This window comes from Afifella sp. IM 167 (assembly GCF_020144925.1).
GTDB lineage: Bacteria > Pseudomonadota > Alphaproteobacteria > Rhizobiales > Afifellaceae > Afifella.
Window position 1 is genome coordinate 112,177 of sequence record NZ_NSLC01000008.1, and the last position, 54,661, is coordinate 166,837.

General features: G+C 66.7%; 58 protein-coding genes and 1 tRNA gene (2 of these 59 running past the window's edge). 28 read left to right on the forward strand and 31 right to left on the reverse strand.

Annotated features, from left to right (window positions below; all coding sequences use genetic code 11):
• Both CLD20_RS15365 and CLD20_RS15370 read right to left on the reverse strand, forming a co-directional pair.
• Positions 1-534: the 5' portion of an alpha/beta fold hydrolase gene (locus CLD20_RS15365; protein WP_224407536.1), read on the reverse strand. Its footprint begins 423 nt before the window's first position; only the first 534 of its 957 coding nucleotides appear in the window; its start codon is at positions 532-534; the stop codon falls past the left edge of the window.
• Positions 527-1,288 (reverse strand): alpha/beta fold hydrolase, encoded by a 762-nt coding sequence (locus CLD20_RS15370; protein ID WP_224407537.1) that lies wholly within the window; start codon positions 1,286-1,288, stop codon positions 527-529. The genes CLD20_RS15365 and CLD20_RS15370 overlap by 8 nt, the downstream gene beginning before the upstream one ends.
• A 150-nt stretch (positions 1,289-1,438) precedes the next feature.
• Between CLD20_RS15370 and CLD20_RS15375 the strand changes: the two genes are divergently transcribed.
• The 3 genes from CLD20_RS15375 (at position 1,439) to CLD20_RS15385 (ending at position 4,461) form a co-directional block, all read left to right on the forward strand.
• Positions 1,439-1,675 (forward strand): zinc-finger domain-containing protein, encoded by a 237-nt coding sequence (locus CLD20_RS15375; protein ID WP_224407538.1) that lies wholly within the window; start codon positions 1,439-1,441, stop codon positions 1,673-1,675.
• Positions 1,676-1,688: 13 nt separating this feature from the next.
• Positions 1,689-2,831, forward strand: coding sequence for an FAD-dependent oxidoreductase (locus CLD20_RS15380; protein WP_224407539.1), 1,143 nt, complete (start codon positions 1,689-1,691; stop codon positions 2,829-2,831).
• A gap of 142 nt (positions 2,832-2,973) precedes the next feature.
• The gene (locus tag CLD20_RS15385; RefSeq protein ID WP_224407540.1) at positions 2,974-4,461 is read left to right on the forward strand and encodes a PRC-barrel domain-containing protein; all 1,488 of its coding nucleotides are present in this window, start codon (positions 2,974-2,976) and stop codon (positions 4,459-4,461) included.
• Positions 4,462-4,546: 85 nt separating this feature from the next.
• Here CLD20_RS15385 and pobA read toward each other — a convergent pair whose 3' ends face one another.
• The 13 genes from pobA to dctP all read right to left on the reverse strand — a co-directional run bounded on the left by pobA (position 4,547) and on the right by dctP (position 17,219).
• On the reverse strand, positions 4,547-5,731 hold the full coding sequence (gene pobA / locus CLD20_RS15390) for a 4-hydroxybenzoate 3-monooxygenase (RefSeq protein ID WP_224407541.1): 1,185 nt from the start codon (positions 5,729-5,731) through the stop codon (positions 4,547-4,549).
• Between the two features lie 251 nt (positions 5,732-5,982).
• Positions 5,983-6,069: transfer RNA gene (locus CLD20_RS15395), tRNA-Leu, on the reverse strand.
• Between the two features lie 107 nt (positions 6,070-6,176).
• A complete protein-coding gene (locus CLD20_RS15400) occupies positions 6,177-7,625 on the reverse strand; it encodes a TrkH family potassium uptake protein (RefSeq protein WP_224407542.1) in 1,449 nt (482 codons plus the stop codon).
• 21 nt (positions 7,626-7,646) lie between these two features.
• On the reverse strand, positions 7,647-8,144 hold the full coding sequence (gpt, locus tag CLD20_RS15405) for a xanthine phosphoribosyltransferase (protein WP_224407543.1): 498 nt from the start codon (positions 8,142-8,144) through the stop codon (positions 7,647-7,649).
• A 54-nt stretch (positions 8,145-8,198) separates the two neighbouring features.
• On the reverse strand, positions 8,199-8,945 hold the full coding sequence (locus CLD20_RS15410) for a competence/damage-inducible protein A (protein ID WP_224407544.1): 747 nt from the start codon (positions 8,943-8,945) through the stop codon (positions 8,199-8,201).
• A 239-nt stretch (positions 8,946-9,184) separates the two neighbouring features.
• Positions 9,185-10,438 (reverse strand): hypothetical protein, encoded by a 1,254-nt coding sequence (locus tag CLD20_RS15415; RefSeq protein ID WP_224407545.1) that lies wholly within the window; start codon positions 10,436-10,438, stop codon positions 9,185-9,187.
• A 49-nt stretch (positions 10,439-10,487) separates the two neighbouring features.
• Entirely contained in the window at positions 10,488-10,970 is a 483-nt protein-coding gene (locus CLD20_RS15420) for a PaaI family thioesterase (RefSeq protein ID WP_224407546.1), read from the reverse strand.
• Positions 10,960-11,895 carry a 3-keto-5-aminohexanoate cleavage protein gene (locus CLD20_RS15425; RefSeq protein ID WP_370636912.1) on the reverse strand — a complete coding sequence of 312 codons (936 nt, stop codon included), beginning with the start codon at positions 11,893-11,895 and terminating at the stop codon, positions 10,960-10,962. Before CLD20_RS15425 ends, CLD20_RS15420 begins: the two co-directional genes overlap by 11 nt.
• 257 nt (positions 11,896-12,152) lie before the next feature.
• Positions 12,153-13,643: a TRAP transporter large permease gene (locus tag CLD20_RS15430; RefSeq protein WP_224407548.1), complete on the reverse strand. Its 1,491-nt coding sequence runs from the start codon at positions 13,641-13,643 to the stop codon at positions 12,153-12,155.
• A complete protein-coding gene (locus tag CLD20_RS15435; protein WP_224407549.1) occupies positions 13,640-14,179 on the reverse strand; it encodes a TRAP transporter small permease in 540 nt (179 codons plus the stop codon). Before CLD20_RS15435 ends, CLD20_RS15430 begins: the two co-directional genes overlap by 4 nt.
• A gap of 40 nt (positions 14,180-14,219) precedes the next feature.
• Positions 14,220-15,494 carry a TRAP transporter large permease gene (locus CLD20_RS15440; RefSeq protein ID WP_224407550.1) on the reverse strand — a complete coding sequence of 425 codons (1,275 nt, stop codon included), beginning with the start codon at positions 15,492-15,494 and terminating at the stop codon, positions 14,220-14,222.
• 5 nt (positions 15,495-15,499) lie between these two features.
• Positions 15,500-16,057, reverse strand: a complete 558-nt coding sequence (locus tag CLD20_RS15445) for a TRAP transporter small permease (RefSeq protein ID WP_224407551.1) — start codon at positions 16,055-16,057, stop codon at positions 15,500-15,502.
• Positions 16,058-16,205: 148 nt separating this feature from the next.
• Complete coding sequence (gene dctP / locus CLD20_RS15450) at positions 16,206-17,219, reverse strand: TRAP transporter substrate-binding protein DctP (protein ID WP_224407552.1); 1,014 nt, start codon at positions 17,217-17,219, stop codon at positions 16,206-16,208.
• 451 nt (positions 17,220-17,670) lie between these two features.
• Between dctP and map the strand changes: the two genes are divergently transcribed.
• Complete coding sequence (gene map, locus CLD20_RS15455; protein ID WP_224407553.1) at positions 17,671-18,462, forward strand: type I methionyl aminopeptidase; 792 nt, start codon at positions 17,671-17,673, stop codon at positions 18,460-18,462.
• 10 nt (positions 18,463-18,472) lie between these two features.
• Positions 18,473-19,177 (forward strand): DNA repair protein RadC, encoded by a 705-nt coding sequence (gene radC / locus CLD20_RS15460; protein ID WP_224407554.1) that lies wholly within the window; start codon positions 18,473-18,475, stop codon positions 19,175-19,177.
• Positions 19,178-19,215: 38 nt separating this feature from the next.
• Here radC and CLD20_RS15465 read toward each other — a convergent pair whose 3' ends face one another.
• Positions 19,216-20,574: an FAD-binding oxidoreductase gene (locus tag CLD20_RS15465; RefSeq protein WP_224407555.1), complete on the reverse strand. Its 1,359-nt coding sequence runs from the start codon at positions 20,572-20,574 to the stop codon at positions 19,216-19,218.
• Between the two features lie 158 nt (positions 20,575-20,732).
• Between CLD20_RS15465 and CLD20_RS15470 the strand changes: the two genes are divergently transcribed.
• A complete protein-coding gene (locus tag CLD20_RS15470; RefSeq protein ID WP_224407556.1) occupies positions 20,733-22,205 on the forward strand; it encodes a class I adenylate-forming enzyme family protein in 1,473 nt (490 codons plus the stop codon).
• On the opposite strand, the gene menC is transcribed toward CLD20_RS15470, so the two are convergent.
• Genes menC through CLD20_RS15490 form a run of 4 tightly spaced genes read right to left on the reverse strand, consistent with a single transcriptional unit; the run spans position 22,134 to position 27,073 of the window.
• Positions 22,134-23,225, reverse strand: a complete 1,092-nt coding sequence (gene menC, locus CLD20_RS15475) for an o-succinylbenzoate synthase (RefSeq protein ID WP_224407557.1) — start codon at positions 23,223-23,225, stop codon at positions 22,134-22,136. The genes CLD20_RS15470 and menC overlap by 72 nt on opposite strands.
• Before the next feature lie 10 nt (positions 23,226-23,235).
• Positions 23,236-24,072 (reverse strand): 1,4-dihydroxy-2-naphthoyl-CoA synthase, encoded by an 837-nt coding sequence (gene menB, locus CLD20_RS15480; protein WP_224407558.1) that lies wholly within the window; start codon positions 24,070-24,072, stop codon positions 23,236-23,238.
• Positions 24,069-25,748 carry a 2-succinyl-5-enolpyruvyl-6-hydroxy-3-cyclohexene-1-carboxylic-acid synthase gene (menD, locus tag CLD20_RS15485; protein ID WP_224407559.1) on the reverse strand — a complete coding sequence of 560 codons (1,680 nt, stop codon included), beginning with the start codon at positions 25,746-25,748 and terminating at the stop codon, positions 24,069-24,071. Before menD ends, menB begins: the two co-directional genes overlap by 4 nt.
• Positions 25,745-27,073: an isochorismate synthase MenF gene (locus tag CLD20_RS15490; protein ID WP_224407560.1), complete on the reverse strand. Its 1,329-nt coding sequence runs from the start codon at positions 27,071-27,073 to the stop codon at positions 25,745-25,747. The genes menD and CLD20_RS15490 overlap by 4 nt, the downstream gene beginning before the upstream one ends.
• A 441-nt stretch (positions 27,074-27,514) precedes the next feature.
• Between CLD20_RS15490 and CLD20_RS15495 the strand changes: the two genes are divergently transcribed.
• Positions 27,515-28,276 carry a hypothetical protein gene (locus tag CLD20_RS15495; RefSeq protein ID WP_224407561.1) on the forward strand — a complete coding sequence of 254 codons (762 nt, stop codon included), beginning with the start codon at positions 27,515-27,517 and terminating at the stop codon, positions 28,274-28,276.
• Here CLD20_RS15495 and cueR read toward each other — a convergent pair.
• From cueR to CLD20_RS15515, 4 genes are all read right to left on the reverse strand, one after another.
• Positions 28,273-28,656, reverse strand: coding sequence for a Cu(I)-responsive transcriptional regulator (cueR, locus tag CLD20_RS15500; protein ID WP_224407562.1), 384 nt, complete (start codon positions 28,654-28,656; stop codon positions 28,273-28,275). The two genes, CLD20_RS15495 and cueR, sit on opposite strands and share 4 nt — an antisense overlap.
• Positions 28,657-28,714: 58 nt before the next feature.
• Positions 28,715-29,086 carry a cyclophilin-like fold protein gene (locus tag CLD20_RS15505; protein ID WP_224407563.1) on the reverse strand — a complete coding sequence of 124 codons (372 nt, stop codon included), beginning with the start codon at positions 29,084-29,086 and terminating at the stop codon, positions 28,715-28,717.
• 52 nt (positions 29,087-29,138) lie between these two features.
• Positions 29,139-29,426 carry an usg protein gene (locus tag CLD20_RS15510; RefSeq protein WP_224407564.1) on the reverse strand — a complete coding sequence of 96 codons (288 nt, stop codon included), beginning with the start codon at positions 29,424-29,426 and terminating at the stop codon, positions 29,139-29,141.
• A gap of 104 nt (positions 29,427-29,530) precedes the next feature.
• On the reverse strand, positions 29,531-29,935 hold the full coding sequence (locus tag CLD20_RS15515) for a cytochrome c (protein WP_224407565.1): 405 nt from the start codon (positions 29,933-29,935) through the stop codon (positions 29,531-29,533).
• Between CLD20_RS15515 and CLD20_RS15520 the strand changes: the two genes are divergently transcribed.
• The 5 genes from CLD20_RS15520 (at position 29,934) to CLD20_RS15540 (ending at position 32,993) form a co-directional block, all read left to right on the forward strand.
• Positions 29,934-30,116 carry a hypothetical protein gene (locus CLD20_RS15520; RefSeq protein ID WP_224407566.1) on the forward strand — a complete coding sequence of 61 codons (183 nt, stop codon included), beginning with the start codon at positions 29,934-29,936 and terminating at the stop codon, positions 30,114-30,116. The two genes, CLD20_RS15515 and CLD20_RS15520, sit on opposite strands and share 2 nt — an antisense overlap.
• Positions 30,117-30,212: 96 nt before the next feature.
• A complete protein-coding gene (locus tag CLD20_RS15525) occupies positions 30,213-30,722 on the forward strand; it encodes a YeeE/YedE thiosulfate transporter family protein (RefSeq protein ID WP_224407567.1) in 510 nt (169 codons plus the stop codon).
• Positions 30,722-31,381, forward strand: coding sequence for a DUF6691 family protein (locus tag CLD20_RS15530; RefSeq protein ID WP_224407568.1), 660 nt, complete (start codon positions 30,722-30,724; stop codon positions 31,379-31,381). The genes CLD20_RS15525 and CLD20_RS15530 overlap by 1 nt, the downstream gene beginning before the upstream one ends.
• A 1-nt stretch (position 31,382) precedes the next feature.
• Positions 31,383-32,189: a beta-lactamase hydrolase domain-containing protein gene (locus CLD20_RS15535; RefSeq protein ID WP_224407569.1), complete on the forward strand. Its 807-nt coding sequence runs from the start codon at positions 31,383-31,385 to the stop codon at positions 32,187-32,189.
• Between the two features lie 60 nt (positions 32,190-32,249).
• The gene (locus CLD20_RS15540) at positions 32,250-32,993 is read left to right on the forward strand and encodes a hypothetical protein (RefSeq protein WP_224407570.1); all 744 of its coding nucleotides are present in this window, start codon (positions 32,250-32,252) and stop codon (positions 32,991-32,993) included.
• A gap of 3 nt (positions 32,994-32,996) precedes the next feature.
• Here CLD20_RS15540 and CLD20_RS15545 read toward each other — a convergent pair whose 3' ends face one another.
• The 5 genes from CLD20_RS15545 to CLD20_RS15565 are packed head-to-tail and all read right to left on the reverse strand — an operon-like array spanning position 32,997 to position 37,764.
• Positions 32,997-34,607 (reverse strand): NTP transferase domain-containing protein, encoded by a 1,611-nt coding sequence (locus tag CLD20_RS15545; protein WP_224407571.1) that lies wholly within the window; start codon positions 34,605-34,607, stop codon positions 32,997-32,999.
• Positions 34,604-35,299 carry an XdhC family protein gene (locus CLD20_RS15550; RefSeq protein WP_224407572.1) on the reverse strand — a complete coding sequence of 232 codons (696 nt, stop codon included), beginning with the start codon at positions 35,297-35,299 and terminating at the stop codon, positions 34,604-34,606. Before CLD20_RS15550 ends, CLD20_RS15545 begins: the two co-directional genes overlap by 4 nt.
• Positions 35,299-35,625 (reverse strand): XdhC family protein, encoded by a 327-nt coding sequence (locus tag CLD20_RS15555; RefSeq protein ID WP_224407573.1) that lies wholly within the window; start codon positions 35,623-35,625, stop codon positions 35,299-35,301. Before CLD20_RS15555 ends, CLD20_RS15550 begins: the two co-directional genes overlap by 1 nt.
• Positions 35,626-35,634: 9 nt before the next feature.
• Positions 35,635-36,840 (reverse strand): VWA domain-containing protein, encoded by a 1,206-nt coding sequence (locus tag CLD20_RS15560; RefSeq protein WP_224407574.1) that lies wholly within the window; start codon positions 36,838-36,840, stop codon positions 35,635-35,637.
• A gap of 3 nt (positions 36,841-36,843) precedes the next feature.
• Complete coding sequence (locus CLD20_RS15565; RefSeq protein WP_224407575.1) at positions 36,844-37,764, reverse strand: MoxR family ATPase; 921 nt, start codon at positions 37,762-37,764, stop codon at positions 36,844-36,846.
• Positions 37,765-37,872: 108 nt separating this feature from the next.
• Here CLD20_RS15565 and CLD20_RS15570 point away from each other — a divergent pair, with 108 nt between their 5' ends.
• The 11 genes from CLD20_RS15570 (at position 37,873) to CLD20_RS15620 (ending at position 48,218) form a co-directional block, all read left to right on the forward strand.
• Positions 37,873-38,190, forward strand: coding sequence for a hypothetical protein (locus CLD20_RS15570; RefSeq protein WP_224407576.1), 318 nt, complete (start codon positions 37,873-37,875; stop codon positions 38,188-38,190).
• Positions 38,191-38,257: 67 nt separating this feature from the next.
• On the forward strand, positions 38,258-39,637 hold the full coding sequence (gene pcaB, locus CLD20_RS15575; protein ID WP_224407577.1) for a 3-carboxy-cis,cis-muconate cycloisomerase: 1,380 nt from the start codon (positions 38,258-38,260) through the stop codon (positions 39,635-39,637).
• On the forward strand, positions 39,624-40,403 hold the full coding sequence (gene pcaD, locus CLD20_RS15580; protein WP_224407578.1) for a 3-oxoadipate enol-lactonase: 780 nt from the start codon (positions 39,624-39,626) through the stop codon (positions 40,401-40,403). Before pcaB ends, pcaD begins: the two co-directional genes overlap by 14 nt.
• A gap of 10 nt (positions 40,404-40,413) precedes the next feature.
• Entirely contained in the window at positions 40,414-40,824 is a 411-nt protein-coding gene (gene pcaC, locus CLD20_RS15585; protein WP_224407579.1) for a 4-carboxymuconolactone decarboxylase, read from the forward strand.
• A 141-nt stretch (positions 40,825-40,965) separates the two neighbouring features.
• On the forward strand, positions 40,966-42,237 hold the full coding sequence (locus CLD20_RS15590) for an outer membrane protein (RefSeq protein WP_224407580.1): 1,272 nt from the start codon (positions 40,966-40,968) through the stop codon (positions 42,235-42,237).
• 228 nt (positions 42,238-42,465) lie between these two features.
• Positions 42,466-43,392: a branched-chain amino acid ABC transporter permease LivH gene (locus tag CLD20_RS15595; RefSeq protein ID WP_224407581.1), complete on the forward strand. Its 927-nt coding sequence runs from the start codon at positions 42,466-42,468 to the stop codon at positions 43,390-43,392.
• Between the two features lies 1 nt (position 43,393).
• A complete protein-coding gene (livM, locus tag CLD20_RS15600) occupies positions 43,394-44,842 on the forward strand; it encodes a high-affinity branched-chain amino acid ABC transporter permease LivM (RefSeq protein WP_224407582.1) in 1,449 nt (482 codons plus the stop codon).
• Positions 44,842-45,858, forward strand: a complete 1,017-nt coding sequence (locus CLD20_RS15605; protein ID WP_304504366.1) for an ABC transporter ATP-binding protein — start codon at positions 44,842-44,844, stop codon at positions 45,856-45,858. The genes livM and CLD20_RS15605 overlap by 1 nt, the downstream gene beginning before the upstream one ends.
• Positions 45,855-46,598 (forward strand): ABC transporter ATP-binding protein, encoded by a 744-nt coding sequence (locus tag CLD20_RS15610; protein WP_224407583.1) that lies wholly within the window; start codon positions 45,855-45,857, stop codon positions 46,596-46,598. Before CLD20_RS15605 ends, CLD20_RS15610 begins: the two co-directional genes overlap by 4 nt.
• On the forward strand, positions 46,595-46,960 hold the full coding sequence (locus CLD20_RS15615) for a DUF6867 family protein (protein WP_224407584.1): 366 nt from the start codon (positions 46,595-46,597) through the stop codon (positions 46,958-46,960). The genes CLD20_RS15610 and CLD20_RS15615 overlap by 4 nt, the downstream gene beginning before the upstream one ends.
• 145 nt (positions 46,961-47,105) lie before the next feature.
• Positions 47,106-48,218, forward strand: a complete 1,113-nt coding sequence (locus CLD20_RS15620) for a branched-chain amino acid ABC transporter substrate-binding protein (protein ID WP_224407585.1) — start codon at positions 47,106-47,108, stop codon at positions 48,216-48,218.
• A gap of 145 nt (positions 48,219-48,363) precedes the next feature.
• Here the strand turns inward: CLD20_RS15620 and CLD20_RS15625 are convergent, their stop codons facing one another.
• Complete coding sequence (locus tag CLD20_RS15625; RefSeq protein WP_224407586.1) at positions 48,364-48,750, reverse strand: ester cyclase; 387 nt, start codon at positions 48,748-48,750, stop codon at positions 48,364-48,366.
• A 186-nt stretch (positions 48,751-48,936) separates the two neighbouring features.
• Here CLD20_RS15625 and CLD20_RS15630 point away from each other — a divergent pair, with 186 nt between their 5' ends.
• From CLD20_RS15630 to CLD20_RS15650, 5 genes are all read left to right on the forward strand, one after another.
• Entirely contained in the window at positions 48,937-49,941 is a 1,005-nt protein-coding gene (locus CLD20_RS15630) for a P1 family peptidase (protein WP_224407587.1), read from the forward strand.
• 45 nt (positions 49,942-49,986) lie between these two features.
• Positions 49,987-50,475, forward strand: coding sequence for an Lrp/AsnC family transcriptional regulator (locus tag CLD20_RS15635; protein WP_224407588.1), 489 nt, complete (start codon positions 49,987-49,989; stop codon positions 50,473-50,475).
• A gap of 128 nt (positions 50,476-50,603) precedes the next feature.
• Positions 50,604-51,911, forward strand: a complete 1,308-nt coding sequence (gene purB, locus CLD20_RS15640; protein WP_224407589.1) for an adenylosuccinate lyase — start codon at positions 50,604-50,606, stop codon at positions 51,909-51,911.
• A gap of 9 nt (positions 51,912-51,920) precedes the next feature.
• A complete protein-coding gene (locus CLD20_RS15645; protein ID WP_224407590.1) occupies positions 51,921-52,469 on the forward strand; it encodes an alpha/beta hydrolase in 549 nt (182 codons plus the stop codon).
• A 164-nt stretch (positions 52,470-52,633) separates the two neighbouring features.
• Positions 52,634-54,250, forward strand: coding sequence for an inorganic phosphate transporter (locus CLD20_RS15650; protein WP_224407591.1), 1,617 nt, complete (start codon positions 52,634-52,636; stop codon positions 54,248-54,250).
• 38 nt (positions 54,251-54,288) lie between these two features.
• Here CLD20_RS15650 and CLD20_RS15655 read toward each other — a convergent pair whose 3' ends face one another.
• Positions 54,289-54,661, reverse strand: partial view of an HpcH/HpaI aldolase/citrate lyase family protein gene (locus CLD20_RS15655; RefSeq protein ID WP_224407592.1) — the 3' portion only. The gene runs 401 nt beyond the window's last position; only the last 373 of its 774 coding nucleotides appear in the window; the start codon falls outside the window, past its right edge; the stop codon is at positions 54,289-54,291.

Here is a 54,661-nt window from a genome sequence, read left to right on the forward strand (position 1 = left end):
CGGCAGGTAGCGCGCCACCGCCTCGCCCGCCTCCTCGACCGACGCAAAGCCCTTGCCGCTGCGCTCACGCATGAAGCCCTGCACGCGCGAGACGCCCTCCGGCTTCAGCCGGGGCGTGACGTCGACGAGGACAAGGCCGGCGAAGGGTGGCTCTCGCCCCTCCCCGGCTTCCTCCGCAGTCCCCTGCCCGGCCATCTCCGCGGCCAGCATCGCGGCGATACCGCCGAGCGAGGCGCCGACGACGAAGGGCGGCGCGCCGGTCTCCTCTCTCAGCCTGCCGGCAACCCTGAGAAGATCGGCCGCGTAATCGGAAAAGGCATAATGGCCGTTCGCGTCCCAGGCGCTGTCGCCATGCCCGCGCTGATCGAGCGAGATGGCGATAAAACCCGCCGCACCGAGGCGCTGGGCCGCCCCCTGCCAGGCATGCCGCGTCTGGCCGCCGCCATGCAGGAAGATCGCCACCGGCCCGCTCTCGCCGTAGCGGTCGCCGACGAGGCGAATGCCGCCTTCGCCCGCGAAGACGACCTCAGCCACGGGCGAGCCGCCCCAGAAATTCCAGGACGGCCTTCTTGTGCACCTTGTCGCCCACCGCGCGCATGTGGTCGCGCCGGGGGATGAGGGCGAGCTCGGCGCCGGGAATGGCTGCGGCGAGCTTCTGCGGATCGCCGGCGACCTCGTCCTCCTCGCCGACCGCGATGAGGACCGGCATCGACAGGCCGTTGAGATCCTCGCCCGTGAGGTTGGCGCGCCCGGCCTCCATGCAGGCCGCGAGCGCCAGCAGGTCGCCGCCCGTCTGCCCGGCGAAGGTGCGGAAGCCCTGCGCCACCGGATCGGTGACATCGGCGTCGCTCTCGGCCCTGAGCGCGTCGGCGACGGCGCCGGCTTTGGGAAAACCCTTGATGAGCTGGTCGCCCAGCCCGCCGATGATCAGCGCCGAGACACGCTCCGGCGCCATCACGGCGAGATGCGCGGCGATGCGTCCGCCGAGCGAGTAGCCCATCGTGACGACCGCGCCGAGCCCGAGATGATCGAGGAGCTCGCCCTGGTCGCGCGCCAGCCTCTCGATGCCGTAGGAAGCGGTGTCGTGCGGCTTGCCGCTGTCGCCATGGCCGCGCAGGTCCGGGGCGATGATGCGATACCCCGCCTCCGTCAGCGCGCTCGTCCAGGAGGTGGAGAACCAGTTGACGCGTGCATTGGAAGCAAAGCCGTGGACAAGAAGGATCGGGCGTCCCTCGCCCTCCTCGCGCCAGGCGATTCGCACGCCGTCGGAAGCGTCAAAGGCCGGCACGGATCGATATCGATGTGAGCATGGCTCCCGCTGTAGCCGCTCGGGAGGGACCCGGTCAACGGAGGCCGGCGGTGGCAGATTCGGGATTGCCCTACGACGTTCGGTGCCTATGCTGCGGCCCGAAGCAATCAGACTGGGATAAGTGAAGACATGGCCGACAGCGTGGTGCCGCATTTCCACAACACGGATGGCGTTCCGGCGGTCAAGATCGGGGCGCGCGAGTTCATGTGCATCGGCGCGCTGCCGCCTTTCGATCATCCGCATGTCTTCCTCGACATGGGCGACGAGGCCGAGATCGTCTGCCCCTATTGCTCGACCCTCTACAAGCACGACAAGTCTCTGAAGCCGGCGGAGGCGCGCCCTCCGCAGGCCGTCTTCCGCAACTGACCTTCGCACCCCGATGCAAGTCGCCGTCGTCGGCGCCGGCATTGCCGGCCTGACAGTCGCGCTCGCCCTGGCGAGGGCGGATTTCGACGTGACGATTTATGAAAAGGCCGAGCGCCTCGAAGAAGTCGGCGCCGGTATCCAGCTCTCCCCCAACGCCTCCCGGCTTCTCATCGAGATGGGGCTGGAATCCGCCATCCGCACCGTCGCCTTCGCGCCGCAATGCCTGCGCATCGGCGACGGACGCACATTGAAGAGCCTGGCGCGGCTGCCGCTCGGCTCCTGGGCCGAGAGCCGCTACGGCGCGCCCTATCTCCTCATTCACCGGGCCGATCTCCAGGACATCCTGAAGGCCGCCGTCCTCGCCGAGCCGAAGGCAACGCTCCGTCTGAAGGCGCCGGTCGCCGAGATCGCGGAAAGCCCTGGCGGAATCCGCTTTCAGGTGGGAGAGAATCTCGCCGAGACCGGCGAGGCCGACCTGCTGATCGGGGCGGACGGCCTGCGTTCCATCGTGCGCCGCAAGCTTCTGCGTGGGCCCGAGGTGAAGCCGTCGCGGCACGTTGCCTGGCGCGCCACGATGCCGATCGACGAGGCGCCGAAATGGGTCGCCCGGGACGGGACGGGACTATGGATGGGCTCCGGCTGGCATCTCGTCCACTATCCGGTCCGCCGCGGCACGCGTCTCAACATCGTTGCCATCGAAGAGCCGCCTGACCGCGCCCTCGGCCCGGCTCTCCCCCATGCGGCACGCCCGCTTCGGGCACTCCTGAACGAGGTCGCCGACCGCACGCCGTGGCTTCCCTGGACATTGAGCACGGTCGATCCGGCTGGCCCCTGGTCGAGCGAGCGCGTCGCGCTTATCGGCGATGCAGCCCACGCCATGTTGCCGACGGCCGCGCAGGGCGGTGCCATGGCCATCGAGGACGCCGTCGCCATGGCAAGGCTGCTTGCTGGCCCCGGCACGCTCGCGGCCAGGTTGAAGCTCTACGAGGATGAACGGCGCCAGCGGATCCGCTCCGTCGTCTCAATGGCCGAGAACAATCTTGCCGTGTACGACCTGCGCCGGCCGACCTCGGATCTGCGCAACACCGCGCTTGCCATGCTTCCCGGCGCACTCCTCATGCGCCGACAGGACTGGCTTTATTCTTTCAACGGCTAAGCAATTGCATCGCGGCTGAGCCCATCTGCCTGGAACTGAGGGCACAGGTTCACGTTGTCGGTTCGTAACGGCCGCGCGGCCTGCTTCTCCCAAAGACGACCGCGCGGCCTCAGAGCATCCGAGATGCAAGGAGATACATAACATGATCCGCAAGTTGATGGCGAGTACTGCTATCGCCGCACTTCTCACCACCGGCGCGCTCGCGCAGTCGCAGCCGACCACGGAAACCCAGGCGCAGACCAACGTCGACGTGAAGACCCAGCAGGGTTCGAACGAGGCGCTGGCTTCCGATTGGATGGGCAAGACCGTCTATTCTTCGGCCGCGCAGGACGCCAAGGAGATCGGCGATATCAACGACCTTCTCCTCGACGAAAAGGGTGACGTAACGGCTGCCATCGTGGGCGTCGGGGGCTTCCTCGGCATCGGCGAGCACACCGTGGCCATTCCTTACGACCAGTTCGAGGTCACCCAGGATCAGAACGGCGACCCGCGTCTCGTTCTCAACACCACGGAAGAGGCGCTGAAGAACGCGCCGGAGTTCGAGCGTCAGGAAGGCCAGCGCACTTTCGCCGACATGCGCGAGAATGGCGGCAACAACGCCGAGAACACCTCGATGGCGGCGAACGATTCCGCCAAGCAGGACGCCGACAAGATGACCGACAGCAAGATGGCTGACGGTCAGAAGGCGATGCCGGCCAACGTGGCGTTCGTCGAGTACAGCCAGGACCAGAATCGCGTCAGCGAGTGGATGGGCCGCGAGGTTTATTCCTCCACCGCCACGCCGGCCTCCGAGCAGATGAACTCGACCACGACGATGGCCAAGGACAACGCCACAGAGGGCACGACCCAGAATGGCGCCACGACCGGTCAGCAGGCGAGCGGCACCGCCACAAACGCCGAAGTCGCTGCCGACACTCAGCAGAGCGTCGGTGAAGTGGACGACGTCATCCTTTCCGATGCTGGTCAGGTCGAATCGATTGTGATCGATGTCGGCGGCTTCCTCGGCGTCGGCGAGAAGGCGGTTGCCATCCCGTACGACCAGATCGAGCTCACCAGGGTGCCGGATGAGGACGAGCCGCGCCTCACCATCGCCATGACCCGCCAGCAGCTCGAGCAGGCGCAGCCGTTCGATGCCTCGGCCTACCGCCCGGACAACCTCGCCAGCACCGAGCAGGCGACGGGTGCCGAGAATACGGGTGGCACCGACATGGCGATGACCGGCGAGAAGAAGCCGGCGACCCAGACGGGCGACATGAGCGACCAGAAGGCCGAAGGTACGCAGATGGCGACCTCTGAGCAGAACGGCGCCATGAAGGACGGCTCGGCCACGATGCGGACGGCTTCCGCGAAGGCGAACGGCACGAGTGCCGACAACCTTCTCGGCTCCACCGTCTACGGCAGCAACGACGAGAGCGTCGGCGAGATCGGTGACGTCATCGTCTCGCAGAAGGGCGACGTCGAGGCCGTCATCATCGATGTCGGTGGCTTCCTCGGCATCGGCGAGAAGCCGGTAGCGGTCGAGTACGACACGCTCAACGTCCAGAAGAACACCGATGGCGAGACGCGTTATTCGATCTCCGCCACGGAAGATCAGCTGGACAAGGCCCCGGCCTACGAAGAGACCCAGTAAGCCTCTCTTCCGAGCCTGAAGACAACGAAGCCCGCCGGAAATTCCGGCGGGCTTTTTCGTATGCCCATTTCATGTATCGGGAAGTTCAGAGCGGCAGGCCGACATAGCTCTCGGCAAGTGCGGCACGAGCCGCTTCGGACCGGACGAGATAGGCGAGCTCCGCTTCCTGCAGCCTGCGACCGAAGCGTCCCCTTTCGGGAAACAGATGCAGGAGCGAGGTCATCCACCAGGAAAAGCGCTCCGCCTGCCAGATCCGCCGCAATGCCCGCTCCGAATAGGCATCGATGCCGCTCTCCGTTCCCTTTCGGAAATATTCGATCATCCCTTCCGCCAGATAGAAGACGTCGCCGATAGCAAGGTTGAGCCCTTTCGCCCCGGTAGGAGGCACGATATGGGCCGCGTCGCCGGCGAGGAACAGGCGGCCGAAACGCATCGGCTCGGCGACGAAGGAGCGAAGCGGCGCGACGCTCTTCTCGATCGATGGACCAGTCACCAGGCTTTCCGCCATCTCCGGGTCGAGCCGCAGCTTCAGCTCCTCCCAGAAGCGCTCGTCCGACCAGTGGCTGGCATCCTCGTCGGGCCCGCACTGGATGTAATAGCGGCTGCGCGTCGGCGAACGCATCGAACAGAGCGCGAAGCCGCGTTCGTGGCAGATATAGACGAGCTCGTCGGAAACGGGCGGCGTGTCGCTGAGAAGGCCGAGCCATCCGGCCGGATAGATCCGCTCGGCGAGGAACATGGCCTCCTCCGGCACGCTCTGCCGGCAGACGCCGTGGAAACCGTCACAACCGGCGATGAAGTCGGCCTGGAAGACAGTCTCCTCCCCACCCTTGCGATAGGTAATCTCCGGCTGCCCGGTCTCGAAGCCGGAAATCGCCACATCCTCCGCTTCGTAGACCGTCGGCGCGCCATCCGCCTCGCTCCGGTCCATCAGATCCTGGGTGATTTCCGTCTGGCCGTAGACGAGAACAGCCTTGCCACCGGTCAGGGCGGAGAGATCGATGCGGTGCCGCTCGCCGAAATGGGCAATGTCGAAGCCATGATGGACGAGGCCCTCGCGGCGCATCCGCTCGCCCACCCCGGCTTCGTCCAGGATGCGCGCCGAACCTTCTTCCAGGACGCCGGCGCGGATGCGCGAGAGGACGTATTCCTTCGATTTGCGCTCGACGATGACGTTGTCGATGCCCGCCTGCGTCAAGAGCCGCCCGAGAAGCAGGCCGGCCGGCCCCGATCCGATGATGGCGACCTGCGTGCGCTCGCCCCGCTTCATGAGACGCGCCGCAATGGGAGCGTCGCGGGCCCTGCGTCATCGGCGTGAAAGATGAAGGCGCTGCAGGATGGCCGGTGCCCTGTGCGCGCCATTTCCGCCAGGCTCGCTTGCCCGGCTTCCAGGACGTGCCTGGAAGGATTTTCCCCCATCCCGATCCTCCCCCGTCCGTCCCGACGGCCCCCCGCCTTTGGGATTACTCTAAATCGGAGCCTATCAGCGCTTTCTGCGCCCGCCTAGAGACCGGCGTCGGCTGGTGCGGGCGGCGGGGCTCGAACCCGCATGACCTTTCGGTCGAGGGATTTTAAGTCCCTTGCGTCTGCCAGTTTCGCCACGCCCGCGCCGTCTGGATGCCTAGCCTCGTCGCGGCGGACGGGCAAGGCAAGCCGCGCCGCGAGGGTTGGAGGGTGCCGCACCGCCGCCCTTCCCCGCTCTTCGCCTCAGCCGCTCACCATCTCCAGAAGGCCGGATCGAGCAGCACGAGCACGGTGAAGAGCTCCAGCCGCCCGAGCACCATGGCGAAGGTGAGCGCGATCTTGGCACCGTCCGGAAGCGTCGAGAAATTGCCGGCCGGACCGACGATTTCGCCGAGCCCCGGGCCGACATTGCCGACGGCCGTCACGGCCGCGGAGATGGCGGTGACGAAATCGAGGCCGAGCGCGGCGAGGATCATGGTGATGATCACCGTCGTGCCGACATAGAGCGTCAGGAAGGCGAGCACGGAGGGCGGCACGTCCTCGGGGATGCGCCGGCCGGCATAGCGCAACGGCTCCACCCGAGAGGGATGGGCTAGCCTGCGGATCTGCCGGCGGATGATCTCCCACAGGATGACGAAGCGGTAGATCTTGATGCCGCCCGCCGTCGAGCCGGTGCAGCCGCCCACATACATGAGGACGAAGAAGAGCCCGACGGAGAAGGTGCCCAGCAGCGTGTAGTCGAGCGAAGCGTAGCCCGTCGTCGTCACCACGGAGACGACGTTGAAGACGGAATGGCGAAGCGCCTCGTTGAAGGTGAAGCTGCTCGTCAGCGTGATCTGCACGGCAAGGACGAAGGAGACGATACCGAGAAGGCCAACGAGGGCACGCACCTGCGGGTCGCGCACGATGCCCATCGGCCGGCCGCGCAGGGCACCGATATAGATGACGAAGGGCATGGCGCCGGCCAGCATGAAGATGCTGCCGGTCCACAGAAGCGTCGGATTGTCGCCCCAGAAGCCGAAAGAGGCGTCGTGCGTGGAAAAGCCGCCCGTCGAGAGCGTCGTCATGGCGTGGCAGATGGCATCGAAGAGCGTCATGCCGCCGGCGGCATAGGCGAGCGCGCAGAGCGCCGTCAGCCCCATGTAGATGCCGCCGATCCAGGCCGCGAGGTCGAAGCTCTTGGCCAGCACCTTTTCGGAGCGGTCGGAGCTTTCGGCATGGAAGAGCTGCATGCCGCCGACCTTCAGGAACGGCAGCATGATGATCGCCATGACAATGATGCCGACGCCGCCGATCCATTGCAGCAGCGAGCGCCACAGATGGATGCCCGGCGGCAGCTGGTCGAGGCCGACGAGCACCGTCGAGCCCGTCGTCGTCATGCCGGAGACCGTCTCGAAGAAGGCGTCGGCATAGCCGACCTCGAGGCCGAGGAAGGGCAGCGCCGCAAAGCCGGGCAGCACGAACCAGAGGATCGTCGTCAGCACGAAGGCCTGCTTGACGTTGAGGCCGACCGGCTCCTCCTCCCGCCCGGCGATGGCGAAGACGGCGCCGCAGAGCGAGGTGATGATCCCCGAAAGCGCGAACACCATCCAGTCGGGATTGCCGGCGGAAAGGTCCACCAGCGCCGGCAGCGCCATGACGAAGCCGAGCGCGACCAGCAGGAAGCCGGTGATCGAAAGGATCGGCTGGTAGTGGATCAAGCTGGCCTGTCCCGACTGGGCTCAGCCCGAACCGCCCGAGATGGGCGGCTGGAACGAAAGACCGAGATCCCAGGGGAAGTAGATCCAGGTGTCCTGCGACACCTCCGTCACGAACGTGTCGACCAGCGGCCTTCCCTTCGGCTTGGCGTAGACGGTGGCGAAATGCGCATCCGGCAGCATCTCGCGCACGATAGTCGCGGTCTTGCCGGTATCGACGAGGTCGTCGACGATGAGCACGCCCTTGCCGCCGCCCCCGCCGATGCCGAGGACGGCATCGCTGACGGGCTTCAGCACCTCAAGGCCGCCCTGCGTCTTGTACTGGTGGTAGGAGGCGACGCAGACCGTCTCGATCAGCCGCACTTCCAGTTCGCGGCAGACGATGGCCGCCGGCACGAGGCCCCCGCGGGTGATGCACACGATCGCCTCGAAAGGCCCGGCGCTCGCCAGCCGCCAGGCAAGGGCGCGCGCATCGCGGTGGAACTGGTCCCAGGAGACCGGGAAGGCCTTGTCTTGCATCATCGTGGCCGCCGTCTTTGAGGTATCGGCTGTCTGTCGGGCATAGGGTGAGGCCTCTTAGCCGCTTTGCAGTCGGCTTTCCACGTCACAAAGCGCCTTTTTCAACGCCTCCTTCTTGCGCGATCTCAGCACGATGCGCGTCGTGTAGCGCTTTCCGTCATGATAGGGATAGGAGCCCATGCGCACCTCGGGATGCGCCGCCTGCAGCTCCGTCAGCCAGTCGGCGATCTCGCCCTCGCCGCGATGCGCCTCAACGGTTTCCGACATCATCTTCACGCCGCTCGGCAAGGACGGCGCCAGCGCGTCAAGCATCGCCTGCATGATCGACGGCACGCCGGCCATCACATGCACGTTGCCGATGGAAAAGCCGGGCGCGCCGGAAACGACGTTGGCGATGAGGCTCGCCCCTTCCGGCGTGCGCGCCATCCTCAGCCGCGCCTCGTTGAGCTCCCAGCCGCGCGCGGCGGCCCGCTCGCGCAGGATCTCGACCGCTTCGGGATGATGGATGAGCTTGACGCCGAAGGCGGCCGCGACCGCATCCGCCGTGATGTCGTCATGCGTCGGGCCGATGCCGCCCGAGGTGAAAACGAGATCGTATTCGCCCGACAGCGCCTTCACCGCGCCGACGATCTGCGCCTTGCGGTCGCCGACGATGCGCACTTCCTCAAGGTCGATGCCGAGATCGGTGAGGTAGTCGGCGAGAAAGCCGATATTCTTGTCCTTGGTGCGACCGGAGAGAATCTCGTCCCCGATCACCAGCATTGCCGCCCTTGCGGGCGTCCTGTCTTCCCCGGCTGCGTCCATCTCACACCTGTGCCGCCTGGAAAGCGCCGCTGCAAGCCCGAATATCGACAGGCGGGCGCCGCCGCGGCTTCGTGCGCTTAAGGCGGGGATGGTTCGCCGCAGGATCGCCTAGGGGATGAAAACGGGGCAAGCGGCGGGGCCGGCATCGGCGGTGGCGCCCTTCGCCCCGCCGTCATGCCGAAAAATTCGCCCCAAGGTCGCCCGAACCGAAACATCGATCCGGTTCGGGCCTTTCTGTGTCATTCGGTACGTGCGTAGGCGGCCGCGAGCTCTTTCGCCACCCGTTGCTGGTAGGCCGTGAAATCGTAATCGCGGTTCCAGGAATCGACGACGTCTTCCGCCGCTTCCGGCTCGGGCTGAAAGCCGAGATCGTCGGCGACGATTTTGCGCCACTTGTCCATCAGCGCCATGAACTGGTCGATGGCTTCCTGGGGATCCGTCACGCCCGCGGGTGCGCTTTCGGCCATGCCGGCCGTCACCTGCTCTTGGTGCTTGCGCAGGGCTGCGATCATGTCCTCGGAAGCATCGAGCGGCTTGACCTTGCCACTTCGGATCGCTTCGCCGAACGCCACGGTTCCCGCCAGCGTCTGCTCGGCGTCGACCTCCAGGAAGCGGGTATAGGCATCCACCAGGATGCGCTGCGCAACCTCGGGAAGGGCTTCCCATTTGTCCTTGTTGATCAGCGTCAGGGTTGCCATCCAGCCGGAAAGCGGCACGCGCACCCAGTAATGCTCGCCACTGATCCCTGTCAGCGAAAATGAATTGTAGCCCCAGGGATAGAGGATCACACAGTCGAGGATCCCACGGCTGTAGGCCTCGTACACCTCGGTGATCACGATCGGCACCGGCGTCATGCCGAGGGCCGTGACCTCCTCGGCAAAGGCCTGGTTGGGGCTGCGCACACGCTTGCCCTTGGCCTCTTCCAGGTTCGAGACCGGCTTGTTGCACATCAGGTCGTAGGCGGCGCCTCCGGATGCGCCAAGGATATGCAGCCCGTGCTCGCTGTATTCGCGGCGCACGTCGTCGTTGAGGATGTGGAATTCGCTGTTCGCGCCGCCCGCCACGAGCTTGCCGTAGGGCTGGCCGGCGGGAAACTGGTTCGACAGATCGTTCAGCCAGTTCGTCACCGGAAAGTCGGCCGGCGTGTAGACGGGAAGAGCCGTCGCCATGTCGGCGAGGCCCGATGCCACGCCGTTCGGCGCTTCCATGGTGGGCATCAGCGAGCTGCTCCAGAAGATCTGGATCTGAATCTTGCCCTTGGAGGCCTTGGAGACATAGTCGGCGAAAGCGGCCGTCTGCGGGCTTTGCACCGATGAGGTGAACTCCGAATAGGTCAGCTGGATATTGTCGAGCTGGTCCACCCCCTCATAGGTCGGAATTTCCGCGGCCGACCCGCTTTCCTGGGCAACAACCGGCTGGCTGAGCGCAAGGCCGAACGCAACCGCGCCGGCCAGCAAGGCCCCTTCCAGGAAAGTGTGTACTGGCTTGTGCAATGGACTTCCTCCTCTTCTTTTTGGCACCGCCGCGGGACGCGCGGTGATTTCACCTCTGGCGGGGCGGAACGGTCGAAGGACGGCTCGGTGCGCCAGCTTGTTCTCGCCTCAGGAGCTTGAAGGTGCCCTGGGCGCTGCAGACCGTTTCTCCGCCCGCGATCAGCAGACCGCGCGCAAAGCTCATGCTGCGGGTTTGCCGTGTGACCTCGCAGCGGGAGTAGAGGAACGCTCCGATCTCGACACCGCCGAGAAAATGCAGGTCGAGATGGATCGTCGCCTGGTCCGACAAGGTGAGTGGGCTCGCCGATCCGGCGTTTCGCGCTTCAAGCGCGGCAAGCGCCAGCCCCTGATCCGCAAGAGTGGCAATGAGGGCGCCATGCATGCGCGCAAAGCCGTTGTCGTGTCGGGGCTCGCACAGGATGCCGAGGTCGGTTTTTCCGTCCGCGCTCCGCTCCCATAGCGTTCCGATCGACTGCATGAAGGCGTTCGACGGCCGGACGGTCCAGCCGTCGGATGCGGGGTCATAGGCCATCGCCGGTCGCGTCCAGAGATAGGATCTCGCGCGCCTCCGCTGGGGTCGCCACGGAAAATCCGATCGATTCGATGACCTGCCTGCCCCGCTCGACCAGGGGCGCATTGCCCTTGGCGAGCTCGCCTTTCGACAGAAAGAGGTTGTCTTCCAGCCCGACCCGGCAATGGCCGCCCAGGATCGCCGACAGCGCCACCATCGGCATTTGTGTCCGGCCGATCCCGAAGGCCGACCACACCGCGCCGGGCGGGAGCATGGAACGCATGAGCAGCAGAGCCTCGGCGGTCGCTGGCGCTCCCCCGGGGACACCGAGGCAGAACTGGAAGAAGGGCGGCTGGGGGAAGTCGCCACTGCCGAGCAGACGCAGCGCCAGCTCCAGCTGGCCGATGTCGAACAGCTCCAGTTCCGGCTTGGTGCCCGCTTCGACGATCAGCTGGGCCATCATCCTCAAATGCGTCGGCGTGTTGACGATCGCCTTCTCACCGAAATTCATGGTGGCGACGTCCAGGGTGCAGACCTCTGGCTTCAGCAGGCTGACATGCTGGGTTCGCACGGCGGGATGCTTGACGACGGTCTCCGCCGGCTGCCCCTCTTGAACGGAAGGCAGGTAGTCGGCGCCCATCCCGGTCGTCAGATTGATAATGACATCAACATTCGACATCCGGATGCGCTCGACGACGTCGGCGTAATATTCGGTCTTCATCTCCGGGGCGCCGGTTTCCGGATCGCGCACGTGAATATGTACGCACGAGGCGCCCGCATGCGCCGCCGAGATGCACTCGTTGGCGATCTGTTCGGGCGTGACCGGGACGTACCGACTGTTCTTTGTCATCGGTGTCCCGCCCGTAACGGCGCAGGTCAGAATAATCCTTCGCATATGTGCCCCTCCCCGGCCCCAGGCTTGTCGTTGGACGCTCGAACGCGCCATTCCCCGGATTCCAGCCCGGCGCGCCCACCTGTTCCGGCGGGCTTCGGACACCGGAAAAGTCCCGCCGGGTCAGTCCTCACGCTTCCATGCCGGCACCCTATTGTCAACAATTGACATAATACACGACGCATTTTCACGTCGCCCGTGCGCATGCCTCAGAGCGGATGGAAAAGGCGTCAGGCCAACGGCGCGGACATCGCTCGGCCGCGGGTGGTCCATTCGGGCGCGTTCGAAGGGTTGTTCCGGCGCCTGCCCTGTCAGGCCTTGGACAAGCGCGGCAGCCAGTTCACGATTTCCGGGAAGAAGATGAGAACGAGGAGGATGATCAGCTGGGTCGCCACGAACCAGCCCGTTCCTCCGAAGACCTCTCCGAGAGTGATCGGCCGGGCGTCTCCCAGCACATCCCTGCCGTTGATCAGTTTGTGCACCAGATAGGAAAGGATGCCGACGGGCGGCGTGACGATGGCCAGTTCCCCCATGGCAACGGCGAAGATGCCGTACCAGAGCAGATCGATGTCGAGTGCGTGCAGCGTCGGGGTGAATATCGGGATGGTCAGCAGCATGATCGCGAGCGGGTCCATGAACATGCCGAGCACCAGGTAGAAGACCATCACCGCGATCAGGAATTCCACCCTCCCAAGCCCCAGCGAGTCGATGAAGCCGGACATCGCAAACGGGAGTCCGCTCAGGGCCAGAAAGCGGTTCAGAAGGGTCACGCCGACGATCAGGATCAGGATCGAGCCCAGCGCCGAAGCGGTATCCATGAGGGCGTGTCCGATCTGGCCGAACGCCCGTCTGCCGGAAAATATGAAGGCGATGCCGATCGCCGCCCCTGCCGCGTAGGCGCCCGTTTCTGTCGCGGTGAACACGCCCGTGAACAGGCCGCCGATGACGACGAGGATCAGGAACGGCACCGGCCAGACCTGCCCGAGGAGGCTGAAGCGCTCCGCCCAGGGAACGACCGTCGCCGAGCGCGGTGCAAGCCGGGGATTCACCGCCACCCGCAAGACGATCATCGTCGCATATGCGCAGGCCGTCATGACGCCCGGCACGACGGCGGCGATCAGCAGAGGCCCGACAGGAACCTGCGCCACGCCGGCATAGATGACGAGCAGGATGCTTGGCGGGATGAGCTGGCCGAGCGTCCCGGCCATGATCACGACCCCCGCCGCCAGGCCCCGGTCATAGCCCGATTTGAGCATTTCAGGCACGGCGATGCGCCCGAGAGCGAAGGATATGCCCAATGTGGAGCCGCTCGCCGCGGCAAGGCCGGCGCCGGCGAAATTCGTCGCCACGGCAAGGCCGCCCGGCAGCCAGTTCAGCCATGCCCGCGCCGCCGCGAACACGCGGTCCGTCACGCCGGACCGCCACAAGATGATGCCCATGAGGATGAACATCGGCAGCACCGAGTAGCTCCAGTTCGCCGCGGAGTGGAACGGCAGGTTCTCGAAGGCGGAGATGACCGCCGGCACTCCGACAAGCGCGAACAGGCCGAACCCTCCGGCCATCGCCATGGCGATGGCGATCGGCATGCCGAGGGCCATGCAGACTAGCATGACTCCGACGCCGCCCATGCCGCGTATCTCGCGCGCGACCCCGGAGGAAAGCGTCACATAGACGGCTACGGCCAGAAGCACGACAAGCAGCGGCAGGATCAGGCTGCGCAGCCCGGACCCGCCCCCTTCGGAGTGCAGGACCTCGCTCATCTCATCGCCGGCCGCCCGCCGCAGTTCCTCCTCTTCGCTCATCGGCCCGGCCCCGCCGTTCGGCCGCGCAGGTCCTCGATGAGATTCGCGGTCAGCTGCAGGGCGAACAGCAGCATGCCCAGCGGCACCGCAAAACGCGTCGGCCAGATCGGTATCGTGACCGAGCCCATGGCGATCTCGCCGCGCGCCATCTGTTCGAGGGCGTAGAGCCAGCCGCACCAGCCGATTATCAGCACCACAGCCAGCGTCGCCACCCGCGCCATGATGATGGAGACCCTGCGGTGCCGTGCTGGCATCAGTTCGGTGAGGAGCGAGAGATCGACATGCTCCCGCCGGCGCTGGGTCAGCGCGAGCGCGGGAAACGTGATCAGCACCATCCACCAGTACGAGACGATCTCGATCGTCGCCGGCAGCGGCGCGTTCGCGAGATAGCGCATGGCGACGTCGACGATGACATGCGCCATGAGAATGAAGGTCGCCGCCGCGGAGATGAGCCCGCCACCCTGGACCGCCTTGGCGAGCGCCCGGTCGAATGGCCCCTGCCTGACGGCCGTCTTTGCGGCCTCTTCTTCTGGCATCTTCATTCCACCTCAGAGCCGGCGCACGTCTTGGCCCTTGTCATGTCAGCCAGAGCGCGATCCCGGGAAAGGCGAGCAGCAGCCCCAGGATGACGAACTCCGCCACCAGGAATGGCAGCACGCCGGTGAACCCGTCCTTGATGTCCTGCTTGGCGGATCCGCAGGCCACGAAGACGTTGAGGCCGAGTGGCGGCGAGACCAGCCCGATTTCCGCGGTCTTGATCATGATCACGCCCCACCAGATCGGGTCGTAGCCGAGGCCCACCATGAGCGGCGCCGTGATCGGTGCCGTCAGAATGATGATGGCGACCTGGTCCATGATCATGCCGAGCAGCAGATAGACGCCGACCACCATCAGCAGCACGACAGTCGGCGACACGCCGCTCGCCGCGATCATGTTGAGCATGTTGTCGGTGATCTTCGTGAAGGAGATGAAGTAACCGAACAGGTGCGCGCCGAAGATGATCGTGACGATCAGCGTCGTCGTGCGCAGCGTGTTGCCGATCGCCGCGACGAAGCCGGTCTGGTTCATCCGGCCGGTGGCGAAGGATATGATCAGCGCGCCGAAGGCGCCGATGGCGGAGATTTCCGTGGGCGTGGCGAGCCCGCTGTAGAGGCCGCCGATCACGACCGCCAGGAGGATGCCCATCGGCCATACGCGCCCGTTGCCGGCGGCGACGGCCAGTTCCGCCTCCATCTCCGGCTTCGGGCCGAGCTGCGGCTTCACCATCAGGACGATGGTGATGGTCACGATGTAGCCCGCCGCGGTCAGCAGACCCGGCGTAATGCCGGCGATGAACAGCTTGCCGATCGAGTTCTCGGTCATCACGCCGTAGAGGACGAAGGAGACCGAGGGCGGGATCATGATCGCCAGCGTTCCCGACATCGCGATCGTGCCGAGCGCGAAGGACGCCGCATAGCCGGCCCGCTGCATGACGGGAAAGGCGGCGCGCGTGATGGAGGCGGCCGAGGCCGTGCTGCTGCCCGACGCCGAGGCAAGCACGGCGCCGGCCATGACGCAGGCGATCGCCATGCCGCCCTTGATCCGGTGCATCAGCCGATTGCAGGCGATCAAGAGATCCTGCGCCACGCCGCCCGAACCGAGCAGTTCGGCCATCAGCACGAACATCGGGATGGTCAGGATGACATACGAACTCGCCGTGCCGTGGACCACCTTGGCCATCAGCGCCAGGACCGACCCGGAGGGCACGAGCATCAGCAGGCTGAACACGCCCGCCAGGCCGAGCGCGAAGCCGACCGGAAGCGAGAGCGCGATCAGGACGAGCAGGATGAGCGTGCCGACAAGAAAAACCATGACGCTCAGACCGCCAGATCTTCGGCATGCTCGTGTTCCCTGTCGAGCTCGGCGCCGGGCGCGAGCGTCAGCAGGACGAGACGCAGCGCCATGACGCCGCAACCGACGGGAACGCAGATCCAGGAGAGGTACACCGGCAGTTCCATGACGCCGATACGCATCTCGCCGCTCGCAAAGACCTTCAGGAACTGCACCCCGGAGGTCCAGGCAAGCACGCCGGCATAGCCGGCGCAGACCAGGATGCCGGCCCGCGCGACCGTGGAACCGAGCACGGATGGCAGGGCGGCAACGAGCGCCGTGATGCGGATGTATCCGCCCGTCCTGAACCCCCACGGCATGGCCAGCAGGAGAAGGGCGACGAGGAGGTAGTCCTCGGTCAGCGTGTACTGAAAGACCAGAGGCGCGTTGAAGGCGTAGCGCATCACGGAATCGACGACCACCAGCATCATCACGCCGAGAAGGATGACGCCCGCCACGAGCGCCAGCGTCAGTTCCACAGCACGCAGCACCCTGTCGGCCGGCACCCAGAGCTTTTGGAAACTTTGCGCGAGACTGTTCGCCATGCCGGCAACTGCCCATGTGAAGGCCGGCATTTGCCGGCCGATTGCTGCGCCGAGGTCAACTCACATCGCCTGCGCGAGAACGGGCGGCCTGCACCGCGCCGGCATAAATACCGGTTCCGGCGATGGCCGCCCGAAACCGCGCAACCAGCTATTTGCCGGCTGCGGCGACGAACGAATCGTAGGCTTCCTTGCCCGGAAGGCCCCGCTTCTCCAGGCGGTCGATGTAGTCGGCATTGACCTCTTGGAGCTTGGCGTCGATCGCCTTGAGCTCTTCGTCGGAATATTCGAACACGTCGATCCCGAGCCCGGCGAATTCATCCGCCAGTTCCCCGTTCTCCCGGTCCAGCTTCGCGGCGAGATCGGCTTCGGCCTTGTGGCCGCAATCGCGGAAGATCGTGCGGTTTTCCTCCGACAGCCCGTCCCAGGTTTCCTGGCTGATGCCGATGAAGCCGCCGCCGGAGCCGAACGACGCGTTCCGGCTGACGGATTTGACCAGTTCCTGGATGCTGTAGGACTTGCCGCTCGCCAGGGCGAAGATGGTGGAATCCACCGTGCCCCTCTGCATGGCGACGTAAAGGTCGCCAGCGGGCATTTCGACAGGCGCCGCGCCCAGCGTCTCGACAGTGAAGGTCATCGCGCCCCCGGCCGTGCGGATCTTGTGCCCGGCGAACTTCTCCAGCGTGTCGATCGGCTCGCCGACCGTCATCACCTGGTAGGGCGGCAGGGCGACGATCACCAGCGGAATGAAGTGATTGGACGCGACCTCCTTGGCGACGGGCCCGTCGCCGTCGAAGACCTTGCGGAAGGTCTGCAGCAATGAGGTCGCGCTGTCGCCGAGACCCGGCAGTACGGTGATGGCCGACAGGGGAAGCTTGCTCGCCTCGTTGCTCGGGGCAATGTAGGCGACCTGCGCCAGCCCGGATTCCAGCGAGTCGATCGAGTTCTTCACCGAGGCGATCTGGCCGCCCGGCATATAGTTGAAGTCGATGCTGTCGCCCGCCCGCTCCTGCACGCAGGCCATCCATGGCTCAAAGCCGCTCTTGGAGATGTAATGCGCCGGCGAAAGACCGTTCGATACGACGAGCGTCTCGGCGCTGCCGGCCGTGGCCGTCGAGCCCAGGATCGCCAGGCTGAGCAGCAGCCGGCTCGAAATTCTCTTCATTATGAAATCCTCCCATTGATTGTTGGCCCGAAGGCGTATGCGTCGATGTCACAATGTTGACATTTAACCTTCGAAAAATAAGCACCCTTGACGCGACATTGTCAACATCCACCGTCGCGCATCCTCGTGTGAATCAGACGGTTTCCGACAGACGCCTCGATGCCCCCTCCCCGGGGGATCGCACGCCTGCCGATTGCGGGCGCAATGACACTCGGAGACGCCGCGCAGCAGGCAGCCGCCATGCCGGACAGAGAGGTAATCCCTTCCCGAAACGCGGGATTTTTGATCCGATCGCGCCGCCATATTGTCGACATTCAACTTACGCTAAATCACTCACCGGCCATGGACGCCCGGCTGAGCGGGCGCGAATTGGAGGCCCACCCCCTCCCCAGCGCCGGGACGATGGGCTAGGTTCGGGCAAACAGAGACGATCGAATCCATGCAGAGTTCCATGTCCGGCCTCCATGAGCGGGCCGCCATCAAGACCTATACCGAGGAAGACTTCGAGGGCATGCGCCGCGCCGGCCGCCTCGTCGCCACCTGCCTCGACGAGCTGAGCGCCATGGTCGAGCCGGGTGTCACCACCCAGGCGATCGACGATTTCGTCTACGATTTCGCCGTGAAGCACGATTCCGTGCCGGCGACGCTCAACTATCGCGGCTACCGCAAGTCGACCTGCACCTCCATCAACCACGTCGTCTGCCACGGCATCCCGAACGAAAAGCCGCTGAAGGAAGGCGACATCGTCAATATCGACGTGACGCTGATCCTCGACGGCTGGCACGGCGACTCCAGCCGCATGTTCGCCGTCGGCGACGTCAAGCGCGCCGCCGAGCGGTTGCTGGAAGTCACCTATGAATGCCTGATGCGCGGCATCGCGGCGGTGAAGCCGGGCGCCCATCTCGGCGATATCGGCCACGCCATCCAGTCCTATGCCGAGGCGGAGCGCTGCTCCGTCGTGCGCGATTTCTGCGGCCACGGCGTCGGCCTCGCCTTCCACGAGCCGCCCAACATCCTGCATTACGGCCATGCGGGCGAAGGCCTGCGGATCGAGCCCGGCATGATCTTCACCATCGAGCCGATGATCAATCTCGGCCGCCCGCATGTGAAGCTCCTCGGCGACGGCTGGACGGCCGTGACGCGCGACCGCTCGCTCTCGGCGCAGTACGAGCACACGATCGGCGTCACCGAGACGGGCGTGGAGGTCTTCACCCTGTCGCCGGCCGGGATCGGCCAGCCCTGAGGTCCGCGACATGGCCGGCGAGCTTGAGGACGCGGGCGGCGCCCCGGCCCATTATCACGGCCATCGCGACCGGCTGAGGGCGCGCTTTCGCGAGGCGGGCGCCGAGGCGCTCGCCGATTATGAGCTTCTCGAACTCGCCCTCTTCTCCGCCCTTCCCCGCCGCGACACCAAGCCGATCGCCAAGGCTCTCCTGAAGCGCTTCGGCTCGCTTTCCGAAGTGCTGGCCGCCGCGCCGGAGCGCATGAAGGAGGTGGAGGGCGTCGGCGAGGCCGTCATCCTGCAGCTGAAGCTCCTGCGCGCCTTCGCCGAGCGCCTCGGCCGCGACGCGGTGCGCGGCCGGCCCCTGCTCGCCTCATGGACGGCGCTTCTCGATTACTGCCGCACCGTGATGGCCTTCGAGGAGCGCGAACAGTTCCGCATCCTCTTCCTCGACAAGAAGAACGGCCTCATCGCCGACGAGGTGCAGCAGACCGGCACGGTCGACCACACGCCGGTCTATCCGCGCGAGGTGATGCGAAGGGCGCTGGAACTCTCGGCCACCGCCATCATCCTCGTCCACAACCACCCCTCGGGCGACCCGGCGCCGTCCCGCGCCGATATCCAGATGACCAAAACCCTCGTCGATGTCGGCAAGCCCCTCGGCGTCACGGTGCACGACCACATCATCATCGCCCGCGACGGCCATGCGAGTTTTCGGGGCATGGGGCTGATGTAGGGAACCGACCTGCGATGCCGCGAGGCTCCAGAGCTTTCCTAGAACCCCGTCTGCGGCCTGACCCTGCTGCCGTCCGTAAAGCGCGAAAATCGAAAATCCGAGGGATCGGCCGAGGTCGGCCGCCCCGCGACGATTTCGGCCATCAGCCGTCCGGCGCCGGGGCCGATGCCGAAGCCGTGGCCGGAAAAGCCGGTGGCGATATGAAAGCCCGGGATCTGCTCGACGGCCGAGATCACCGGGATCGCATCGGGCGTCACGTCGATCATCCCGCCCCATCTCTGCGCCACCCTGGCGTCCTTCAGCGCCGGAAACGCCTGCTTCAGGGCCGCCAGAGCCCCGTCGGCATGGTCGGCGGGTTTCGGATCGAGGACGCGCCGGTATTCGAAGGGGCTCGGCGCGTCGAGCGGCCAGCGGCGCGGCGTCGACGCCTCCTCGAAGAAACGGGGTGACAGACGGAAGCGGAGCGCCCGCCAGTCGGAGGCGAGCGCCGGCAGGAAGGCAAGGCCGAGCCGAAAACTGTCCGGCACGATGTCGACGACGTTGCGCCCGCCCGCGGCGACCGTGTAGCCGCCGTCCTGGCGCCGCCGCACGCCGAAATCCTCGCACCAGATGGCCGGCTCCGGCCCGTTTCCGAGCTGCCCGTTCTCGATTGGCCCGTTCTCGATTGGATCGGTGCGCAGGACGCTCGAAAGAACCTTCAGCTGCGGCAGGTCGAGGCCGGCATTGCCGGCGAAAAGCCGCGACCAGGCGCCGCCCGCCAGCACCACGGCGTCGCAGGCGATCCGCCCCCGCTCCGTAACGACCCCGCTGACGCGGCCGGCGCTCGTCTCGATGCCGCGCACGGCGCATTCGGTGAAGATCTTCGTGCCGCGCGCGCGGGCCGCCTCAGCGATGGCCGGGGTCGCCTTCTGCGGCTCCGCCCGCCCGTCGATCGGCGTCCAGGCGGCGCCCCGCAGCTTCATGCGGTGGCCGGGAAGAAGCGCGTCGAGCTCGGCACCCTCCACCATCCGGCTCTCGATCTGGAAGGGCGTTAAGTGCTCCCTCCAGCGGTCGTATTCGGCAAAGGTCTTCTCGTCCCTGGCGGCAAAGAGGATGCCGGTCTGCCGGTAGCCGAGGTCGCGGCCGGTCTTCTCCTGAAGCGTCGGCCAGATGCGCAGCGCCTCGGCCATCAGGGCGATCTCGCGCGGATCGCGATGCGTGATGCGCACCCAGCCCCAGTTGCGCGAGGATTGTTCGTGCCCGATGCCACCCTTCTCACAGAGCGCCACGGCAAGTCCCATCTCGGCAAGTTCGAGCGCCGTGGAGGCGCCCACGATGCCGCCGCCGATGACGACGACATCGACCTTCGGCGGCAAATCCTCATCCCCGTGGACGGGGACGACGCGCGGTCCGGGCATGGATGGTTCCTCAAGCTGGAGGGAGGCGATCTGGCGGGTGCGGCTATTTCCGGCTCCGACGATGGCGATGTCAATCGCGGCGCGGGCCGAGAGCGCGAGCCGAGAGATTGCCTCGGCCGCGCATGAGCGGATAAGCCGGCGCCGGGCACGCCCCGCAAATGCTATTGTCGCCGCGCACCCGACCCCGCAACTTGCCGCCCGAACCCGCCTTGTCCCGTCGAGACAATTCCCCTTCTGCCTCCGCCCCTCTTTGCGCATCCGATATCGCGCGCCGCGCCCCGGCCGCCGTGGTCTTTCTGAGGCAAAGCGGCGCGCGCGCCGGCCGGCCGCTGGCGGCGGTCACGGCCTCGGCGGAGGCGCTCGCCCTCCTCGCCTTCGCGGCGCGGCGCCTGCCCGCGCCCTTCTTTCCGGTCGACCCTTCCCTGCCGGCAGAAACCATCGCCGCTCTCTGCGATCGGGCGGGCATCGATCTCGTGATCGGCGACGCGCCGCGGCCGGGGATGCGGAACGTTGCGGCCGGCGAGCTTCTCGCGGCCTCGAAGGCAAGCAAGGGCGATCCTTGCCTGCGGCCGGGCTCCCCTTTCTGGGAGCCCTCCGGTGACATCGCCCTCCTCGTCGCGACCAGCGGCAGCACCGGGCAGCCGAAGGCGGTGATGCTCACGGCCGCAAACCTCGTCGCGGCGGCGGAAGCCGGCGCGGCGGTGGCACCGCTTCGAAGCGGCGATATCTGGCTCGCCTGCCTGCCGCTCTTTCATATCGGCGGCTTCTCGATCATCGTGCGCACGAGCCTTGCCGGCGCCGGGGCGCGCATCCACGAAAGGTTCGATGCCGGGCGCATCCTCGCCGATCTCCGCGAAAATCCGGTCACGCATCTCTCGCTCGTGCCGGCGATGCTCGGCCGCCTGCTCGACGCCGAGGATGCGCCGGCCCCGAAATCTCTCCGCCATGTGCTCGTCGGCGGCGCGGCCCTGTCGCCGGAGCTTGCCGAACGCGCGGCCGCGCGCGGCTGGCCGGTCCAGCCGACCTACGGGATGAGCGAGACGGCCTCGCAGATCGCCACCCTGCCTTCCCTGCCCCGGCCCTGGCGCGCCGGCTTCGTCGGCCGGCCGCTCCCGGGCACCGAAGTGGCGCTCGACGCGGCGGGGCGGCTGAAGGTGCGCGGGCCGAACGTCATGGCGGGCTATGCCGATGCCGCGCTCACGCCCGGCGACGGTCTTGAAGAGGGCTGGTTCACCAGCGCCGACCTCGCCGAAATCGACGCCGATGGTGCGATCACTATTCTCGGCCGGGCCGACGACGTCATCGTCACCGGCGGCAAGAAGGTGATGCCGCAGGCCGTGGAAGAGCTTCTTGCAGGTGCGCCGGGCGTCGCCGCCCTCGCCGTCGCCGGCCGGCCGGACCCGGTCTGGGGCGCCATCGTCACGGCGGTCTATTCGGGCACCGCCGTCGAGGCGGAGCTGCTTGCCTGGTGCCGCGCCAATATCGAGGGCGCGGCCCGGCCGCGCGCCGCGATCCGGGTGGAAAGCCTGCCGCTGCTGGCAAACGGCAAGCCCGACCGTTCAGCCCTGAAGCGCCTTGCCGCCGGGAAGGTTGTCGAAGGGAACGAGACCGAGGCCGGGCCCCGCCGGTAGGAGAAGCCGGCCCGCCCCGATCTGCGGCGCCTCCGCCACGTCCTCGGCGAGCCAGGAAAGCGTGTCGAAGCCATGCGCCAGCCCTCCGCCTCCGGTGAGCGCCGCGGCAAGATGCGCGGCGGCCATGACGCCGAGCGCGGAATCGACCACCGAGGTCAGCACCAGCTCCACGCCGGCCGCGCCCGCCTTTTCCGCCAGCTCCAGCGTGCGGCGCATCCCGCCGATCCGCGCCGGCTTGACGACAAGACGGCGCACCGCGCCAGCGGAAAGCAGAGCATCGACGCCGAGAAGGGGCAGCGACTCGTCTGCCGCCAGGGGAAAGGCGATCCCGGCCTGTAGGGCCGCCAGCCCCTCGGGCGTCGGATCGGCGAGCGGCTCCTCCACCCCGTCGACGCAAAGCCCGTCCATGCCGGAGATCGCATCCAGAAAGCGGTGCGCAAGGTCCGGCGGAAAGGCGCGGTTGGCGTCGAAGCGGAGGGCGAGCCTGTCGCCCGCCGCCTCGGCGAGACTTTGAATCACGGCAAGCTCTTCCTCGAGCGGCGCGACGCCCACCTTGATCTTGCCGACCGCAAAACCCGCCTCGACCGCCCTGAGCGCGCGCGCCTCACAACCCCCGTCGGGGCGTCCGAGCGCGGCGTTGACGGCCACCGACGAAACCGCTTCGGGTGAGAGATACCGGCAGAGCGGCTTGCCCGCCTGCCGCGCCGCAAGGTCCGTGAGCGCCGTCTCGATCGCCCAGCGCGCCTGCGGGTCGGTAATGTTTGCAAGCCCCGGGCCGAGAGCCTCGGCAACCTCCATGCCCGGCATCGCCCGGACCGCCTCGGCAAGGGCCGCGAAGACGGCCGCGTGCCCCGCCTCGCCCGAGCTCGGCAGCGGCGCGGCGTCGCCGTATCCGGTCAGCCCTTCGCCATGGAGCGCGACGAGCATGCCGCGCCGCTCCGAAAGCACCGTCCGTGCCGCCGTCCAGGGCCGCTTCAGCCTGAGGCGGTAGGGGCGAAGCTCGGCCCGCTCGATCCGCATGTCTCGGGTGTCAGGGCCGCGGCGGGAAGCGCGAAAAGTCCGGAGCGCGCTTCTCGTTGAAGGCGTTGCGCCCCTCCTGCCCCTCGTCGCTCATGTAGAAGAGCGCCGTCGCGTTGCCGGCGAGTTCCTGCACGCCCGAAAGCCCGTCCGTATCGGCGTTGAAGCCGGCCTTGAGGACGCGCAGCGCCGTCGGCGAAAGCCGCAGCATCTCGCGGCACCACGTCACCGTCTCCTCTTCCAGCTTCGCCAGCGGAACGACGGTGTTGACCATGCCCATCTGAAGCGCCTGCTCGGCATCGTACTGCCGGCAGAGGAACCAGATCTCCTTCGCCTTCTTCAGCCCGACCGTGCGCGCCATCAACCCGGCGCCGAGGCCGGCGTCGAAGGAGCCGACGCGCGGTCCCGTCTGGCCGAAGCGGGCATTGTCGGCGGCGATCGTCAGGTCGCAGACGAGCTGCAGCACGTTGCCGCCGCCGATCGCATAGCCGGCCACCATGGCGACGACCGGTTTCGGCAGCGTGCGGATCATGCGCTGCAGGTCGAGCGCGTTGAGGTGGTTGACGCCCTTCTCGTCCTTGTAGCCGCCATCCTCGCCGCGCACCTTCTGGTCGCCGCCGGCGCAGAAGGCATCCGGCCCGGCGCCCGTCAGGATGATCACGCCGACCTCCTTGTCGAGGCGCGCCAGATGCAGCGCCGTCATGATCTCTTCCAGCGTCTCCGGCCGGAAGGCGTTGCGCACATGCGGGCGGTTGATGGTGATCTTGGCGATCCCCTCGGCCTTGTCGAAGAGGATGTCGGAAAAATCCTGTCCGGGCACCGCCTGCCAGGCGATCGTCTCTTGGCTCATGTCTGTCTTTCCTTTGGAAGGGCGGAGAAGAAGCGGCGGAAGCGGGCAAGGCTCGCCCGCCGATCGATGGGAACGCGGATAACGGAGGCGCCGGGCCGGGCAAGCGCCGCGATGACGGCGGCGACGGCGGCCGGCGTCGTATCCGCCGTTTCGGCATGAAGGCCGAAGGCGCGGGCCGCTGCGACGGGATCGAGCGCCTGCGGCGTCAGCCAGCCCGCCGTGAATTCCGGCAGGCCCGCCTGCGCCAGATGGTCGAAGATGCCGCCGCCGCCATTGTCGAGGACGAGGATGGCGAGCGGCAGGTCACGGCCGAGCGCGAGCGCGCCGAGATCGTGCTGGAAGGCAAGGTCGCCCACCACGGCGACCGCCGGGCCTTCCACCGCCGCAATGCCGAAAGCGGTGGACACGTTGCCATCGATCCCGCTGACGCCGCGGGAGCCGAAGAGGCGAAGCGGCACGGCGCCGCGCCCCCCAAACCAGTCAGCAGCACGAACGGCGAGGGAATTGCCGAGAAAGACGGGCGTTTCCGCCGGCAGGGCCCGCATCAGCGTTAGCACCACGGACCCTTCGAAGGGCTCCGGATCGGCCGACACGGTCTCGGCCGTTTCCGCGGCAAGGGCGTCGAGCGAAAGAATCTCCTTGATCCATTCGGCCGGACCCGGCGTCACGTTCAGCCCCGAGCAGAGCGCGGCCGCGTCCGCCTCGACGACATGGCTCGCCGTGCCGGCCGGATCGGAAAGGCGCGGCGAGGCCGAGACGACGATCTGCGGCCTTCCGCGTGCGGCTTCAAAAAGCGTGAGGAGAGCCTTCGAGACCGGAGTGCCACCGAAGCGCAGGATCCAGTCGGGCACGGGGGCCACGCGCACCACCTGATCGGGATGGGCGAGAATGCGATGCTCGTCGTGGCCGCTCCGCAGACCGGATAGGATGTCGGCATGGACCGGCGCATCGAGCCGGCGCGCCAGGTCGCAGATGGCCGCGCGAGCCTCTTCTCCCAGCGCTTCCGAACCGCACACGATCGCGCCCCTGCCCTCGCGGAGAATCCTCGCGATCGCCTCGACGGATTCTGGCTGAGGGATCTTCTGCGAGGAAAGCCGCAACGGACCGGAATGCAAAGCGGTGTCCGCCCGCATTTCGCGGCCCGGCACCAGCGGCTCGCGGAACGGCACGTTGACATGCACCGGGCCGGCAAGCGGGCGTAGGCTCGCTTCGACGAGCCTTGCGGCAAGCGGCGCGAACCAAGCCGTCTCCTCTTCCGCCGGCGGCAATTGGACGAAGCTGCGCACATGCCCGCCGAAGAGCCCAGCCTGCTCCATCGTCTGGTTGGCGCCGCGATTTTGCAGCTCCGGTGGCCGGTCGGCGGAAAGGAGGAGGAGCGGCACGCGCGCCATGTCGGCTTCCACCACCGCCGGCATCCAGTTGGCAATCGCCGACCCGGATGTCGCGACAAGCGCCACGGGCACGCCCGATGCCTTCGCCATGCCGAGGGCGAAGAAGCCGGCCGAACGCTCGTCGAGCACCATGCGAAGCTCGAGGTCAGGATTCCGGAAGGCGGCGAGCGTCAGCGGCGTGGAGCGCGAGCCCGGCGAGGCGACGACCTGGCGCAGGCCCGCCGCCGCGAGCGCGCCGAGAAGGGCCTCTGCCCAGGCAAAATTTACTTCCGCCTGCGCGCTCATTTCGCCTCCAGGAAATCGAGCATGGTGGCGAGCTTCATCTCCGTCTCCGCCCATTCGGCGTCCGGATCGGATTCGGCCATGATGCCGGCGCCGGCCCACAGGCTCGCCTGCCGGCCATCCAGATAGGCGCCCCGCAGGACGACGGCCGCCTCTCCGTCGCCCTTGCGGTCGATCCAGCCGGCGACGCCCGAATAAAGGCCGTCGCGGGCCTCGCCGAGAGCCTTGAGCCAGTCGAGGGCCGCCTGGCGCGGAAAGCCGGAAACGGCCGGCGTCGGATGGAGCCGCTCCACCACGTCGAGGAGGCCGACCTCCGGCTTCAGCTGGCCGGCAAGCGGCGTCCACAGATGCGTGACGCGGGCAAGATGCATGAGCTCCGGCGCTTCCGGCCGTTCGACGCTGTCGCAGAGATCGCCGAGCGCGGCGGCGATCGCGTCGACCACGATCCGGTGCTCGCGCCTTTCCTTGGCGGAGGCGACGAGGGCGGCATCCGCCGCTTCGTCCTCCGGAGCGATCCCGGCGTGGCGGGTCGTGCCGGCGAGCGCGTCGCTGGCCATCCGCCGGTCGGCCTTCGCCGCAAGCCGTTCCGGGCTCGCCGCCACCACGAAGCCGCCACGATACGGGAACGAAAAGATGTTCGAGCCGGCATGCGCCTCTGCCAGACGATCGGCGAGCACCAGCGGATCGACCGCCTCGGCAAGGGAGAGCTCCAACCGTCGGGCAAGCACCGCCTTGTCGAAGCGGCCGGCTCGGATGGCCGCCGTCGTTCGCTCCACACGCTCGCGCCAGATATCCATCTCCGGCTCGGCAAGCCGGCTTTCGAAGGATGCGGCCGCGTTGGCGGGCGCGCCCGAAAGCATGGCGGCGGCAAGCTCCAGCCATTCGCGCGCGATGTCGGAAAGCGCCTGCCCGTCGAAGCGCGCCGTCAGCACGGCGCCCGCCTCCCCGCCCTCACGGCGGAAAAGTACGCTGGGCACCACGAAGGAGGTCGACTGTCGTTCCGTCGCCGGCGGCAGGGTGAAGAAGGCGAGCGGCACGGCCTGCCGTGCATTGCCGATGATGCGCCAGGCGCTGCGCGGCCCGCAAAGATCGTCAAGCTGCTCGCGGTCGCCGCGAAGAGCCTCGCCGGCGGCGTAAAGGGCAAGCTCCCTTGCCGGGGCAATCCATCGATACGCCCCTCGGGGTCGAGGAGCGGAGGCGAGAGCATCGGCAGGAAGCGCCACGCAAAGGCTCGCGACGCTCCCGCGCGGCACGCCGGCGAGCTTCTCGCTCGCCGCCGCGATCGCCCGTTCCAGGAGACCGGGAAGGCTGCGCAGATCCGCGTTCAACGTGCTGCCCTTTCGGCCGGAGACGGCCGCATCCCATCGGCCGCGCGTCGGCGCGCAAGGCCTGTCATCGGGCTTGGAGAAAAGACGTGGCGCATGAAGATGCCGGTCGGGCCCTCTGTCCTGGCAGGATGTAACGCTTTGCCCGCTAACATGGAAAGCGCCTTGCAGGTTTTGCAGAGTTGCCACCGACGCCCCGGCCGTCGCAACCGGGGCGATACGCATTTTCTAGCGTTGCAGACGCAAGAACTACGCGCGGACGGGCAATATCCGCGGCGAAGCCGTCACCCCGTTGCGGCAGCGTCCGATCCGGTGCGCGTAAAAGCCGCGGCCGGACAGTGACCCGCGTTGCATACCGACGGAGCCGAATTTCATGCAGGATCATGAAAGGATAGAGAGACGTGGACGCTGCACAGACAGGCCCGCTAGACCGAGGGGACCACAATGGACGACAGCCTCAAAGAATGCCTCGCAGCTTTCAATCGAAAAGAAAGGTACTGGTTGTTTCGGGCCGCCACTTTTGGTTTCTCAAAAACATCAAATCTTCATAAAGACTTCAGGACAGAACTCAACAATCATCTTTCAATAAAGATTCCTAAAGACGCGTGGTGGGCAATCGATTACCATATCGACTGGCTCTTCGCCGCCCTGGTACTTTACCTTCGAAAAGGCAACGTGAGCAGCGCGCCCTTCTACAATCCGAAAACACACGAAGACAAAAAGGCAATTCGAGGCAGCAACGAAGATTTTGACCTCATTATAGCATTCAAAAAGACAATTATACTTGTCGAGGCAAAAGGCCTTATGAGCTGGTCAAATGAGCAACTCCAAAGAAAATGTTCACGACTGAAAGAATGGGAAAAATTCAGTGAATCTGTATTCTTAGAAGACAATTCAAAATTACATCTTCCATCGATATATATCGTCCTGACGTCTCCAAGAGAATCATCTCGCGTCAAGAAATGCTCGTGGCCACAATACGTGCAGCCGACCAAGAGCGACAAGAGATTTCTGACATTGCACCTCCCGGGCGCACCTAAAGAATTTCTTGCCCCAGAGCGCTGCATGATTTCACCAGATATCAAACCAAGCAAAAAGGGCACACACTGGCGTTTCAAGCGGATCTACGTTCCAAAAACTGAAATACCCACGCACAACTCGGAACTCACCTCGAACGAAACCTCTGAAGCACATAATGAGCCCTAGCCCGCCAGCCCCTCCAAGATCGGGCAGTCGGGGCGCGCATCGCCGTGGCAGGCATCGACCAGCGCGGAGAGCGTCGCGCGCATCTGCTCAAGCTCGCCGATCTTGCGGTCGATCTCCTCGATATGGCCCCGCGCGATCGCCTTGACGTCGGCGCTCGCCCGGCAGCGGTCGCCGTAGAGGGAGAGGAGCTGGCGGCAATCCTCGATGGAAAAGCCCAGCGAGCGCGCCCGGGCGAGAAAGCGCAGGCTGTGGATGTGGCTGCCCGAATAGTCCCGGTAGTTGTTGCCCCGCCTGTCGGGCTGCAGCAGGCCGATCTCCTCGTAGTAGCGGATCGTCTTGGGCGGCAGCCCGCTCGCCTCTGCGGCGTCACCGATATTCATCGCCTGCGCTCCCTGAGCCTTTCCGCCAATAAAGGTTCCAGCAACTGGAAGTTCAAGCTCAGATGCAGGTGATGAGGACGCGCGTGCCGGGCGCGAGCTTTTCAAGTTGGGCGAGATCGCCAGCGGCATCGGCCCAGAGATTGGCGGGTTCGAAGCCCGAGGACCCATCCTCCCCGGAAGCGTTGGGAGGGCCGAATGCGATGGCGACCATCCTCGCCTCCGGCCGGTAGGCGATCTCGCCTGGTCGGGGAGCATCGCGCGCTTCCGCTTCGAGCCCCACGGAAACGGGCACAGGAAACAGAACCGCCCCATCCGAGGTCGCGATCGTCGCCTCCATCGGAAGGATGGCGTCGATGGCATCGGCCGTCGGGGTGTCGCGGAGCGTCGCGTCGAGCGTGACGCCCTCGAAGGTGAAGCGAACCTGCCGCAACTCGCTCTCCCGGGATGGACGCGACGCCAGCCCGCGGCGCCGCTCCGGGAATCTAATGCAACCGTCCCTCGAAATTTGCCAGCCTTACTTCCGTAGGGCGAAGCAGGCGCTCGTGCGCGATCTCGACCGAATGGATCGCAGCCTCGATCTCGCGCCGCCAGAAATCGAGGAAGCGCTCCAGCCGGGGATGCTCCGGCGCGACGTCGTAGAACTGCCAGACGAAGCTCTGGATCAGACTGGGACGATCAGGAAGGTAGTAGAGAACATTGGCGGTCGTCAGACCGTAGCCGGCAAGCTGCCGACCGAAATCGCCGTCATGGGCGGGTTCACTGCGATGCATGCCTCTCCTCCATGTTGAGGAGGTGCAATGATTGCGTCGAACAGGTTAAATGTCTATCCCGCCCAAAGTCGAAAAGATCAGCCGGAGCAATAGCTTGGCAGCATCTACCTGGGAGTGCTGCCAGCCGCGTCCTCCCGGTCGCCCTTCGGCGCAAGCCCCTCGGGCACGCCGTCTTCCTCCAGATCGTCGGGAAACTCCTCCAACTGGATGGAGGAGATATAGGCGAGGATGTCGTCGATATCGCCAAGCGGCCAGTGAAATTCCGGCATTTCCGGGTGGCCGGTGACGATCCCCTCCGCCAGCGCCTCCCAGAGCGTGTCGACCGGATAGCGCCGCGACAGTTCGCGAAAGGCCGGCGCGGGCGGCATCGGGCTCACCCCCTCCGCTCCGACGGCATGGCAGCGCGCGCAATTCTCCTCCGCCAGCCTGCGCCCGTGCACGAGATCCTGCCCGGCGGCGAGCGAGGGAAGAAGAAAAGACGCTGCGATCGCGATTCGAAGGCCTGCCATGGCCCGCGATTCTCGCCGCTTTCGCGCGCGGCGCCATGACCGGGATCAATCGGACGCCATCGGGGAAATCGTCAGCGACACCCGGAATTTCTGGCTGGAAAAATTCCAGAATGGTTGCGCCGACCGGACAAATCGTGCATCACTTCGTCATATTCGTTTTTACGAATTTAATATGCGGTGACGAGCCTCCCCCACCTCGAGAGGGGGCAGGTGGCGGGTCGGTCACAAGGCCGACCGGCCCGCCGAAAGAAGAAAAAGGAGAGGAAGCGAGATGCAGATGGCAGGCCCCCGACCCTTCTGGCACCCGCTCGCCGCGGGCGCCGCGCTCGGCGGCGCGCTTCTCCTCACCTTCCTGATCACCGGTCACGGCCTCGGCGCCTCGGGCTTTTTCACCCGCCTCGCGGCCTGGGCATCCGACCGAGCGATGCCGGCATGGGCGGAGGCGAACAGCTATTTCGGCCCGTTCCTGCGCGCCAATCCCCTCGCCTCCTGGATCTCCTGGGAAATCGTCGGCGTGGTGATCGGCGCGGCGGCGGGCGCCCTCACTTCGGGCCGGTTCCGCGCCATGACGGAGCGCGGCCCGCGCGCGACGGCCGGATCGCGGTTCGTCTACGCCTTCATCGGCGGCGCGCTGACCGGCTTCGGCGCACGGCTCGCCCGCGGCTGCACCTCGGGCCTCGGGCTTTCGGGCGGAGCGACGCTCGCTGTCGCAGGCTTCCTCTTCCTCCTCACCTTCTTCCTCGCGGGCTTTCTCGTCAGCCTCGCCATGCGCAAGGAGTGGGTCTGATGCTTCCCCTTTACGACAACGCTCCCGCGGCGGGCCTGCTGGCCGGCATCCTCTTCGGCTACGCGCTCGAGGGTGCCGGTTTCGGCAGCCCCCGCAAGCTGACAGCGCAGTTCCGCCTGACCGATTTTGCTGTGATCAAGGTCATGTTCACCGCCGTCATCGTCTGCGCCGTCGGGCTTTGGCTCGCCGGACTTGCCGGCATTCTCAAGCCGGACGGTGTCTTCGTACCAACCGTCTATCTCTGGGCGATCGCCGCCGGCGGCCTCTTCATCGGCGCGGGCTTTGCGATCGGCGGCTACTGCCCCGGCACCTCGGCCGTGGGGTTTGCATCCGGTCGCTGGGACGCGCTCGTCTTCATCCTGGGCATGGTCGCCGGCACGACCATCTTCGCCGCCTTCTTCACGCAGCTGGAAGCCTTCTATCTCGCCGGCAAGGGGCCGAACGGGCAAACGATGATGGACCTTACCGGCCTGCCGGAATGGGCGATCCTCGCCATCATGGCGGGTGCCGCCTTCGGCCTCTTCCGCCTGGGCAATTTCTTCGAAAGGAAGCTCGGCGGGCCCCTCACGGCGGCCGAGATCCTTGAAAGCCGAAACGAAATTTCGACACGAGAACCGGCCCCGCCGCTCGGCGAACAGGCCGTCAGCAAGGGAGTCTGACATGAAGCACGGGACGATGAAGAAGCGGACATCACTCCTGGCGGCGATTCCGGCCGCCGCGCTCGGTCTTTCCGGCAGCGTGGCGCTCGAGCATGCCGTTCCGCGCCTCTCGCTGGTCGCCGCCGCGCACGCTCAGATGAACCCCTGCGCTCCGGCCGCCAACCCCTGCGCGCCGGCGAATCCCTGTGCGCCGGCAAATCCCTGCGCGCCCGCGGCCGCGCCCGCCGCCATGGCCAATCCCTGCGCCCCGGGCGCCAGCCCATGCGCACCCGCGGCCTCCGCTGATGCCATGGGCGCCACCACGGGCGATGCCGCCAATCCCTTCGACGTGACGCAGAAAGGCTGGGTGCAGGCGCCCTATGGCGACGTGATGCCGAACCTCGTGAAGAATTACCTGCGCGCCGCGCCCTATATCGGCACGGGCGGCGTCGTCTCGCCGGATGCCTTCGGCGAGCTGAAGAAGCTTGGCTTCGTCACGGTCGTCAACCTGAACACGGACGAGGAAGGTGCGCCGGCGGAGATGAAGGCGGCCGAGGGAGCGGGCCTCAAATACGTCCAGGTCGCGGTCGCGACCGAGGCGCCGACCGACGAGCAGATCGACGAGATCGGCGCCCTCGTCACCGATCCGTCGAATTACCCGCTCCTCATCCATTGCGAATCCTCCAACCGCGTCGGCGCGGCCTGGGCCCTCTACCGGGCGAAGAACGGCGTGCCGCCGATGATTGCCATTCAGGAAGGCCGCACCGTCGGCCTCAAGCCTTCCCGCGAGGGTGCTGTGCGCGAGCGGCTCGGACTAAATCCCCTCTGAGCCGCCGAACTGGACGGCGGCGCTTCGGCGCCGCCGCCTTTTTTGCAAGGAGAGATGCCGATGACGGGCCCGGATCTCAGAAGCCTTCCGCAGCACCAGCTGGAAGCCATGCACGACGCGGCCGCGCGCGTCCTGAAATGCCAGGCGCGCCTTACGGCCCGCAATTCCTCGCCGGTCGCGGAGGCGCTGAAGGATGCCGGCAAGTTCGAGGAATGGGGCCACTACCCGCCTGGGGATGTGGAGGACGCGACGACCGGCAGCCTCTTCTATTATCACGCGCATGCCGCCGATGAGCGGGCGGAAGGCGAGCACGGCCATTTCCACATCTTCGTGCGCCCGCCGCGCCTTGGCCTCTCGCCGGAACCGGACGCCCGCTACGAAGGCGCCGACCCGCACGCGCCGGAGGCGCGGATCGCCCATCTGGTGGCGCTTTCGATGGATGCGCATGGCCGGCCGATGCGTCTCTTCGCGACCAACCGCTGGGTGAGCGACGAGACCTGGTATCCGGGAAAGACGGTCGCCGGCCTCGTGAGCCGCTTCGCCGTCGGAAAGGCCGGGCCCTCCGCCGAGCTCAACGCCTGGCTGACGGCGATGGTGTGTCTATTCCAACCGCAGATCGCGGGGCTTCTCGAAGAGCGCGACCGGGTCCTCGCCAGGGCCGCCGGGAGCCGGCCGCTGGATGCCGGCACGATCCTGGAGGACCGCGCGCTGCAGAACCTCTGCGAGACGCCGATCGACCTTCTCGTGCAGATCCGGGCGGTGGAGGAAGCGCTCGGCATCGAGGGTGCCTCGGCCGCGGCCTGAGCCTCAGATCTCCTCGATCCTTCCGCCTGCCGCGGCGAGCGCTTCCGGCGTGTCGACGTCGAGGCGCGCCGCCTCGCCGAGTTCCACCTCGGCGACATCCTCGCCATGCTGGCCGATGACATGGCGTCCGCCGGTATCCCCGCTCGCCTGCATCAGCTCGGGAAAATAGCGCCGCGCCCACAGCACCGGATTGCCGCGCTTGCCGGAGGCCGTGGCGAGCACGATCCCCCGGCCCTCGCCCGGCGCGAAAGCCTCCATCATGGCGTCGAGCGCCTCCGATGTGAGGTTCGGCATGTCGGCGAGCACGATCAGCGCGCCCGCCGCATCCTCCGGCAGCGCACGCAGACCGGTCTTCAGCGAACCGGCGAGCCCACTCTCGTAGTCCGGGTTGTGCACGAAGCTGACGGCAAGGCCGGAAAGCGACGCCTCGATCTCCGCGCGCATATGTCCGGTGACGACGACGACCTCCGAGGCGGCGCTGTCGAGCACCACCTCCGCCGTGCGCCGCACCAGAGGTGTCTCGCCGAAGCGGGCGAGCAGCTTGTTTGGTCCGCCCATGCGGCGCGAGCGGCCGGCGGCTAAAAGGATGGCGACGACATCGCCCCCGCCTTCCTCCGGCAGGCGCGGCTGCGGGCGCGAGACGATCTCCATCAAGAGCCCGCCGACGCCCATGGCCGAAATGTCTTCCGGCGTCACTTCAAGGCCGGCGAGGAAGCGATTCAGCACCCAGTCGAATCCGTTTTCCTTGGGGCTTCTTGCGCAGCCCGGTGCGCCGATCACCGCTCGCCCGCCGATCTCGCCGACGAGGAGGAGATTGCCGGGATCGACCGGCATGCCGAAATGCAAGACCCGGCCGCCCGCCTGGCGGATCGCCGCCGGGATGACATCGGCCTCGTCGGTGATCGCCGAGGCGCCGAAGGCGATGAGGAGGTCGGCGGTCTCCGCGGCCCCGGCGAGCGCCTGCGCCAGCGGGCCGCTTTGATGCGGCACGCGTGTTTCGCCGGCAAGGCTCGCCCCCGCCTTCTCCAGCCGCTGCTCCAGGATCTTTCTGGTCTTGTCGAGAACCTTCGCCTTCGTGCCGGCAAGCTCCGTGGCGACCAGCGCGACGCGCAGCGGCCGATAGGGCGCAAGGGAAAGCGCTGGCCCGGCCGCAGCGAGAAGGCGTTCGGCCTCGGCGACGACCTTCTCCGGCAGCGCGAAGGGAATGATCTTCACCGTCGCCAGCATGCGGCCGGCTTCGGCCGAGGCGAAAGGGGGAAGCGTCGCCACCGTGAGGCCGGGATCGATGCGGTTCACCCGGTCGACGAGGTTGCGATCGACGAGGAAGAGCCCGGCTTTCTCTGCAAAGAGGTTCGCGCGGCCGGTAAAGGGCGCCTCCACGGTGACGGCCGGGCCGGCGATGGCGCGCGCCACGCGCTCGGCCGCCTCGTCCTCATGCACGTCGGAGGCTTCGAGCCGCGCCGCCACGACGCTCTCGATACCCTCCCCAAGAAGCGCAGAAACGTCCTTGCCGGAGAGCCTTCGCCCCTTCTTGAACGCGATGTCGCCCTGCTTCACCGAATGGGCGAGGATCGCCCCCTCTGCTTCCGCAACGGGTGTCTCGCCGAACCTCAAGCGGCCCCGCTTTCGCCCGCCGGCGCCTTGCGCAGCGCCGCGATCAGCTCGGCAAGCACGGCGACGGCGATCTCGGCCGGCGAGGCGGCGCCGATATCGAGGCCGATCGGCGCGTGGATGCGCTTCAGCGCGTCCGCGCCAACGCCCGCGCCGCTCAGCCGCTCGATACGCCCGGCATGCGTCTTCCGGCTGCCGAGAGCGCCGACATAGAAGGAACCGGCTTCGAGCGCGGCCGTCAGCGGCACGTCGTCGATCTTCGGGTCGTGGGTGAGCGCGGCAAGCGCCGTATAGGCATCGAGCGGGCGCGTCTTCAGCACCTCCTCCGGCCATTCGGCGATGAGTTCCACATCCGGAAAGCGCTCGGGGGTCGCGAAGGCGGTGCGCGGATCGATGATCGTCGCGTCGAGGCCGGCCATCCGCGCCATGGGGGCGAGCGCCTGGCTGATATGGACGGCGCCGATCATCACCAGCCAGGCCGGCGGCACCGACACCGTGAGAAAGGTCCTTCCATCCTCCAGCATGCCCGAGCGGCCGGAGCGGAAGCGCCTGGCGAGTTCCTCGGCAAGCGGGTCGTGCGCCGCCTCCGCCTTCTTCACCAGCCGCGTATGGCCGTCGATCGTGTCCGTGACGAGGATCGCCGCGCGGCGCGCGGCGCGCTCCGCGTTGAGCCCGGAGAGGATCGCAGCATCCATTATTCCACCGGCTCCACGAAAACGCGGATCTTGCCGCCGCAGGAGAGCCCGACCCGCCAGGCCGTCTCGTCGGCCACGCCGAATTCCAGCATCTTCGCCTGATGCGCGCCGATCACTTCCAGCGCCTCGCCGACGACCGCGCCCTCCACGCAACCGCCGGAGACGGAGCCCTCGAAATTGCCCTCCCCGTCGATGACGAGATGGCTGCCGACCGGCCTCGGCGCCGAGCCCCAGGTCTCCACCACGGTGGCGAGCGCCACCTCGCGCCCCTCCTTGCGCCATGCTTCGGCGGTGGCGAGCGTGTCTTTCTCAAAGAGCTTTTCCATCGTCCCCTCCTAGGCGGCCGCCTTCATGGGAGCCTTTCCCGGCTCCGAAAGCGCCGCCACCAGATCCTCGATCGCCTCCAGCGAATGCACCGGCCTGAACTCGTCGACATGCGGCAGGATCGCCTTGATGCCGCGCGCCCGCGGCGCGAATTCGTCAAAGCGCAAAAGCGGGTTCAGCCAGATCAGCCGCCGGCAGGAGCGCGAAAGCCGGGCCGCCTCTGCCGCAAGGTCGCCGCCTTCGTCGCGCTCAAGACCGTCGGTGATGAGGAGCACCGTCGCTCCCTGTCCGAGCACGCGCCGCGACCAGTGAAGGTTGAAGCCGTGCAGCGCATCGGCAATGCGCGTCCCGCCGGACCAGTCCATCACGGCATCCGAGCAGCCGGCAAGCGCCTCGTCGGGATCCTTCCACCGCAACTGCCGCGTCACGTTGGTGAGCCGTGTGCCGAAGACGAAGCTGAAGACCTTCCGCCGCGCCGAGAGCGCATGCAGGAAGTGCAGCATCACGCGCGAATATTCGCTCATCGAACCGGAAATGTCGGCAAGCGCCACGATGGGCGGCTCGACAAGGCGCCGCGAGCGCATCTGTGGCAGGATGAGCTGGCCGCCGGAGCGCATCGAGGCCCGCACCGTGCGCCGCGGATCGACCTTTCCGCGCGAGGAAGGGACGAGCCGGCGCATCTTCAGCCGGTCATCGGGAAGCCGAAGCGCCACGATGGCGCGCATCGCCTCGGCGATCTCGCTGGCCGACATCTGGGCGAAATCCTTGCGCCGCAGGATCTCCTGTTCGGCGACGGTCATGCGCGCGTCGATCTCGATCTCCGGCACGACCTCCTCTTCGCGGCGGTCTTTCAGGCCCGACATCGCCTCCTCGACCCGCGAGGCGCCGGCCTTCGGCTTCTCCTTTTCGGAGGGCCGCGGCGGGGCGACGGGCGACAGGAGCTCCAGCATCTTCTCGATCAGTCCGCGCTCGCGCCAGAAGAGCTCGAACGCCTCATGAAAGACCGGTCGGTCGGCCCGCTTCTTCACGAAAACACAGTGGAGCGTCCAATAGAAATCGGCGCGCGAACCGATACCGGCAACCTCGACCGCCTTCAGCGCGTCGACCACCGTCGCCGGCCCCACCGCGATCCCGGCACGGCGCAGCGCCCGGGCAAAGAAGACGATATTGTCGGCGACCTTGCCGCCGCCCGCCTGTCCGTTTTCGCTCCGGAGCACGCCCTACTCCGCCGCCGCCAGCTCCGCGCGCGCTTCCTCCAGCAGCTTCTTGGAGACGCTGCCCTGGATGCGGGCGATGTCGTCCTGGTATTTGAGGAGAACGCCCAGCGTGTCAGAGATGGTTTCCGGATCGAGCGCCACCATGTCGAGCTCCGTCAGCGCACTCGCCCAGTCGAGCGTCTCGGCGACGCCCGGCTTCTTGAAGAGGTCCTCCTGCCTGAGGCGTTGCACGAAGCCGACGACGTCCCTGGCGAGCCGCTCCCGCACGCCCGGCAGGCGTCGGCTCACGATCTGCAATTCGCGCTCGGCATCCGGATAGTCGACCCAGTGATAGAGGCAGCGCCGCTTCAGCGCGTCGTGGATCTCGCGGGTCCGGTTGGTCGTGACGATGACGATCGGCGGCTCGGCCGCGCGGATCGTGCCGATCTCCGGGATCGTGACCTGATTGTCGGATAGGACTTCCAGAAGGAACGCCTCGAAGGCTTCGTCGGCCCGGTCGAGTTCGTCGATGAGGAAGATCGGCGCGCCGGCAAGGTCCGGCTCCAGCGCCTGCAGGATCGGCCGCTTGATGAGGAAGCGCTCGGAGAAGACGTCCTCCGTCAGCGAGCGCCGCTCCGTGTCGCCCGCAGCTTCGGCAAGGCGAATCTCCACCATCTGCGCCGTGTAGTTCCACTCGTAGACGGCGCTGGAAACGTCGAGCCCCTCATAGCATTGCAGGCGGATGAGCTTCCGCCCCAGCGTCTGCGACAGGACCTTGGCGATCTCCGTCTTGCCGACGCCCGCCTCGCCTTCCAGGAAGAGCGGCCTTCCCATCTTCAGCGACAGAAAGAGCACGGTGGCGAGGGCCCGATCGGCCACATAGCCGGCCTCGCCCAGAAGCGTCAGGGTTTCGTCGATGGATTGGGGCAATCGGCTCTTGGACATCGCGCGATACGGTAGCTTTGCGAAACGTATATAGGCGGAACCGCATCCTCGCCAAACATATTGCGGAGGACAAAAACCGCTCCTCCGCCAGCCGGGGACAAGCAACCTTTGCTCAGCTTTCTGACACAGCATTACCGGACCTTTGGAACGAACAGGGCGTGGGTGTTCGCCACCTCCAAGCTCATGAAGGTCGGCTATGCTTCGGCCAAGCCCCTCGACAGCGGCCGGAAAGCCGCATTGAAGCGGATCGGACAGACGCTCACCCAGGTCATCGGCACTCCGGCAATCGTCAATTCGCTGGCGGGAGAGACGAAAAAGCCCGCCGGCCGTGCCCGTAGCGCGGCGCGCTTCATTCAGGATGTGGCCAGGGAGGTGGCCGAAACCGCTGCGAAGAAGGAGTCTCGACAACCCGCCTTGCAGGCTTGACCGGGAAGAATCCGTTCTCCACTGACAATGCATCGGACAGGAAAGAGCAACTGGACACACCCAGGCAATGAATGACGAACCGGCGGACGAGCGGCCTCTTCTGGCTTCCGTCTTCTCCTCGCAGGAAATGCGCGCCCTCTTTGCCGACCGCGCCGTCCTGCAGGCGATGCTCGACGTCGAAGCGGCACTCGCCCGGGCCGAGGAGAAAGCCGGCATCATCCCTTCCGGAGCGGCGGACTCAATTTCTCGAGCCTGCGACGCAAGTCTCTACGATCTTTCCGAGATCGGCCGCGCCGCCGGCCTTGCGGGCAATGTCGCCATCCCCCTCGTCAAGGCGCTGACGGCGAAAGTGGACGGCCCCGGCAAGGGTTATGTCCATTGGGGCGCGACCAGCCAGGACGTCATCGACACCGCCTTCATGCTGCTCGCCGGGCGGGCGCTGCGCATCCTCCTCAAGGACCTTGCCAATGGCATGAGCGCGGCTTCCGCCCTCGCCGAAAGGCACCGTGGCACCGTCATGGCCGGGCGCACCTGGCTGCAGCAGGCCCTGCCGATCCCCTTCGGCCTGAAGGCCGCCATCTGGCTCTCCGGTCTCACCGCCGCCTTCCGCGAGCTGGCGCGCCTGCGCGAAGACGGCCTCGCCATCCAGTTCGCCGGCGCCGCCGGCACGCTCGCCTCGCTTGGCGACAGGGGGCCTGCGGTGCGCGCCACGCTCGCCACAGAGCTCGGCCTTCCCGATCCCGGCATCTCCTGGCACGCCGAGAGAAGCCGCATCCTTGACCTCGGCGCCGGCCTTGCCGGGCTCTCGGGCTCGCTCGCCAAGATCGCCATCGATGTGCAGCTCATGATGCAGAGCGAGATCGGCGAAGCCTTCGAGCCCGCCGCGCCCGGCAAGGGCGGCTCCTCGACCATGCCGCAGAAGCGCAATCCGGTCGGCTCGGCGGCCATCCGCGCCAACCACCGCCGCATCTGCGGCCTTCTCGCCACGCTGGCGATGGCGATGGAGGGCGAACACGAGCGCAGCCCTGGCGCCTGGCCCTCCGAGTGGGAAACGCTCCGTGATGTTTTCCTGGCGACGGGCGGCAGCCTCGAAAAGGGCGTCGACATCGTCTCCGGACTCGAGATCGACGCCGATGCGATGCGGCGCAATCTTCAGGCCTCCGGCGGCTTCCTGATGGCCGAAAGCCTGATGATGCGCATGGCCGGCAAGCTCGGCCGCGGCGAGGCTCACCATCTGGTGGCGGAGGTCGCGCGCACCGCGATGGACGATGGGCGGAGCCTCAGGGAGGCGGCCCTCGAAGACGCGAGGATCGGCGGGGTGCTTTCGGCCGAAGAGGTCGAGGCGGCCCTTCGTCCCGAAAGCTATCTTGGATCGAGCCACGACATGATCGACAGGGCGGTGCAGGATGCCCGCGCCGCCCGGGAGGAAACCCATGCCCTATTGTGAGACCAGCGACGGCCAGAAGATCTGGTGGGAGGCGGAAGGCTCGCCCGAAAACCCTCCCCTCGTCTTCTCCAACTCACTCGGCACCAACCTGGCCATGTGGGACGGACAGATCGACGAGGCGGCCGAGAGCTTCCGCGTCATCCGCTACGACCAGCGCGGCCATGGCCGTTCCTCCGCGCCTTCCGGCGAATACGCGCTGGAGCGGCTCGGCCGCGACGCGATCGAGCTGCTCGACTGCCTCGGCATCGTCAAGACGCGCTTCTGCGGCCTTTCCATGGGCGGAATGACGGCGATGTGGCTCCTCCTCCACCATCCGGAGCGCCTTGAGCGGGTCGCGCTGTGCAACACCTCCGCCCACATGCCGACGGCGGAGATGTGGAACGGGCGCATCCGCAACTGCACGGAGAACGGCATGGGCGCCATGGTGGCCGGCGTGACGGAGCGCTGGTTCACGCCTGCCTTCCGCAAGGAAAATCCGGAGGAGGTGGAGCGCATCGCCTCGCAGATTCGCGCCACCGAGGCGGCCGGCTATGCCGGCTGCTGCGCCGCCATCCGCGACATGGACCTGCGCGCCGATCTGAAGAAGATCGAGGCGCCCGTCCTCGTCGTCATCGGCGATTCGGACCCGGCGACGCCGCCCGAGCAGGGCGAACTGATCGCCGACAACATCCCCGGGGCGAAGAAGGAGGTGCTGCACGCCGCGCACCTTTCCAACGTCGAGGAGCCGCAGGGCTTCAATTCCGCCGTCCTCAACTTCCTGCGCTGACGGGCGATCCATGACCGACACCCCCGATCAGAAGACCCCCGACCAGAAAACTTACGATGCCGGCATGAAGGTCCGCCGCGCCGTCCTCGGCGAGGCGCATGTGGAACGGGCGGAGGCGGCGAAGAACCCTTTCAACCGCGAATTCCAGGACCTCATCACCCGCTATGCCTGGGGCGAAATCTGGACCCGGCCAGGCCTGGAGCGCAAGACGCGGTCGGCCATGGTGCTGACGGCGATGATCGCGCTCGGCCACTGGGAGGAATTCGCCATGCATGTGCGCGCCGCCAAGAACAACGGCCTCTCCGACGACGAGATCAAGGAAGTGATTCTGCAGGCTGCGATCTATTGCGGCGTGCCGGCGGCGAACCATGCCTTCAAGCTCGCCGCCTCGGTGTTGGACGAGCTCGACGCGGCGAAATAGCGCTTTCTTGCGCTGCAACGGCCTATGGCCCATCGGCAACACAGGCGCGTGAACCGCCCCCGCCGGGTGGAGGAAGATTGACGTTGTGGCTGGCCGGGCGGTAGCACCGCAGACGAGTTTCTGAAAAAGCTGGAGTTCTCCATGCGTGGTTTCGGACTGGCTGCCATCGGCGCCGTCGCAATATCCGGTCAGCTTCTGGCCGTTCCGGCCTTCGCCGCTGACCTTCCCGAATACGCCCAGCCGCCCGCACCGATCATGACGCCGGAGCCGGTCTCCGAGTGGGAGGGCTTCTATACGGGCCTCCATTTCGGCTGGTCCGCCGACACGATCGACGGCCAGAGCGGCGGCGTGCCCTACTCCATGAGCGACAATTCCGGTTTCTCCGGCGGCGGCATCCGCGGCTACAACTGGCTCTTCGGCAACATCCTCCTGGGCCTTGAGGGTGACATCGTCATCCACGAGACCAAGACGACCAACGCGCCCGCCAATGTCGGCACCGACTTCATCTGGGATGCCGGCGCCTATGCCCGCATCGGCTATCTCTGGGGCCGCTTCCTGCCCTACGCCATGGTCGGCGCCCGCATGGCCGAGATCCACGCCCATACGCTGACCCCGACCCTCATCCAGGGCGACGTCGCGCATCATTACGGCTGGTCGGTCGGCCTCGGCGTCGAGGCGGCGGTCTTCTATCCGATCCGCCTGCGCGCCGAATATCTCTACACCAACTACGGCGCCGAGAATTACAACTTCGGCGGCACGACCACCAAGATCGATCCGGAAGCGCATCAGGTGCGCGCCGCGGTGATCTTCGCCCTCGGCAGCGGCTTCGACGACTATCCCAAGACCTTCCTCGACGCCCCGGGCAACAACTGGTCGGGCTTCTATGGCGGCGCCATGCTCGGCGCGGCCTTCCTCAACGACGACACGACCATCACCGGCGTCGGCTCGGGCACGGCCGACGGCACCAGCGTCGGCGGCAGCATGTTCCTCGGCGCCAACGCCGAATGGGGCAGCCTCGTCGGCGGTATCGACATGGACCTCGGCCTGCGCCAGGGCGACCAGGGCGCCACCATCGCCGGCACCAAGGTGACGAAGGAACCCATGTGGGATGCCCATGTGCGCGCCCGCATCGGCTACGATGCCGGTCGCTTCCTGCCCTTCGTGGCCGGCGGCTTCGCCATCACCCAGGTGCATTTCACGCAGGCCGGCACGACGACGATCAACGTCGAGCCCGCCAAGGGCTGGACGGTCGGCGGCGGCGTCGATGTCGCCTTCACCGACCACATTTTCGGCCGCGTCGAATATCTCCACGACGAGTTCCAGGAGGTCTCGAACGCGCTGCCCGTGGGCACCACCTCCTTCGAGCCCTCCGTCGATACGATCCGCGCCGGCCTCGCCGTCCGCCTCCCCTGATCGTCTGACAGACTGATCGTCGCACCTATTCGAGAGGCACCGGCACCCCGCCGGTGCCTCTTTGCTTTGCGTGCCTTTTGCCGCGGCATGCCTCCGCCATCGGGCGTATTGTGCGCCGTCAAACGGCTTGCTAAACGGTTGAGGTCTTTCATCATCGCCTCCTGCACAGAGGCGGTCGGGATCATGGCAATAGCGCGCGAGCGCCGGCGGGGGATCGTCAAGAGAACGATGGAGTATTTCGTTCAGCAGCTGATCAACGGGGTAACGCTCGGTTCGATCTACGGCCTCATCGCCATCGGCTATACGATGGTCTACGGCATCATTGGCATGATCAATTTCGCCCATGGAGACATCTTCATGGTCGGCTCGTTCATCGCGCTCACCGTCTTCATGATCATGCTGGCGCTCGGGGTCACGGCCCTGCCGCTCATCCTTCTCATCGTCCTCATCGTGGCGATGATCTTCACCTCCGCCTGGGGCTGGACGGTGGAGCGCATCGCCTACCGGCCGCTGCGCGGCTCCTTCCGCCTGGCGCCGCTGATCACCGCCATCGGCATGTCGATCGTGCTGCAGAACTTCGTGCAACTCACCCAGGGCGCGCGCGTCAAGCCGCTGCCGCCGCAGATCCAGGGCGGCATCACGCTGATGCAGGGCAACACCGACACCGGCGCCATCGTCGTGCAGCTCTCCTACATGCAGATCATCATCATCGCGACGACCGTGGTCCTGATGGCGGCCTTCTCCACGCTGATCGCCAAGACCGAGCTCGGCCGCGCCCAGCGCGCCTGCGAGCAGGACGCCAAGATGGCCTCTCTCCTCGGCGTCAACGTCGACCGCACGATCTCGCTCACCTTCGTCATGGGCGCCGCGCTCGCCGCCGTCGCCGGCGTGATGTTCCTGCTCTATTATGGCGTGATCGACTTCTACATCGGCTTCGTCGCCGGCGTGAAAGCCTTCACCGCGGCCGTCCTCGGCGGCATCGGCTCGCTTCCGGGCGCCATGCTCGGCGGGCTCGCCATCGGCCTCATCGAGACCTTCTGGTCGGGCTATTTCAGCGTCGAGTACAAGGACGTCGCCGCCTTCTCGATCCTGGCGATCACCCTGATTTTCCTGCCCTCCGGGCTGCTCGGCAAGCCGGAAGTCGAGAAGGTCTGAGATGTCCGACATCAACCAGGCAGGCAGCGCCGAAGAGCACCAGGCGCCGGGCGCCTTGGTGGAATGGGAACAGCGGGTAGCCGGCTACGGCGGCGAGCCGCCCTTCGTGGAGGAGCCCGAATACGGCTCGCCCATCGTCCTCGCCCTCAAGGACGCCGCCATCGCGGCCGGCATCGCCGCGGCCCTCTTCCTCTTCTTCATCGGCTTTCGCACCGACATCAATCTCGGCGGCCTGGAGCTGACGACCCGCTGGCAGGCCTTCGGCATCTCCATCGTCGCAGTCTTCGTCGGACGCCTCGCCTTCCGCATGCTCTTCTGGGGCTCGCGTCAGAAGGGCGGTCGCTCGCTCGCCACCCGGGCGATCGAGAGCCGCAAGGGCACGCCGCTCTCGGAGCATTTCGCCCGCCATTCCGGCAAGGTCGGGGCCTTCGCGCTCGCCGCGGCGATCGTCTACCCGATCGTAATCCTGTGGGCCTTCCCGCTGAAGGACAAGCAGTTCATCGATCTCGGCATTCTGGTCCTCACCTACATCATGCTCGGCTGGGGCCTGAACATCGTCGTCGGCCTCGCAGGCCTGCTCGACCTCGGCTACGTCGCCTTCTACGCGGTCGGCGCCTATTCCTTCGCACTCTTTGCCCAGTATTTCGATGTCGGCTTCTGGTTCGCGCTGCCCGTGGCGGGCCTCCTCGCTGCCTGCTGGGGCATCATTCTCGGCTTTCCGGTGCTGCGCCTGCGCGGCGACTATCTGGCGATCGTCACGCTCGCCTTCGGCGAGATCATCCGCATCGTCCTGCTCAACTGGTACACCTTCACAGGCGGGCCGGACGGCATCTCCGGCATTCCGGACCCGACCTTCTTCGGCCTCGCCTTCGCCCGCGGCGATGACAACCTGCCCGGCCTGCTCGGCCTCAAATACGATTCCGCCTACAAGCAGGCCTACTTTTTCTACATCATCCTGCTCCTGGCGATGATCACCAACTTCGTCACCATGCGGCTCAGAAAGCTGCCGCTCGGCCGGGCATGGGAGGCGCTGCGCGAGGACGAGATCGCCTGCCGCTCGCTCGGCATCAACACGACCAACACCAAGCTCACCGCCTTCGCCATCGGCGCCATGTTCGGCGGCTTCGCGGGCTCCTTCTTCGCCACGCGACAGGGCTTCATCTCGCCGGAAAGCTTCACCTTCATGGAATCGGCGCTTATCCTCGCCATCGTCGTCCTTGGCGGCCTCGGCTCGCAGATGGGCGTCGTCATCGCCTCCATCGTGATGATCGGCGGCTTTGAGCTCTTCCGCGACCTTGCCGAGTACCGCATGCTGATCTTCGGCCTGTTGATGGTGATCATCATGGTCTGGCGCCCGCGCGGCCTCATCGCCACGCGCGATCCCTCCGCCATCCTCAAGCAGCGACAATCGATCTCGGCCGACATGGTCGCGCAGGGCGAGGGCCACTGATGTCGCCCGCCTCCGCCAAGCCCGCCGCGCCGAGCCCGACCCCCGCCGATGCCACCCATCGCTGGGAGGTCGATCCGGTCCTCACGGTCGAGCACCTGACGATGCGCTTCGGCGGCCTCGTCGCCGTCGACGACCTCTCCTTCAATGTCGGGCGCGGCGACATCACCGCCCTGATCGGCCCGAACGGCGCCGGCAAGACGACGGTCTTCAATTGCGTCACCGGCTTCTACAAGCCGACCGAGGGGCGCATCGTGATGCGCCACGGCAGGGATGGCGGCGACGAGGCCGTCCGCAAGCTGACGGAGAGCGGCGAGCCCTGGGCGAGGACCGATGCCGGCGGCATCTTCCTCTTAGAGCGCATGCCGGACTTTCGCATCTCCAAGGAGGCCAAGGTCGCCCGCACCTTCCAGAACATCCGCCTGTTCAGCGGCATGACCGTGCTGGAGAACCTCCTCATCGCCCAGCACAACGTGCTGATGGCGGCCTCCGGCTTCACCATCGGCGGCATCTTCAACCTGCCGGGCTTTCGCGCCGCGCGCCAGGCGGCCATTGACAAGGCCGTCTACTGGCTGGAGCACACCCGTCTCATCGACCAGGCGGACATCCCGGCGGGCGGCCTGCCCTACGGCGCCCAGCGGCGGCTCGAGATTGCCCGTGCCATGTGCACCGAGCCGCACCTTCTGTGCCTCGACGAGCCCGCAGCCGGCCTCAATCCGCGCGAGACGAGCGAACTCAACGAACTCCTGGAATTCATCCGCACCGAGGAAGGCACCTCCGTGCTCCTCATCGAGCATGACATGGGCGTGGTGATGGAAATCTCCGACCATGTCGTGGTGCTCGACTACGGCGAGAAGATCTCCGACGGCTCGGCCGAACGCGTGCGCAACGATCCTTCCGTCATTGCCGCCTATCTCGGCGTCGAAGACGAGGAGGTCGCGGAGGCCGAGGCCGAGGCGGCGGCCGCCGCGGCCCGTGCCGCCAAAGCGCCGGCCGAAGAGAGCGGGGACCGGCCATGACCGACAAGATGCCGCTTCTCTACATGCAGGGCGTGGAGACCTATTACGGCAACATCATCGCGCTGCGAGGCGTCGATGTGGCCGTCTTCGAGGGCGAGATCGTCACGCTGATCGGGGCGAATGGCGCCGGCAAGTCGACGCTGATGATGACCATCTGCGGCAATCCGCAGGCGCGCAGCGGCCAGATCGTCTACGACGGCGAGGACATCACCCACCTGCCGACGCACGAGATCATGTCGCGCTCCATCGCGCAGTCGCCGGAAGGCCGGCGGATCTTCCCGCGCATGACGGTGATGGAGAACCTCCAGATGGGGGCGATGCTCACCGACGGCGCGAGCTTCGACAGGGATCTGGAGCGGGTCTTCGACCTCTTCCCGCGCCTCAAGGAGCGCCAGCACCAGCGCGGCGGCACGCTTTCGGGCGGCGAGCAGCAGATGCTGGCCATCGCCCGCGCCCTGATGAGCAAGCCCCGGCTTCTGTTGCTCGACGAGCCCTCGCTCGGCCTGGCGCCGATGGTGGTGAAGCAGATCTTCCAGGTCATCCACGACCTCAATCGCGACGAGGGGCTCACCGTGTTCCTGGTCGAGCAGAACGCCTTCCACGCATTGCGCCTTGCCCATCGCGGCTACGTCATGGTCAACGGCAAGATCACCATGACGGGGACCGGAGCCGAGCTTCTCGCCCGCCCCGAAGTCCGCGCCGCCTATCTCGAAGGCGGCCGTCACGAGGCTGCTGAATGAACATGATCTGGGAAGTTTCGTGGGTCGAGTTCGTCCTGGTCACCGTCGTGCTCGCCGGCATGGCGGCTTTCATGACGGGACGTGCCGTCGCCATCACCTGGGGCTCCTGGCTGCGCCTTGCGATCTATATCGCGCTCCTGTCGCTCGCCACCCGCTTCATCCATTACGGCCTTTTCGGCGGCACCTTCCTGCTGCCGCCGTCGAGCTTCCCGGTTGGCATTCACTACTATCTGGTCGACTACGTGGTGCTCATCGCCATCGCGGCCCTTGGCCGGCAGATGACGCGCGCCCGCCAGATGGGCGAACAGTACAGTTTCATCTACGACCGCGCCGGCCCGCTCGGCTGGAAGCGCAAGGCCTAGCCATTGGTAGGGATGCTCGGCAAAGGGCATATCCAACGCGGCCGAAATGGTCTTAGATGACGATGAATTGAGGGGGAACCTCGATACCCGCCGGCGCCCGGGATCATGAGATGATGGCGCCGCTCAAGACATAAGGGAGAGTCCGTTGAAGAAAGCATTCTTGGCAGGTGTCGCGATGAGCTTCGCCATGACCAGTGCGGCGTGGGCGGATATCACGATCGCGACGGCTGGTCCCATGACCGGTCAGTACGCCTCTTTCGGCGAGCAGATGAGGACCGGCGCCGAGCAGGCGGTGGCCGACATCAACGAGGCCGGCGGCGTCCTGGGCGAAAAGCTCGTTCTGGAAGTGGGCGACGATGCCTGCGATCCGAAGCAGGCCGTTGCCGTGGCCAACCAGATGGCCGGCAAGGGCGTCGTCTTCATGGCCGGGCATTTCTGCTCCGGTTCCTCGATCCCGGCCTCTGCCGTCTATGCCGAGGAAGGCATCGTGCAGATCTCGCCGGCTTCCACCAACCCGAAGTTCACTGACGAGCGTCCGAACCCGGATGGCGGCACCTACCGCGTCTGCGGCCGTGACGACCAGCAGGGCGAGGTCGCCGGCCAGTTCATCGCCAAGAACTATCCTGACACCAAGGTTGCCATCATCCACGACAAGACCGCCTACGGTAAGGGCCTTGCCGACGAGACCATGGCGGCGATGGAAGCGGCCGGCAAGAAGGCCGACATGTACGAGGCCTATACGGCTGGCGAGAAGGACTACACCGCCCTCGTCTCCAAGCTGAAGCAGGAGGGCATCGGCGTCCTCTATGTCGGCGGCTACCATACCGAGGCCGGCCTGATGGCCCGCCAGATGAAGGATCAGGGCATGGACGTGCAGCTGATCTCCGGTGATGCCCTCGTCACCGACGAGTACTGGGCGATCACCGGCGATGCCGGCGAAGGCACGCTGATGACCTTCTCCCCGGATCCGCGCAAGAGCGAGGCGGCTGCCCCGATCGTGAAGAAGCTGGAAGATGCCGGCAAGCCGACCGAGGGCTACGTCATGTACACCTACGCCGCCATCCAGGCCTGGGCGCAGGCTGCCGAGAAGGCCGGCTCCGCCGAATATGACGCGGTCAACGAGGCGCTGAACACCGGCACCTTCGACACGGTCCTCGGCGAGCTCTCCTTCGACGACAAGGGCGACGTCACCCTGCCGGGCTACGTCTTCTATGAGTGGAAGGACGGCAAGTACGACTATCTGAACGCCGAGAAGTGATCGGCTGAGAAGTTAGGGCCCGCAAGGGCCGGAAAGCCCCGGCGGCATCCCCGCCGGGGCTTTTCTTTTGCAGGGCAGCGAAACGCGGCACGTTCATTCCTTTGGCCTCGCTCCCCGGAAAGGCAGCCCGGCCACGCGCCGATCGTCAGATCTGCGCGGCGATCGCGGCCTTGTCGATGATCGACAGGACGCTCGCGATCCTGCCCTCTCTGAATTCGTAGAAGACATTCTCCTCGAAACGCACCCGTCTCCCATTGACCGGCACACCGAAGAGCACGCCGACCGGCGTGCAGTCGAATGCGAGGCGGCTGGCGACATGCGGCGGATCGCAGACGAGAAGCTCGATATGGAAGCGAAGGTCCGGGATCGCCCGAAAGTCGCCTTCCAGCATCGACCGGTAACCGGCGAGCCCAACCCTCTCGCCGTTGTAGCGCACCTCCTCGCCGACATAGCGGCCGAGCTCGTCCCAGTCCTGGCGGTTGAGGCAGGCGATGTAGCCGCGATAGGCCGCCACAAGCTCATCCCTCTCCATCGCTTTCCCCGTCACATCGTCCCATCGCGACCCTAGCAGCGCGGCGCGGCCACGCAACGCGGCTCGCGCCGCAGCAAGGGTGACGCTCCCCTCCACCCGGCATCGCTTTAAGGAGGCTTTTCTTTTTGGCCTTTGCCGGCTTTGATCCCGGCCATGCGACAAGCCCCCCCTTCCTCCGCCGAACCCATGCCCGCCGGCCTCGAGATCGGCCATGCCGACGATGCGGCGCTCAAATCCGGCGTCACCGTCATCCTGCCCGAGGCCCCGGCGGTCATGAGCGCCCATGTCGCCGGCGGCGCGCCGGGAACGCGCGAGACCGAGCTCTCCCGTCCCGAAGCCACGGTGCCGGCTGTCGACGCCGTGGTGCTCTCCGGCGGCTCCGCCTTCGGCCTTGCCGCCGCCGACGGCGTCATGCGCTTTCTCGCCGAGAAGGGCCGCGGCTTCGCCGTCGCCGGCTTCACGGTACCGATCGTGCCGGCGGCGATCCTCTTCGACCTCGCCAATGGCGGCGACAAGGCGTTCCTGCCCGCTCCCGGCCGCCCCGGCGCGGAAAACCCCTACCCTGCCCTCGCCCGCCGCGCCTGCGAGGCCGCGAGCCCGGCCACCCGCGACGGCACGCTCGGCGCCGGCGCCGGCGCGACCACGGCCAACCTCAAGGGCGGCTTCGGCCATGCCGGCGCAAGACTCTCCAGCGGCGCCACGCTCGCCGCTTTCGTCGCCGTCAACGCCGTCGGCCGCGTCACCCTCGGCGCCGGACCGCATTTCCGCGCCGCCCCTTTTGAGCGGGGAAACGAGTTCGGCGGCCTCGGCTTCCCCGAAAAAATGCCGGCGGATGCGGCAGAACCGGTCACCAAGCTTTCCCCCGCGCCGGGCGGCAACACCACCGTCGCAGTCGTCGCCACGGACCTCGCCCTCACCAAGGCCGAGGCCAAGCGCCTCGCCATCGCCGCCCATGACGGGCTGGCGCTTGCCATCTATCCCGCCCACACGCCCCTCGACGGCGACACGGTCTTCGCCCTTTCCACGGGAAAGGTTGAGGCGGCGGAGGCCGAGAGGCTCGCCCTCCTCACCGAGGCATGCGCCGCCGCCGCCGCCACGCTCGCCCGAGCCATCGCCCGCGCCGTTCATGCCGCCACCCCCGCCCCGGGCGATACGAAGCCGACATGGGGGCAGCTCTTCGATACCGATTGAGCCGGATGGCCCGGCGGGGCTAGTTTTCGGCTGAAGGAAAAATCGATGATTCAGCGCCCGCAGGACACAGAGCTCGATCCCGGCGAGATTCGCATCCTGCGGATCATGCAGCGCGACGCCTCGCTCTCCGTCGCCGAGATCGCCCGCGAGGCGGGGATGAGCCAGACGCCGGCCTGGCGGCGCATCAAGCGGCTGAAGGAGGCCGGCATCATCCGCGCCGTTGTGGCGCTGGTGGAGCGCGACGCCGTCGGCCTCGATTTCGTCGCCTACGCCTTCGTCAAGCTCGGCGTGCCGAGCCGGCAGAACATGGAAAAGTTCGATCGCCTCGTAAATTCCTGGCCGGAGGTGCTGGTCTGCGAGCGCGTCACCGGCGCGGTCGACTATCTGTTGAAGATCGTCACCAACGACATCCACACCTACGACTGGTTCCTGCGCTCCAAGCTCCTCGACAACGACCTCGTCACCGACGTCCAGTCGCGCATCGTCGTCGCCACGGTGAAGGACACGCCGTCATTGCCGATCCGCGAGGCGTGAGATGGGGGCGGAGCCGCTGACCGGGGCGCCCGCCGCGCGGCATCGACGCTGCCTCTGCGAACGCCAGCCTCATTGCCCCCTCCGCCCTCGCCCTCTAAACAGCGGGCGAGAAGGAGCCCGCCCGAAAAATGATTCCGCGTTACGCCCGCCCCGAGATGGTGGCGATCTGGTCGCCCGAAACGAAATTCCGCATCTGGTTCGAGATCGAGGCGCATGCCCTCTCCGCCATGGCCGAGATGGGCCGCGTCCCGAAGGAGGCCGCGAAGACCGTCTGGGAAAAGGGCGGCGCCGCCACCTTCGACGTGGAGCGCATCGACGCCATCGAGCGGGAGGTGAAGCACGACGTCATCGCCTTCCTCACCCATCTCGCCGAGATCGTCGGGCCGGAGGCGCGCTTCGTCCATCAGGGCATGACCTCGTCGGATGTCCTCGACACCTGCCTTTCGGTGCAACTCGCCCGCGCCGCCGACATCCTGCTCGCCGATCTCGACCGGCTGCTCGAGGCGCTGAAGGCCCGCGCCTACGAGCACAAGATGACGCCGACCATCGGACGCTCGCATGGCATCCATGCCGAGCCGACCACCTTCGGCGTCAAGCTCGCCAGCGCCTATGCCGAATTCGCCCGGGGCCGCGAGCGGCTTGTGGCGGCCCGCGAAGAGATCGCCACCTGCGCCATCTCCGGCGCCGTCGGCACCTTTGCCAACATCGACCCGAAGGTGGAGGAATACGTCGCCGAGAAGATGGGCCTGACGCCGGAGCCCGTCTCCACGCAGGTGATCCCGCGCGACCGGCACGCCGCCTTCTTCGCAGCGCTGGCCATCATCGCCTCCTCCATGGAGCGGCTGGCGACCGAGGTCCGCCATCTGCAGCGCACCGAGGTGCTGGAGGCCGAGGAATATTTCTCGCCCGGCCAGAAGGGCTCCTCCGCGATGCCGCACAAGCGCAATCCGGTCCTTTCGGAAAACATCACCGGCCTTGCCCGCATGGTGCGATCCTATGCGCTGCCGGCGATGGAGAACGTCGCCCTCTGGCACGAGCGCGACATCTCCCATTCCTCCGTCGAGCGCATGATCGGCCCGGACGCCACGGTGACGCTCGATTTCGCCCTCGCCCGCCTCGCCGGCCTCGTCGAAAAGCTCGTCGTCTATCCCGAGAGGATGAGGGGCAATCTCGACAGGCTCTCGGGCCTCCACAATTCGCAGCGCATCATGCTGGCGCTGACCCAGGCCGGCGCCTCGCGCGAGGATGCCTACAGGCTCGTCCAGAGCCACGCCATGAAGACCTGGGAGCGCGGCGCCGACTTCCTGTCGGAGTTGAAGGCCGACCCGGAAGTGACTCAGAAGATTCCCGCTTCCGAGCTCGAGGCGATGTTCGACCTCGACTATCACCTGAAGCATGTCGACACGATCTTCGACCGCGTCTTCGGGGCCGCCTGACCTGCCGCGATGAAAGCGCGCGAAGCCGACATCCTCATCCATCCGGGCCTTTTCGGCGGCGCGCCGGGCAACTGGTACAACCGCTGGACCGCCCGGCTGGCGACGGCCGAGACGATCGAGCAGGACTTTTCCAATCCCGACCTGGAGATGTGGACGGCGAACGTCCTCGCCGCCGTGCATCTGGCAAAGCGCCCCGTCGTCCTCATCGGCCATTCCGCGGGCGCGCTGACGCTGGTCCATGCCGCCCGCCATCTCGCCGACGGCCCGGTCAAGGCCGCCTTCCTCGTCGCCCCTCCCGATTTCGAGAACGGCGCCGCATCGCTCGCGGGCGCACAAAACTTCCTGCCGGTGCCGCGCGATCCGCTGCCCTTCCCCTCCATCCTCGTCGCCAGCCGCGACGATCCCTACTGCGATGTCGCCGTCGCCGAGGACTGGGCGAACGCCTGGGGCTCCCTCTTCATCGATGCCGGCAATTCAGGCCATCTCAACGACGATTCCGGCCATGGGCCCTGGCCGGAAGGGCTGATGGTCTTCGCCCGGATGATGAGCCGGCTCTAGCCTCGGTTCTTTAGACGTCTATATAAATGTTGGAAAAACAACGGCTTAGCGTCACACACCTGTAGCTGGCCTCTCCTAATCGGAAATCGGCGACCCTTGCTCGCGTCGCGCCCGCGGCGTGCAGCGCTCCCTTTCTGATCCGGTCGCCGGAGGGACAGTGAGCGATGACGGCAGAAGCTGAAGCGAGCGGGCCCGCCCCGCAAACCTCACCCGAGGCATCCGACGGACTTTCCTGGCTGAGCATCGTCTTCGGGGCGCTGCTGCTTGCCGTGACCGCGTATTTTCTCTTCTGGGCGCAGGGATACACCGAAGGCCATCGCAACGTCGCCCTCGTCCTGGCGACGGTGTTTGGCGTCTTCATGGCTTTCAATATAGGCGGCAACGATGTCGCCAATTCCTTCGGCACCAGCGTCGGGGCCGGTACCCTGACGATACGCCAGGCGCTCGCCATCGCCGCGATCTTCGAGGTTTCCGGCGCCGTGATCGCCGGCGGCGCGGTCACCGACACCATCCGCGGCGGCATCGTCGATCTCGGACAGATCGATATCGCTCCGGCCGACTTCGTCTACATCATGATGTCGGCGCTGATCGCGGCGGCACTTTGGCTGCTCTTTGCCACGAGCCGCGGCTATCCGGTCTCCACCACCCATTCGATCGTCGGCGCCATCGTCGGCAGCTCCATCGCGCTCGGCATCCTGATGGACAGCACCGACACCGCCTATTCCCTTGTTCAGTGGAGAAAGGTCGGCGAGATCGTCATTTCCTGGGTGCTGTCGCCTCTTCTCGGCGGGGCTGTAGCCTACCTTCTCTTCTGGCAGATCAAGAAGCGCATCCTCACCTACAACGACGCCGCCGCGGCCGAACTCGACCGGATCCGTGAGGCGAAGGTCCGCCACAACAAGGCGCACAAGGCGGCCTTCGAGCGTCTCTCGGAAATCCAGCAGATCTCCTACACCCACGCCATGACGCGCGACATGCAGATCCTCAACGACAGCGATTTCAGGCCGGAGGATCTGGAGACCGACTACTACCGGGGTCTGCAACGCATCGAGAGCGAGCGCGAAAGCATCCGCCCGCACCGTGCGCTGGAAAAGCTCGTGCCTCCCATCGCCGCCGCCGCGGCGGTCGTCATTGCGGGCGTGCTTCTCCTCAAGGGGCTGGGGCACATGGAGCTCGGCCTCAGCCTCGTTCAGGATATCCTTATCGTCACGATGGCGGGCGGTGCCGTCTGGATGGCGGTGTTCGTCTTCGCCAAGCTCCTGAAATCGCAGCCGCTCGGCCGCGCCACCTTCCTGCTCTTCAGCTGGATGCAGGTCTTCACCGCAGCAGGCTTCGCCTTCAGCCACGGCTCCAACGATATCGCCAACGCCATCGGTCCCTTCGCGGCGATCCTTGACGTCCTGAGGACGGGCAATGTCGGCCAGGACGCACCGGTGCCGGCGCTTGCCATGATCACCTTCGGCGTCGCCCTGGTCGCCGGCCTGTGGTTCATCGGCAAGCATGTCATCCGCACCGTCGGGCACAACCTGACGCGCATGCATCCGGCCTCCGGCTTTTCCGCCGAGCTTTCCGCATCCGCCGTCGTCCTGCTCGCCTCCATCCTCGGCCTGCCGGTCTCCAGCACGCACATCCTGATCGGGGCCGTGCTCGGTATCGGCCTCGTGAACCGCAGCACCAACTGGAAGCTGATGCGCCCGATCGCCTTCGCCTGGATCGTCACACTGCCCGCAGCGGCCGCGCTCTCGGCGGCCGCGTTCCTCGCGCTGCGCGTGATGCTCTGAAATCCGTCTCCGGGGTCGGCGGCGCGGGGCGCCGCCGGCTACTTCTTCGCCAGTGCCAGGAAAGTCGCGGCGCCTGCGGCAAGGCAGGCCGTGTCCGGCGCGGTGGCAACGAGGTTGAAGCCCATTTCGTGATAGCGCCTGCCGAAGGACGGGTCGGCGGCAAAGACGGCGGAGAGTTTTCCGGACTTTTGCGCCCGCACGGCAATGCTCTCGATCGCGCCCATCATGTCTTCCAGCGTCGGGTCGACGTCCGCGCCGCCGCTCCAGGCGATCGAGAAGTCCGCCGGTCCGACGAACACGCCGTCGATGCCGTCGACGGCGAGGATATCGTCGAGGAGGGCAAGCGCCTCGCGCGTCTCGATCATGGCGAAGGAGAGAGTTCCGCGATTGGCGGAAGAGAGATAGGCGCCC

Bases quoted from the DNA above. Each gene is read 5' to 3' on its own strand.
- CLD20_RS15375 (WP_224407538.1), top strand. From the start codon at position 1,439: ATGGCCGACAGCGTGGTGCCGCATTTCCACAACACGGATGGCGTTCCG.
- menB (WP_224407558.1), bottom strand. From the start codon at position 24,072: ATGAGCCAAGAGACGATCGCCTGGCAGGCGGTGCCCGGACAGGATTTT.
- CLD20_RS15515 (WP_224407565.1), bottom strand. From the start codon at position 29,935: ATGGCAGGCCTTCGAATCGCGATCGCAGCGTCTTTTCTTCTTCCCTCG.
- CLD20_RS15440 (WP_224407550.1), bottom strand. From the start codon at position 15,494: ATGGTTTTTCTTGTCGGCACGCTCATCCTGCTCGTCCTGATCGCGCTC.
- CLD20_RS15420 (WP_224407546.1), bottom strand. From the start codon at position 10,970: ATGGCCTATGACCCCGCATCCGACGGCTGGACCGTCCGGCCGTCGAAC.
- CLD20_RS15615 (WP_224407584.1), top strand. From the start codon at position 46,595: ATGAACATGATCTGGGAAGTTTCGTGGGTCGAGTTCGTCCTGGTCACC.
- CLD20_RS15565 (WP_224407575.1), bottom strand. From the start codon at position 37,764: ATGTCCAAGAGCCGATTGCCCCAATCCATCGACGAAACCCTGACGCTT.
- CLD20_RS15525 (WP_224407567.1), top strand. From the start codon at position 30,213: ATGGCAGGCCCCCGACCCTTCTGGCACCCGCTCGCCGCGGGCGCCGCG.
- CLD20_RS15510 (WP_224407564.1), bottom strand. From the start codon at position 29,426: ATGCATCGCAGTGAACCCGCCCATGACGGCGATTTCGGTCGGCAGCTT.
- CLD20_RS15630 (WP_224407587.1), top strand. From the start codon at position 48,937: ATGCCCGCCGGCCTCGAGATCGGCCATGCCGACGATGCGGCGCTCAAA.
- CLD20_RS15470 (WP_224407556.1), top strand. From the start codon at position 20,733: ATGCTATTGTCGCCGCGCACCCGACCCCGCAACTTGCCGCCCGAACCC.
- CLD20_RS15605 (WP_304504366.1), top strand. From the start codon at position 44,842: ATGTCGCCCGCCTCCGCCAAGCCCGCCGCGCCGAGCCCGACCCCCGCC.
- CLD20_RS15380 (WP_224407539.1), top strand. From the start codon at position 1,689: ATGCAAGTCGCCGTCGTCGGCGCCGGCATTGCCGGCCTGACAGTCGCG.
- CLD20_RS15385 (WP_224407540.1), top strand. From the start codon at position 2,974: ATGATCCGCAAGTTGATGGCGAGTACTGCTATCGCCGCACTTCTCACC.
- pcaC (WP_224407579.1), top strand. From the start codon at position 40,414: ATGACCGACACCCCCGATCAGAAGACCCCCGACCAGAAAACTTACGAT.
- CLD20_RS15530 (WP_224407568.1), top strand. From the start codon at position 30,722: ATGCTTCCCCTTTACGACAACGCTCCCGCGGCGGGCCTGCTGGCCGGC.
- CLD20_RS15540 (WP_224407570.1), top strand. From the start codon at position 32,250: ATGACGGGCCCGGATCTCAGAAGCCTTCCGCAGCACCAGCTGGAAGCC.
- CLD20_RS15495 (WP_224407561.1), top strand. From the start codon at position 27,515: ATGGACGACAGCCTCAAAGAATGCCTCGCAGCTTTCAATCGAAAAGAA.
- CLD20_RS15625 (WP_224407586.1), bottom strand. From the start codon at position 48,750: ATGGAGAGGGATGAGCTTGTGGCGGCCTATCGCGGCTACATCGCCTGC.
- CLD20_RS15520 (WP_224407566.1), top strand. From the start codon at position 29,934: ATGGCCCGCGATTCTCGCCGCTTTCGCGCGCGGCGCCATGACCGGGAT.
- pcaD (WP_224407578.1), top strand. From the start codon at position 39,624: ATGCCCTATTGTGAGACCAGCGACGGCCAGAAGATCTGGTGGGAGGCG.
- CLD20_RS15465 (WP_224407555.1), bottom strand. From the start codon at position 20,574: ATGCCCGGACCGCGCGTCGTCCCCGTCCACGGGGATGAGGATTTGCCG.
- CLD20_RS15555 (WP_224407573.1), bottom strand. From the start codon at position 35,625: ATGGAAAAGCTCTTTGAGAAAGACACGCTCGCCACCGCCGAAGCATGG.
- CLD20_RS15645 (WP_224407590.1), top strand. From the start codon at position 51,921: ATGAAAGCGCGCGAAGCCGACATCCTCATCCATCCGGGCCTTTTCGGC.
- purB (WP_224407589.1), top strand. From the start codon at position 50,604: ATGATTCCGCGTTACGCCCGCCCCGAGATGGTGGCGATCTGGTCGCCC.
- menD (WP_224407559.1), bottom strand. From the start codon at position 25,748: ATGAGCGCGCAGGCGGAAGTAAATTTTGCCTGGGCAGAGGCCCTTCTC.
- dctP (WP_224407552.1), bottom strand. From the start codon at position 17,219: ATGAAGAGAATTTCGAGCCGGCTGCTGCTCAGCCTGGCGATCCTGGGC.
- CLD20_RS15410 (WP_224407544.1), bottom strand. From the start codon at position 8,945: ATGGACGCAGCCGGGGAAGACAGGACGCCCGCAAGGGCGGCAATGCTG.
- radC (WP_224407554.1), top strand. From the start codon at position 18,473: ATGGCCGGCGAGCTTGAGGACGCGGGCGGCGCCCCGGCCCATTATCAC.
- CLD20_RS15595 (WP_224407581.1), top strand. From the start codon at position 42,466: ATGGAGTATTTCGTTCAGCAGCTGATCAACGGGGTAACGCTCGGTTCG.
- CLD20_RS15550 (WP_224407572.1), bottom strand. From the start codon at position 35,299: ATGGATGCTGCGATCCTCTCCGGGCTCAACGCGGAGCGCGCCGCGCGC.
- map (WP_224407553.1), top strand. From the start codon at position 17,671: ATGTCCGGCCTCCATGAGCGGGCCGCCATCAAGACCTATACCGAGGAA.
- CLD20_RS15445 (WP_224407551.1), bottom strand. From the start codon at position 16,057: ATGGCGAACAGTCTCGCGCAAAGTTTCCAAAAGCTCTGGGTGCCGGCC.
- pobA (WP_224407541.1), bottom strand. From the start codon at position 5,731: ATGAAGCGGGGCGAGCGCACGCAGGTCGCCATCATCGGATCGGGGCCG.
- menC (WP_224407557.1), bottom strand. From the start codon at position 23,225: ATGCGGATCGAGCGGGCCGAGCTTCGCCCCTACCGCCTCAGGCTGAAG.
- CLD20_RS15535 (WP_224407569.1), top strand. From the start codon at position 31,383: ATGAAGCACGGGACGATGAAGAAGCGGACATCACTCCTGGCGGCGATT.
- livM (WP_224407582.1), top strand. From the start codon at position 43,394: ATGTCCGACATCAACCAGGCAGGCAGCGCCGAAGAGCACCAGGCGCCG.
- pcaB (WP_224407577.1), top strand. From the start codon at position 38,258: ATGAATGACGAACCGGCGGACGAGCGGCCTCTTCTGGCTTCCGTCTTC.
- CLD20_RS15590 (WP_224407580.1), top strand. From the start codon at position 40,966: ATGCGTGGTTTCGGACTGGCTGCCATCGGCGCCGTCGCAATATCCGGT.
- CLD20_RS15430 (WP_224407548.1), bottom strand. From the start codon at position 13,643: ATGAGCGAAGAGGAGGAACTGCGGCGGGCGGCCGGCGATGAGATGAGC.
- cueR (WP_224407562.1), bottom strand. From the start codon at position 28,656: ATGAATATCGGTGACGCCGCAGAGGCGAGCGGGCTGCCGCCCAAGACG.
- CLD20_RS15610 (WP_224407583.1), top strand. From the start codon at position 45,855: ATGACCGACAAGATGCCGCTTCTCTACATGCAGGGCGTGGAGACCTAT.
- gpt (WP_224407543.1), bottom strand. From the start codon at position 8,144: ATGATGCAAGACAAGGCCTTCCCGGTCTCCTGGGACCAGTTCCACCGC.
- CLD20_RS15425 (WP_370636912.1), bottom strand. From the start codon at position 11,895: ATGGCGCGTTCGAGCGTCCAACGACAAGCCTGGGGCCGGGGAGGGGCA.
- CLD20_RS15650 (WP_224407591.1), top strand. From the start codon at position 52,634: ATGACGGCAGAAGCTGAAGCGAGCGGGCCCGCCCCGCAAACCTCACCC.
- CLD20_RS15635 (WP_224407588.1), top strand. From the start codon at position 49,987: ATGATTCAGCGCCCGCAGGACACAGAGCTCGATCCCGGCGAGATTCGC.
- CLD20_RS15435 (WP_224407549.1), bottom strand. From the start codon at position 14,179: ATGCCAGAAGAAGAGGCCGCAAAGACGGCCGTCAGGCAGGGGCCATTC.